This is a genomic window from Phytohalomonas tamaricis, assembly GCF_003012345.1.
Taxonomy (GTDB): Bacteria; Pseudomonadota; Gammaproteobacteria; order Pseudomonadales; family Halomonadaceae; genus Phytohalomonas; species Phytohalomonas tamaricis.
In genome coordinates, this window is record NZ_PVRV01000015.1 from 1 (window position 1) to 57,671 (window position 57,671).

A 57,671-nucleotide genomic window follows, 5' to 3' on the forward strand; every position below is an offset into this window, starting at 1 on the left:
TGATTTGTCAAGCGGCGATCCTTGGTTTGAATCTTTCCCGACACGTTAAACCCCGTATCGAAATCCGCTTGCAGCCCGATGTTGCGTTGCTGCTTAAGGTGCGCTGCATTCTACTCTCTTTACCGATTCTGTCAAGCCATTCCGAAGAATTTTCCAAACAGAATCAATGCGTTGCGCTTCCTCCGCCACCGACCCGAAGGACTCGTCCCCGGCAGCGGATGCGTACTTTACGCGCCAAGATGATGGAGTGCAAGCATTAATCTGAAAAACTTTATCTCTCTCGTCCATTCATCTTTAGGCGAACGGCTAGCAAGCCGAATCAACCTTATCGCAACACGCTCTACTGCCTGTAATGGCCGTTTATTTTAAAACCGTGAGATTAAGCTTCTATATAACGACATCGTCATTGAACTACATAAGCAAGAGGAATCAAGGCCAAAGAGTTTTTGCTTGATGAGCCACAGTAAACAGTGCTTGCCAAGGCGGCAACCACGGCATAAGAGATGCCATGACTACTATCATCATCACTGCTGTTGCCGGAGTCTTGTAGTCGAATAGCTTAAATGCGGTACCGAACGAGCGCTTCAAACGGCTACCGACCAGATCGATGCTGTAGCATTCATCGAGCAGAAGATGAATAAGCACGCCCAGTAGCAGCGCAGCACCTTGATACCATGCCTGAACCGCGGGCTGGTCAAAACCACGATAGCTCAGCGCGGTGATCGCAAATGAGCCCAGCAGCCCTGCAAGTAGCGAGTGCCAGATGCCACGATGAATGGTGAAGCGCTTGAATACGGCACTTGCCACGTAGCGCACCGCCACATAAACCCCTCCACCAGTCGCCACTAGATAAGACGGCGAGAGAAGGGGTTGCAAAATAATGACACTGGCGATCACGGCAAGCACTGCAAAAAGGGTGAAGATAAGTCTTATCGAGCGGGACTGATCGGCATCAATGTCCGGCAGAATACCGCCCAAGGATGTCAATCCGGTAATGGAAGCCATTTCTGGCCAAGACCAGAAACCAGCATGCCAGCCGAGTCCTGCGGTAATGGCTCCGCCAAGTGCGGCAACTATAAGGTGTGTACGAAAATTAGCCATGCGCTCAAGATACTGGATAAAAAACCAGATTATGGCCCATGTTTTCCATATACAACAATCATTTAAATAAAAACGAGCGCCTTTTTGCGCTCGTTTTTCCGTACTGCATATTTTTCAGAGCAATTAATAACCTTCTTCGAGAAACTGATCCTTGAGCTTGACATAATTATTGGCTGAATAGCGGAAGAACTCGAATTCCTCTTCTTTCAGCGGCCTTAGTTGGCTGGCCGGATTACCGGCATAAACATAGCCGCGCTCAAGCTGCTTTCCTGGGGGCACTACTGCTCCGGCAGCAATCAGCACTTCCTCTTCTACCACCACACCATCCAGGACAACGGCTCCCATTCCGACCAGAACTTTGGAGCCAATTGAGCACCCATGCAGGATGGCGCGATGGCCGATAGTCACATCATCGCCGATCGTAAGCGGATAACCATGAATGTTGTAATTGCTGGCATGAGTAATGTGCAGTACCGCACCATCCTGAACGCTTACTCGCGCCCCGATACGTATGCGATGCATATCGCCGCGAATTACTGCTGTCGGCCATACAGAGGTGTCATCGCCGAGTTCAACATCACCCAGCACGACGCTGGCCGGATCAACGTACACTCGCTCCCCGAGGACCGGTGTTATTCCCTTAAAGCTGCGTAGAGCCATGCTGTTTCCTCCAGTAATGTCGTGACGATAGGCAAGCAGACCAGCACTATCAGAGTAGACCTAGCACTTAGAAGCTCATCATCGAGCGCACTATTTATCGCTCCTTGACTGAGTCCAGGGTTAAGCGAACAGACCACTCAACAGGACAATAATGAGCAACGGTATCGATACAAAGCGCACCAGGTTCAACCACAGCATGCAATGGGATTCTCTAGCGCCCAATGCGCCGAACGCCGTATCACGGTCCATGATCCATGTAGCAAAGATAGCTATCAACAGGCCGCCCAGTGGTAGAAAGATATCGGTAGGTATCGTGGTGACGAGATCGAAGAAATTCATATTGCCGACAGGATGAATCGTCGCAAGCGTTGAAAATGACAGTGCAGGCAAGAGCCCTGCTGACCACACGCCAATGCCCACCAGCAAGGCAGCCGTGCTGCGCTTGATTCCGGTACCGGACAGCATCGCCACCATGGGTTCAGCAAGGTTGATCGACGAGGTCCATGTTGCAAACAGCAGCAGTAAAAAGAAAATGCCAAGCCATATCATGCCGCCCGGTAGATCAGAAAACGCAACCGGCAGCGTGACGAACATGAGTCCAGGCCCTTCAGTCGGATCCATGCCGTGAGCAAACACTACCGAAAAAATAGCTATACCCGAAAGAAGCGCCACAGCGATATCAAGCGCCGCCACAGCAATGACAGCACGAGGAAGACTCTGATGCTCAGGCATATAAGCGCCGTAAGCCATCAACGCCCCAGCACCCACCGCAAGCGTAAAGAAGGCATGCCCCATGGCATTGAGTACCACATGCGCATTGATGGCCGCCAAGTTAGGAGTGAATAGCCAGCGCATTGCCATCCCGAAGCCATCGGTTGTTGCTGCATACCCCACAAGAATGATCAGCAGCACATAAAGTAACGGCATCAATAAATTGTTGAGTTTTTCGAGCCCACTGGAAATTCCAGTGGCCACTACTGACATGGTCATCAATAAAAAAAGCGTATGGTTAAAAATCATCCGATAAGGATCGGCCAGGAAATCATTGAATGCCGCGCCGATTTCAGCAGGCGTGCGGTCCGCTAAGTCTCCATTAAATGTGCCGACCAGATATTCAATCGACCATCCCGATACGACCGAGTAAAACGACAGAATAAAGAAAACTGTAATCCCACCGAACAGTCCCAGCCAGCGCCAGTGCGGCGAAGCGCCGGCCTTGCCCGCCAGGTAGGCAAGTGCAGCCAGTGGCGTACGTCGGCCAGCGCGCCCGATCATGATTTCAGCCGCCATGACGGGTAGCCCCAGCAGTAAGACAAAAAGCACATACAGCATCAGAAAAGCCGAGCCACCGTTTTCCCCGGTCATATAGGGAAACCGCCAGATATTACCCAGCCCTACCGCCGCTCCTGTCACAGCCAGAATGAAGGCCCGCTTCGAGCTCCAGCGCTCGGTTGTTTCGCTCATGACTCGTTCCCTGCCTATCAAACCACCCTGATGACACGAAATTTTTGCCAGGATAGTAGGTGTCACATCGTTATAAGATAAAAAGTCCGCTTAATACCAACGTCTGGATGCGGAGATAACCACAGCCGGCGCATTGAAAGCGAGGAGCACAACCCCCATTTCTTATAACAATATCCGTTTTTATTTCGCCTTCCCTTAGCGAGGATCGCATGAGCCATAATCCCCTGCTCGAAACGCATCGCCTGCCACCGTTCGAGGCCATTCGCCCCGAACATGTCGAACCCGCCATCGATCAATTGATTCAGGAAAACCGTGACGCTATTGATGCGTTAGTTCAACGCAGCGACACCAGCTGGAGCGGCTTAGCCAAATCGCTCGAAGCGCTAAATGATCGTCTTTCTCAAGCATGGTCACCGGTTTCACATCTGAATGCGACGATGAACTCGCCAGAGCTTCGTGACGCCTATCAAGCCTGCCTGGGGAAACTTTCGGCCTATGGCACCTGGCTAGGCCAGCATGAAGGTCTGTTCAAGGCCTTCCAAGCGCTCAAAGATAGCGCCGAATACGCTACACTCGACGAAGCACAGCGCAAGTCAGTGGATAATACACTGCGTGATTTTCGATTGGCAGGCGTTGATCTTTCTGCCGAGGACAAAGCCCGCTTCGGTGAAATCCAAGCGCGTTTATCAACGCTCTCCAACAGCTTCTCAAACCATGTGCTTGATGCCACCCAGGCGTGGCACTACGACATCACCGATGAGACTCGCCTAGCCGGCTTGCCAGAAAGTGCGCGAGACACACTGCGCGCTAATGCCGAAGCCAAAGGCGTTGAGGGCTGGCGCATTACGCTCGATTTCCCCAGCTTTTACCCGGTCATGACCTATGCAGAAGACCGTGCGCTCCGTGAAATGGTATATACGGCCTTTGTTACCCGCGCCTCGGACCAGGGACCCAATGCCGGTGAATTCGATAACTCGGATGTCATGGCGGAAATCGTCAAGTTAAGACGTGAGATTGCCGAACTGTTAGGTTTTGCCACGTATGCCGATTACTCACTCGCAACCAAAATGGCGAGTTCCCCCGCGCAAGTACTCGATTTCTTGAATGACCTAGCCGAGCGTGCCATACCGCAGGCCAAAGAAGAATTCACGACGTTAAAAGCCTATGCTCACGATGAACTCGGGCTCGATGACTTGAAGCCGTGGGACACCGGTTATGCCAGCGAAAAACTTCGTGAAGCCCGCTATGCCATTTCGCAGGAGGAATTGCGCCCCTACTTCCCAGCGCCCAAGGCAATCGAAGGATTGTTCAAAGTTACTGGCAAGCTGTATGGCGTGACCTTCCGTGAAAATAACCAGGCGCCCAAATGGCACTCGGATGTCCGCTTTTTCGATATTCTCGAAGATGGCGAACCAATTGCCGGTTTTTATCTTGATCTTTATGCCCGTGAAGGCAAGCGCGGCGGCGCATGGATGGATGAGTGCCGTGTGCGCCGCACCCAGCAAGACGGCAAGCTGCAGCTTCCGGTCGCCTATCTGACCTGTAACTTCACACGGCCGGTCGGTGGCAAGCCTGCCTTACTGACCCATGATGAAGTGCTGACGCTATTTCATGAATTCGGTCATGGTCTGCATCACATGTTGACGCGCCAGACTGTCGCTGACATCTCTGGAATCAACGGGGTTGCCTGGGATGCCGTCGAACTGCCCAGCCAGTTCATGGAGAACTTCTGCTGGGAGCGTGAAGGGCTCGATCTTATCGCCTCACACGTCGATACGGGGGAAACGATTCCCGATGCACTGTTGGCTAAGCTACAGGCGGCACGTAACTTTCAGTCGGCGATGACAATGGCGCGCCAACTTGAGTTCTCTCTCTTCGACTTCCGTCTTCATTATGAGTTGGAAGCCCCTTCCGCCGCCGATATTCAGACGTTACTCGATGATGTGCGGGCCAACGTTGCAGTAGTACCACGCGTTGAGTTCAACCGTTTCCAGCATAGTTTCAGTCATATTTTCGCCGGCGGCTATGCGGCGGGCTACTACAGCTATAAATGGGCTGAAGTGCTATCTGCCGACGCCTACTCTGCCTTTGAAGAAAACGGCGTATTTGACACAGCGACGGGGACGCGCTTTCGTCAGGAGATTCTTGAAAAGGGTGGCTCACGTGATGCTGCAGAGCTGTTCCAGGCCTTCCGAGGCCGAGAGCCCAGCATTGATGCCTTATTACGCCACTCGGGTATTAGCGACCAAGCGGCGTAACGCAGAGCTAACTAAGATAGCAAACGCTGCCTGATACAGCGTTCGCTTATCGGTTGTGTTTTATCCCCTTTGCAGTGGCGCATAGGCGCAAGGAGATACCATGGCATTGCCCATTACGAAGCGCTTTATTGCCGGTGCGGTCTGCCCGCGCTGCGGCGCTATGGACAAGATTCGTGCCTGGGAAAACAATGGCATTCGCTACAAGGAATGCGTGAGTTGCGACTTCTTTGAGCAGTTGGCTATCGAAGAACCCACCGCGTCTACAGAACTTGAAACACGGGTTAATCGCAAACACAACGAACCTATAAGCGATGAAATCAAACCCGTGCGCATTATCGCACCGGCGCCTGGAAAAAAAGGGATACACTGATACAGTAATCCTTCGCTATAAATAAAAACGCCGCATCAACGTTGAATGCGGCGTTTTTTATGCCAAGAAAAAAGACAATGATTACTGCTGGCTGAATACTCCGCAGGCAAGACGACTGCCGCCACCGCCAAGTTTCGGCTTGTCAGAGTAATTATCTCCCCCTTCGTGAATCATCAGTGCATGTCCGGCGAGGTTACTCTCTTTGAGACGAGGTGCTAACACCGGTTTGGTCGCATTTCCTTGGTCATCGACAATCAAGACCGGCAGATCACCTAAATGACTCTCTTCAACATAAGGGCCCTGGTGAGTTGCCGCATTTTCCGGGTCAAAATGTCCACCTGCAGCGCCTGCCGGCGTCATCTTGCCATCCACTTCAGCCGGATCGCAGCTTGCATTCTCATGCACGTGGAAACCATGTACCGAATTGGCCGGTAGGCCCTTCAGGTCCGGTGTTACGAGTAGCCCATACTGGGTGTCCTTAAAGGTAACGGTGCCGATTGAGTCACCGCTGCCTTGCGTATTGACCTTATGAACATCAACGGTCACATCAGCCATCGACAGCGGCGTGTAAGCGACCAACGCTGCAAGCAATAAGCGCTTCATACGTCCCCCTTGAGCATTGTTGCGGCAGTTTCTCTACGCCTCAAAATGCACGCAGATATCCCAAGGCTAGACGACGCTTGCGTACAGAGCCACGCCAATAATGATGAATCTCCTATCTCATTAGCGCAGCGACAGGTTGTTGAGCACGTTTAAGCTCGCCTCGGCCTGATTGAGCGTATAAAAATGCAGTCCAGGCACGCCGCCCTCGACAAGACGTTGGCACAATCGCGTTACGACCTCTTCTCCAAACGCCCGGATACTGTCGTTATCGTCCCCGTAGGCTTCGAGCTGCTTGCTTACCCAGCGGGGAATACTGGCACCGCATGTTTCAGAGAAACGTGCCAGCTTGGTGTAATTGGTGATCGGCATGATCCCGGGTATGACAGGCACCGCGATGCCAAGCCGCTGTACACGCTCGACGAAATAGAAGTAAGCGTCAGCATCGAAGAAATATTGCGTGATGGCTATATCAGCGCCAGCTCGGACCTTGGCCGCAAAAAATTCCAAGTCACGTTCCAAACTAGCCGCCTGGGGATGACATTCCGGATAGGCGGCTACCGCCAGGTTGAAATGGTCACCTGTTTCCTCGCGAATGAACTCGATCAACTCAGAAGCGTAGCGTAGCTCTCCTGCCGCCATTGTTCCGGACGGCATATCACCGCGTAGCGCAACAAGACGATCAATGCCCAGCTCGCGATAGCGCAGTAACAATTCACGCAGCTCGCCCTTATCGCTGGATACGCAGGAAAGATGAGGTGCCGTATTGATACCTGATTGCCGCATATCGCAGACAGTATCGTACGTGTGATTACGGGTTGAACCTCCCGCACCAAACGTCACTGAGAAGAATTTGGGATCATAACCGGCAAGACGGTCACGCACTTGCATCAGCTTGTCGCGCCCCGCATCGGTACGTGGGGGAAAGAACTCAAAGCTGATATCACAAGGTTGCAGCGTGCCCATGGGTCATCATCTCCAGTGCATACAGTCGAAGGCTTGAAATAAATTCATGTAGAAAGGCATTCTGCATCGTTCATGATCTACCTTCCAATGAAAGTTTCTACGTTACATATTCGATTTCACTCATGACTATCATGCTTGCTGCTGCATCCTGACGGTGGAAAGCCGACGCATCCATCCAGGCTAGAATAACGACTACACTGCCTAATGAACGCTCACAATGTAGATATTTACGAAGATTACTTACTGAGGACAGTCATGGCCGATCAAATAGTCAGTGCGTATCGTGAGGCGAAGCTGGATATGGAATCCATTATTTCCCAACGATTAAATGAAGCTTTCGAAGAAATACAGCAGAAGTACGGCATTACGCCTATCGATTTAGACGTTGAAGTGATCGACGAGGTCAACACTAACGATATCTATCGCAACGGCATGATTGGGCGAGTCGAAATAGCCATCGATGGCATTTAACTCATCACCAAAGAATGGCATGGCAAATAATGCTTCGACGCCAGGTGACGTTACGGCAATATACCCGAGCCTTTGAGCGAGTAAGTCGACATTCCTGCCAGGATCAGCATAAGTACCCCTACGGAGATTAATGCTTTTCCCCACACCTTACCTCGCTTGATAAAACCCAAAACCAAGCAGGCGCAAGATACCAACACAACAGCGGGAAGAAATATAAGCACCCACAGATATAAATCTGACAAAAACTGCACCTCGCCCCTTCATCGAGATAATCGCTTACGTCACGGTTATCTCACTTGGCTATTAAGTAAGCGTTTAATTTTTCATCTCTGTATAAATTTCAGCGCTTGCGCCACACGTCCCAGATAATTCCAGCGGCGACGCCCACCGCAACGCTAATGCCTAAACTGGTTGTGGCCAACCATGTGAGCAAAGCAATGATGATGCCAAGCATCGCGCCAGGTAACTGTTTCATAAACGGCTCCACATTCATCCCGGCGGGCAGTAAAGCATATCTGGACAAACTGACATACCTTAAATGGCCATGATTGCTTGATGCCTGGGATATTTCATTAATGTAGCGCCATTCAAGCCAAACCTGAAAAAGAGCTCCTAGCTGCTAGCATGCAACGAAATAGCCGCTATCAGCGTGATCGCAAAGAGAATAATCCCCGACAACAGCGAGGTTAATCCCAGCGACTGGCGCCGTTTCATTACCCCAAGGACAATCAGAACAACCGATACAGCCAAAATGGTCCAAAGGTAACCAGACATTGAAGCTAGCAAATCAGAAAAATAAAACATCCTTGTCCTTCCCAAAGTTTGCTTAGATAAAAATAAGTTACTGCTTTTAGCAGTGAAGCATACAACTTACCCGCTCGCCACAGGCTGCGTCATCCGATGACACTCATGGGCAGCTGAAGTTACCTATACGGTCAACGGTTAGTCACGCAAACCTTCCTTCATCAGAGACTAACAAAAACGGCCCGTGGAACTTTCCTTATAAAGGAGTTTCCCCAGGCCGTTGCAAGACAATGGCGGAAGAGCATGGGAGTCGAACCCATCAGGGACCGCTGGCGGCCCCTGCCAGATTTGAAGTCTGACCGTCCCACCGGGGATCGATGCTCTTCCTCACGTACATTAGTGCCACATATCCGCACGGCGAATAAGATGGTCATCGTGCATGCGTCGCGTAAAACCAATTCTATCAAAGAATTCAAGAATATGGATCGCCAGTTTACGTCCAGTGCCAATACGGTTGCGAAACTCTGCCGCACGCGCCGTGCCATTCATGTCGACCAGCTCCTGCACGATGACCGCCATGTCACGCACTGAAGAAGACATAAAGAAATGATCACGGCGTACATGATAGATCTCACCCAGCCGGGCACAAGCAATTAGTGCTGTCCTGATACGCTGCTCATCCAGCTTTTCACTTGTCGCAATATCCCGAACGCGTGGCGGCTCGAACGGATTAGCCTCTAAGAGAGGACGCACCTGGTCCCAGATGGCAGCATCTTCATCGTTGAGCGTAACTCGATGTCCAGGAAGCGCCACGAAGGGACCATGCTGTTCAACCTGCCCAGTTTCAAACAAGTCATTCAGCAACAGACGGAACAGCGGGCCAGACAGATTTGGCATCACCTGGCGTCGAAGGCGTTCACGCTCTGTACCGAGCATTGCCGGTTCACGCTCATGGTTAGCCGTAACAATAGCCAGCACATTTGTCTCGATATCTTCAAGCGCCAAACGCGAAAATGCGCGCACCTCTCCTTGAGCTGAAATCACTCGCCCGCCCATGGAAGAGACCAGTTCAATCAGTTCTTTCTGGTCGCGATTAACATTATGAGCAAACGCCACTAGATCCAGCCCCTCACTACGCAGCGCCAAGGCAGCTTTAAGAGGATGACGTAGATCATACGGTGCTCCCGCCATGACGCTGTCACGCAGCGCAGCCAGCCAGGCGAGTCGCTTGGGAGCACGTTGGCCACGGCGAGGCGGCGCCCCATCAAGCACAAGACCACCACCCAACGTGACATGAGCGCCGTGATCACGGATTACCACACGATCACCCAGACAGGCATGGACAGGCGTATCAAGCGTAAGCTGGCCCAGCATACGCTCCCCTGGCGCCAAGCGTTGCCCTTCGAGCAGGGAGACGCGCCCAGTGACATGCGTTGCGCCAAGATGGATATGCACTGGCGTCCAGTGTTCCAGTGTCGCCGGTACACTATCGAGCAGCTCGATTGCGATATCGAGGCGCTTAAGCGCTGGGCTTTCCAGCGCTTCGGCAATGACCCATCCTCCCCGACCGATGACTTCACGATCCACCCCCGAGCCCACCAGATTAAGTGCTAATCGGTCGCCCTGAGTCGCAAAATCATTGTCACGATTCTGACGCCGAAGACTACGCACGCGGGCCTTAAGCCCCGAGGGAAACAACCGTACAAAATCTCCGACATTTACTCTACCGCTGACGACTGTACCGGTGACCACCAGCCCGGCACCGATCTTGGTAAACGCACGATCGACGGCAAGACGAAAATGCCCGTTTGTAGGCGCGACCTGCTGCACTTGGGCCTGTGTCCACAATCGGTCACGCAGCGTCTCGATCCCTTCGCCACTACGGCTCGACACGGGAAAAACCGGCGCGCCAGCCAGCGGCGTATCTGCAAGCAGTGTAACGATCTCACGCTTGGCCTCCTCGAGTCGTGCAGCATCAACCAGATCACTTTTGGTCAACGCTACGACCCCTTCGGATAGCCCAAGTAGCTTAAGTATCTGTAAGTGCTCAACGGTTTGCGGCATGACCCCGTCATCAGCGGCCACCACCAGCAAAACGTAATCGATGCCAGCAGCCCCAGCGAGCATGTTATGAATGAATCGCTCATGGCCCGGCACGTCGACAAAACCAAACTCAACATCCTCGGCCATTTCGGGATAAGCAAATCCCGGCTCGATGGTAAGACCGCGTGCCTTTTCTTCCTTGAGGCGGTCGGTATCGATGCCCGTCAGTCGCTGAATGAGCGCAGTCTTGCCATGATCAACATGCCCTGCTGTTCCTACAATCATGCGCTGCCTCCCTCATCATCAGCCAGCATGTCAAAACGCTGCTTAAACCTATCAAGCTGAGCAATGAATGCCGCCTCTTCCTGTTCTCCAGCCAGGCAACGCAGATCAAGACGCAATGCTCCATCATTCACTCGTCCAATCACTGGCCGCGGCAGTTGACGGAACGCGGTCTCCAGCCAACGTAATCTGCGCTCGCGTACCTGACGACGCGTATCGCATGGCCGCCATACTAGTGCATGACTTGGCAGACGATCGACAGGGAGCGCTCCGCTACCGAGCTGGCTCATGCAATCCTCAACAGTAACATCGACATCGGCAACCAGCCCCTGCGTCTTTGCAAGTATCCGCTCAGCGGTAGCAGCAATATCTTCCTCGGCGCGGTTCAACAATGCCAAGGTAGGGATATCGCACTCGGGGCAGTCACTGTCGCGATACACCCTTAGCGTGGCTTCCAATGCGGCCAGTATCAGCTTATCGCACCGCAACGCGCGCTTGAGAGGATGCTTTTTTATCGCGGCGATCATTTCTCGCTTGCCCACGATAATACCGGCCTGCGGCCCGCCCAGGAGTTTGTCCCCGCTGAACGTCACCACGTCTGCACCGCTGGCAATAGCGTCGCGTGGCAGCGATTCGTGAGGCAAGCCAAGCGCAGCAAGATCAATCAAAGCACCACTGCCTAAATCAATGACCAAAGGCACACCGTGGGCGTGAGCGATACGCGCCAACCCTGACTCGCTGACTTCCTTGGTAAAGCCGGTAATGGCATAGTTCGATGTATGCGCCTTGACGATCAGACCAGTGTTCTCACCCATGGCCGCTTCGAAATCGCGTTCATGGGTGCGGTTGGTCGTGCCTACTTCATGCAACCGGCAACCTGCTGCCGCCATGATGTCGGGCATACGAAATGCACCGCCAATCTCAATCAACTCGCCACGCGAAATGACCGCTTCACGTCCGCCGCCAAGTGCTCCAAGCGCTAACACAACCGCCGCAGCGTTATTATTGACGACAGTGGCTGCTTCGGCACCAGTCAGTTCACATAAAAGCTGCTCAACCAAGTCATCACGATCACCTCGCCTACCCGTATCGAGCGAGTACTCAAGCGCTACCGGATGGCGCCCCGCGCGGATGAGCGCCTCGATGGCGGCCTCGGAGAGTGGCGAGCGCCCCAGATTAGTATGAATGACCGTACCGGTCAGATTAAATACAGCGCGGGCGTTAGGCTGCACTAACCCATTAAGGCGATCGAGCGCTAAAACAGGCAACTCTTCACCAATCTGCCGATCCTGTTCAACTCCAGACCGCTGCAACCGATTACGCTCAGCGTCCAGCGTCTCGCGTACGGCACGACGCACTATTGTCCGGCCATGACACGCTTGAGCATCACGCAGTAATGGGTGTGCCAACAGCACGTCGACAGACGGCAGTTGACGACGCACATCCAGGCTAGTGTTATCGCTCATGTCACCTCGATGTTTGAATACTTTTACATGGGAGCACGAAGCTCATGATAATTTGCGGGAATAAGCGCAGCGTATACGCTGCCAATGAACAATGAAACTGCTTAACTCATGGCGTTATCGCCAAAATAAAAAACGAGCAGACGACTCGGTCGCTGCTCGTAAAATATAAGTATCAATTTTACTTTGCCGATTAAATCCTCAGCTGTGCATTATCACTCTCCTGCGATCAGCATCGGGTTGAACCCACTACGTTGAAATTTGCCTTCTTCACCAAGCATTAGATCAAGCGCCAAACTCGCTAGATCATCCGCTAATGGATCAGCGCCTGCATTCCATTCACGAGATACTATTTTCAGGTAGCTCTGGCAGTCGCCACAGGTCTCCGCCTGCATCGGCAATACGGCTTTGCCAGCCTCATCCTCCAACCCAAGATAGTTGAGGTCATCACTACGATCGCAAACACTGCATTTGGCGCGCTCCAAATACCACTCCGTTGCGCATATCCCACAGTGCAAATAGCGTACTCCGCTACGCTTGCCATCGATATGGATCACGCTCGCCACAGGCGCCGAGCCACAGCATGGACACAATGATCTAGCCTCATGCGGTGGACGCTTCGGTGGCCTGGGCAGCGCCTGGGTCATACGCACCCATGTGACTTGCAGTGCCGAGGCTACCAGTGGCATCAAGCCACGCAGCTTCTCAGGGCCAGGGCGTCCTTCCAACACATCGTCAGCTAGCGCATCAAGAGACGCACTGTTCAACTCACGCAAACGGATCAGCAAGGGGCGTTGCGCCTGACCGACATGCAGCTCAAGCGCATCGAGAATAGCCGTTAGCTCTGTCTGCCAATCAATATCACGCCGTAGGGCATGAATGCCCAACGGCGCCATATTGTGTTCAAGCGCCAGCTCAAAAGCGCTTGAATCAGGCAACCACTCAGGAGTACGACTCGCCAACACCTGATGCTGCGCCAATGCCACACGCGCCATGAACCCCAAAAAGTCTCTCAATGACGCCACACGCCCGGACAGCTCGCGCAACCGCTTGGCACGTTTGCTGAAGACACTATTTTCAGGCAGGACTACTGCCGGCGGGTCCATGATACCCACCGGCGCACTACCGTATGAGTGCTCCACATTATCTTTGCTGTCAGAGTGCTTCACATCATCTCCTGTTACGGCGTTTGCTGCCGCTGTTGCCCAGCTGTTTCTTCACGCTTGGCAGCATCCTCCACCCTACGCTGCTTTTCCATTTCCTCTTCATACCAGAGATTATGGTGATGCTTAGCCCAGGCCTTGCTGACACGGCCTTGCACCATAGCCCGAATCGATCCCTTGACCCAGATTGCAGAGTAAATGTGGATGATCAACGTGATAATGGCTGCGAACGCTGCATAGGCATGAACCACCGCAGCGACACGCAGCCACAGCCGCGGCATTGCTGGCGCGAAATAGGGCTGCCAAATCACAATCCCCGAGATGAGCAGCAAAGGCACACTGGTTACCATCAGCCAGTACACCATCTTCTGACCGGCATTGTTTTTGCCTACCGGCGGCAGACGCTCATCACGATTGCTGAGTACATCGCCAATCTGTTTCACCCACTGAATGTCATAGCGCTTGATCAGACTGACCTTGAAAAAGCGCACCGCCATGATCAGAAAGAAAAACGCCATGAACACCCCAATGAAGGGGTGAATGATCCTTGTGGGAATCGGCCCGCCAAACAGTCCTGTGAATGACCAAAAGTAAGGATGAAAAATCGCCAAACCACTCAGCACCAGCATTACGAAGCTGAACGCAATCAACCAGTGATTGACCCGCGACCACCAGTCATAGCGCAGAATGCCTCTTTCACGATTGGAGTGACTCATTCACGACCCTCCTCGTCAGCGTCTTGCAAAGCTTGGGTAGGTGATTTTTCGTCCAATGCCCTGTCAGCATCGGCCTTCTCCGGATCGGGATCGTCCTCCGGCTCTTCCTTGGGTCCTTTGATGGCGTAGTGGAAAAAGCCGGCCAGTGCTGAAAGCCCTATAACAGCTGACATCAGCGGCTTGGTCACACCTTTCCACGCTTCGGTCAGCGGGCTGATTCGCGGGTCTGACGGCAGGTTATTGTAGATCTCCGGCTTATCGGCGTGCTGCAACACATAAATGACATGCGTACCACCCACCCCTGCAGGATCGTAAATACCGGCATTCTTGTAGCCGCGATCCTTCAGATAGTCCGTACGCATCGCCCCTTGCTCAAGCATGTCTTCCTTGGTGCCGAACATGATTGCACCCGTCGGACAGGTCTTGGCACAGGCAGGCTCCAGGCCGTGATATACGCGGTCGGAACACAGCGTGCACTTGTAAGCCTTGGCATCCTTCTTGGAAATGCGCGGTATGTTGAAAGGGCAACCCGCCACGCAGTAGCCACAGCCAATGCAGTGCTCTTCATTGAAGTCAACGATACCGTTGGCATACTGCACGATTGCCCCTGGTGCCGGGCACGCCTTAAGGCAGCCCGGCTCCGCGCAATGCATACAGTTGTCCTTGCGGATCAACCATTCCAGGTTGCCCTGTTCATCTTCATACTCGTTGAAACGCATCAGCTGGAACGTGTTAGGACTAAGGTCCATGGGGTTGGTGTAAACCCCATAGCACTCACCTACATCGTCACGCAGATCATTCCATTCAGAACAGGCCACCTGACACGCCTTGCATCCAATACACTTGGAAACATCGATAAGCTTCGCAACCTTTTCCACGCCACCGCTCCGCTCCTGCGGGGACGGTGCCATGGAAGCGGAGCGGGCAATGATGTTCTGCAGGTTAATCTGATCACCTCTCATCATGCCTCTCCTTATATCTTCTCGACGTTAACCAAGAACGACTTGAACTCTGGCGTCTGGGTATTGGCATCACCCACTGCCGGTGTCAGCGTGTTGGTTAAGAATCCATGTTTCGCGACTCCTTTGAATCCCCAGTGAATCGGAATACCGACCTGATGCACTGTCTGGCCAGTGATCTGCAATGGCTTGATGCGTTTGGTCACAACGGCCACTGCCTCGATATAACCACGCTTGGAGGACACACGTACCTTATTCCCTTCCTTGATACCCAGTTCGTTCGCCAAGCTCTCACCGATCTCGACAAACTTTTGAGGCTGCATAATTGAATTCAATTTTGCATGGGTCGTCCAGAAGTGGAAGTGCTCCGTCAAGCGGTAGGTTGTTGCTGCATAAGGGAACTCTTTGGCTGTACCAAATCGTGCCCGATCATCTGGAAACACACGCGCAGCCGGATTATTGACGGCTTGTGGATTATTGGGATGCAGCGGGTTACCTACGATCGGTGACTCGAACGGCTCATAGTGCTCAGGGAACGGGCCTTCCATCATCATGCTGCCACCGAAGAAGTGACCTACCCCTTCCTGGTTCATGATGAACGGTCCAACACCTGCTGACGGCGGCGAAGCATCCGGGAAGTCAGGAATATCAGCCCCGACCCAACGATGGCCATTCCACCATACAAGGCGCTTTTCAGGGCCCCACGGTGTCCCGTCAGGACGAGCGGCTGCACGGTTGTAGAGAATGCGACGATTCATCGGCCATGCCCAGGCCCAGCCCAGCGTCATACCAATGCCAAATGGATCGGCATTGTCACGACGTGCCATCTGGTTACCGTCTTCGGTCCACGCGCCCGCATAGATCCAGCACCCGCATGAGGTACTGCCGTCAGCCTGCAGCATGCCGAAGTCATCGAGCAGTTCACCCTTGCGACGGCGAATATTACGATTGCTATCGTAGATATCCGTCAGCGCCCGGCCGTTGTATTCCATGGCCAGCTCTTCTGCACCTGGATCTTCCGGATTGCTGTACTGCCACGTCAGGTTGAGAATTGGATCGGGGAATGCACCTCCTTCCTCGCGATACATGCGCTGCAGACGATGCAGCAACCCAGCCATGATCGAGACATCAGGACGCGCTTCACCCGGCGGCGGCGCCGCTTTCCAGTGCCACTGCAACCAGCGCGCACTGTTGACGATTGAACCATCATCCTCAGCAAAGCAGGTCGTGGGCAGACGGAAAACTTCGGTCTGGATCTGCGATGAATCAACATCGTTGAGTTCACCGTAGTTCTTCCAGAACTCGGCAGTTTCAACAGCCAGCGGATCCATCACCACCAAGTATTTCAGCTTGGCTAAAGCTTCTGACGTCTTATTCTTGTCAGGGAACGACGCCAGCGGATTAAAGCCCTGGCAGAAATAACCTGTGAGCTTCCCCTTATGCATGCGCTCAAACGTATAAATGACGTCATAAAGCGGTTCGGTAAGCTTGGGTAGCCAGTCATAACACCAGTTGTTGTCGGCCTGAGCCGCATCCCCGTACCAAGCTTTCATCAAGCTGACATGGAAGCGCTCGTAGAACTTCCAGTACGACACCTCACCGGGCAGCAGCGGCTGCTTGGCACGCTTTTTAATATACCCTTGGTAGTCCTGCTCTTCGGCCGAAGGTAGGCGCATATAGCCAGGCAGAAGATTGGACAACAGCCCGAGGTCGGTCAGTCCCTGGATGTTGGAGTGACCACGCAGTGCGTTGACCCCACCGCCCGGTAACCCCGTATTACCCAGCAAAAGCTGAACCATCGCACCGGTACGGATGATCTGCGCACCGATAGAATGCTGCGTCCAGCCCAGCGCATAAAGAATGGTCATGGTCTTATCTGGAACTGCCGTCTCGGCAATCATGTTCCAGACTTCCTGAACATTCTGGCTCGGTATGCCACAGACGTTTTCCACCATATCGATGGTGTAACGGCTGTAGTGCTGACGCATCAGCTGATAAACACAGCGTGGATGCTGCAGGGTATCATCGCGCTTGACGTAGCCTTGGTCGTCGAACTCATAACTCCAGCTCGACTTGTCATAAGTGTTCTCGTCGGGGTTATACCCGGTGAACAAACCGTCATGGAAACCAAACTCTTCCTTGACGATCAAAGAGACATCCGTATAGGCCCGCACATACTCATGCTGGATCTGATCGGTCTCAAGCAGGAAGTTGATCAACCCACCCAAGAACACGATATCCGTGCCCGTACGAATATTTACTTCATAATCGGCGACCGCTCCCGTACGGGTGTAGCGCGGATCAATAGAGATTAATTTTGCATTATTCTTCTCTTTCGCCTCCATTACCCAGCGAAAGCCAACTGGGTGCGCCTCGGCAGAGTTGCCTCCCATGGAAAGAACCAGGTTGGCATTGCTGATGTCGACCCAGTGATTCGTCATCGCACCGCGACCGTATGTTGGGGCAAGACCTGCCACCGTCGGTCCGTGTCAAACGCGCGCCTGGTTATCGAAAGACAATATGCCTAGATTACGTACGATCTTGTGCGTCAGATAGGCCGTTTCGTTGGTCGTTGCCGAAGCCGCAAGGAAACCGGTCGATAGCCAACGATTGACGAGATTACCGTTTTCATCGTGCGTTTCGAAGTTAGCGTCACGGTCGTCTTTCATATGACGCGCAATACGATCAAGCGCATCATCCCAGCTGATGCGCTTCCACTCGCTACTGCCGGGCTCGCGCACTTCAGGATGCGACAGACGAGACTCGCTCTTGATGAAATCGAGTACGCCAGCACCTTTAGGGCACAACGAACCGCGGCTTACCGGATGATCCGGGTCGCCTTCAACGTGATAGATGTCATCGGTAGAGTTAATACTGCCATCGCCGCGGCTATACAGCAGCATGCCGCAACCAACGGAACAGTACGTGCAGATATTGCGGGTGATTTTGGCGCCCGTCAGCTTGAAATGGCGAATCGACGCCTGCGCAGCGTCAGGCGCAAAGCCCATCATCGCCATGCTTGACGTGGCCATTCCCGCCGCGCCCAACTTGAAGAACTGTCTTCGAGTTACTTGCAACGTCATTGATTATCTCCTCAGCGCTCTCGTCCCCAAGAGCGGAACGGTAATCGTAACAAGCAGGGAGGCTTGCCCAATGCCGTTTCTTATATGCCAAACATTATTGCCACTACGCCGTAATATCGTCCTGTAAGCAATAAGCTTAAAGGCGAACAGAGCTGTCTAATAAAGCTAGTAAATTCTGCTTGAAATAACCCCAGCAAAGCAAAGGATTAACGATTTATTAACTGGAAAAATTTTCATCTCCCGAAGCAGAAGCGCAACGTCAGGGATCGAACTCAATAACAGAGCCGTCAAAAATGAAAAAGTGAGGAATAAGCGTAATGCCTTTCGCTATAGGCGGCTAGCGGCACGTTCATACATCCACCATATCACCGCGCGCGGAGACATGCGTTGCACTGGAGCCAGCCTCAATCGAGGGTGCAGTCATAAGAATCTCACCGCGCCAATCAATCAGGTGCAATTTACCGTCTTGCGTCTCCACCAGTGCCGTACAGTGCTCAACCCAGTCACCGTCATTGCAATACAGTATGCCGTCTGCGACACGAAAGCCTGCCTGATGAATATGCCCGCAAACATAACCGTCATAATTCTCCTGGCGTGCCCGTTCAAGTCCGAAGCCTTCAAAACGTGCGACGTAGCGCTGCGCAATACCTGAACGCTGCTTGATGGCACTCGCTAGTGACCAGTAAGACAATCCTAAAGCGTCACGCAGCTGAACACCTTGACGATTGATCCAGCGCATCACTTTGAAAGCCTGACTGCCAAAGGCATGTAGCCAAGGGGAAACGGCAACGTGCATTTGGTCATCGAATTCATCACCGTGACTCACTAGCAGGCGCCGCCCATCCTTAAGCGTATGGACCATCTCCTGTTCGATGCGAACATTATGCATCTGCAAACCACAAAGCCGCCGAAAGGCCGCATCATGGTTGCCAGGAATGTAGATCACTTCACAACCTGACTCGGCCATCTGCAGGAAGTAAGACACCAATGATTGCTGGGCAGACGTAAGCACGGCACGCCGACGCATCGCAATCAGGTCGAAAACATCTCCCACCAGATAAAGACGTTCGGGCTGGAACCGATGCAGCAACTGCATCAGCAATGTCGCTTGAGCATCGCGTGTGCCGAGATGAATATCGGAAATGAACAGTGTGCGGACATCATCATCAGTCAGCGCCATATAACTCCCCTCTCCTTGGGCGCCCCCATCCAGTGAAACGCATGAATAGACATGATAGCCAAGACAGGCGTATCGAGCGAGGCAAGACGGATAGGCAATTCATGCCAATGATGAGCTTAAAGTGCAGAAAACTTATGATCATAGAAACACATGGCGATTTTCACCACCGGAACACTATCGTGAAATGAGGATTATTCTTGGTCTGTTACATCTCATAAGAGGATAGCTCTTTTACGGTATCTAAAACCGAAGGCGGGCGTGTATTGACCAGCCGTCACATGATATGTCGGGTCTATTTTTGTGGATCGGCAACGTTCAAAGCAGCGCCGTCTCCCGGCGCTGCTTTTGATATTTAACCTAACGGTACAAACCCACTTCCAAATAAGTGGCTTCCTTGCAGCGTCGGGTATGATACGCGTCACAGAAATCGCGAAGCTCAGCGATCATCGCGGAATAATCCTCCTCAATAGCCATACGCCAGAACTTCGGCATACGCCGGGACAATTGCGGGCCATATTGAATAGCCAGACTAGCAAGCACCGTCGCCGCTTCCGGCAGAATATCATTCCAGTAGGCTGGCGCCTCCTTGTTATAGTTATTGGCCACTTCATCAATAAGCTTACCGTAGACAACATGATCCAATAGCTTGACGTCCTCATGCGAGAGGCGAAGCGGCCGAGCGCTCAAGAAGGCCAAGGCATCGCGGCCGCGCAGGCCGACATAAGGTAGCAGCTTCTTTTTAAGGCCTTCGCTCAGCGCAAGAGAATCCAAAAAGTTAGCATCCATCTGTCCTAAATCGACACCGTGCGCAACAGTGACGCCACTCTTGCTACCGTCAGGATGGGGCACCGTCGCGCCGGTGGCATCTCCTGATTGCTCCAGACTGTGGATAAAATCAAAGTCAACAACATCCAATACATTAGTTGTAGTCATAATTTACTAACCTCCTCAGCAATGCGTATGACTACACATTAGAAATTGTTGTTATCTCTGTCGCTCTGTCGCGGGTGTAGGAAGACAACGGACACTTACCCTTGCATGATTGCTACATGCCCATCTCACTCTCAACTACATGCCTATCGCCAAGTACCGAGCCCTGTTAGCCCTATCGCTACAACGGACCTGACCTCTGGGACAGCCAAGCTATGCTGAAAGATATTTTTCTATTCAGGAAACCGCGCCGATGCAGAACGCCGATATCGCCCGCCTTCTCAACAGGCTCGCCGACTTGCTCGAGATCGAAGGTGCCAACGCCTTTCGCGTACGCGCCTACCGCAGCGCCGCCCAGAGCGTTGAGGGCCTAGCACGTTCCATTACTGACATGCTCGCCAAGGAGGAGGATCTCGCCGCCTTACCGGGTATTGGCAAGGACCTTGCCGAAAAGATCGCCACGTTGGCCAATACCGGCACATTGCCGGCGCTTAGCGAGGCCGAACAGCGCACGCCCAGAGGATTGCTCGAACTGCTGCGCATCAGCCAGCTCGGCCCCAAGCGAGTCAAGACACTGCACGATCAGCTCGGCATCGACAGCATCGAGGCACTGCGCAAGGCGGCACGAGAAGGGAAGGTCAGCGCACTTTCAAGCTTCGGCAAGAAGACTGAGGAAAAGATCCTGGCTGAGGCTGAACGCATCGATGAGCGTGAGCAGCGTACTCGTCTCGATGAAGCCGGGCAGGCTGCCGATGTGCTGGTGGCCTACATGCAACAGTTCGACGGCGTCAATCGGATCACCGTTGCCGGCAGCTATCGCCGTGGCCGCGAAACCGTCGGCGATCTCGATATCCTTGTCACTTGTAACAACGATCAGGCTGTCATGGACCACTTCGTCGCCTATGACGGCGTGGCAGATGTCGTTTCCCAAGGCCATACCAGGGCCACGGTGCATCTCCACTCTGGCTTGCAGGTCGATCTGCGCGCCGTGGCTGACGAAAGCTACGGCGCGGCGCTCCACTACTTCACCGGCTCTCAAGCGCATAACGTTTCGGTACGCAAGATGGCTGCTGCCAAGGGCTTGAAGATCAATGAATACGGCGTATTCAAGGGTGACGAGCAGATCACCGCACGCAGCGAGGAGGAGGTATTCGCCCAGGTCGGCCTACCGTGGATCGCCCCCGAACTGCGCGAGAATCGCGGTGAGATCGAGGCAGCGCAGCAGGGCAAATTGCCGCGACTCGTCACGCGCGACGACATTCGTGGCGACCTGCACATGCATACCACCGCCTCCGATGGCAAGGCCAGCCTGCGCGAAATGGCCGAAGCCGCGCAACGACTCGGCTATGAGTACATCGCGATCACTGACCACTCGCAGCGGCTGACAGTCGCCAACGGCCTCGATATCAAGCGGCTGCGCCAACAGATGGAGGAGATCGACGCGCTCAATGCCGAACTCACCGGCATCACCCTGCTCAAGTCCAGTGAGGTCGATATCCTTGAGGACGGCTCACTCGACTTTCCCGACGAGGTACTACGGGAACTCGATATCTGCATCTGCTCGGTGCATTCCAAGTTCGAGTTGTCGCGTGCGCGTCAGACCGAGCGCGTGCTTCGCGCCATGGATAATCCCTACGTCAATCTTATTGCTCACCCGACCGGCCGGATCATCAACGGCCGCGAGGGCTATCAGCTCGATATCGAGGCCGTCCTCCAAGGTGCCAGGACGCGCGGCGTTCATCTTGAGATCAACGCGCAGCCTAAACGCCTCGACCTGCGCGATATTCATGTACGCATGGCCAAGGAGGTCGGTGTACTGCTATCGATCGACACCGACGCCCACTCGGTCGCACAGCTCGATAATATCGGTCTCGGCGTCTCCCAAGCGAGGCGCGGCTGGCTAGAGAAGAATGATGTGCTCAATACCCGGACACTGGCCCAGCTCAGGAAGGCGCTGAAGCGCTAAAAAAAACGCCGCCCCGAGGGGCGGCGTCACAGTATGCTTCAAGCCGATGCTTAGTAGCGATATTCGTCCGGCTTGAACGGACCTTCCTGCGGCACGCCAATATAATCGGCCTGCTTCTTGGTCATCTTGGTTAGCGTGCCACCAAAACCTTCGACCATGTAGCGCGCTACTTCCTCGTCGAGCTGCTTGGGTAACACCTTGACCGTGACGTTGGCGGTCTTCTCGCCTGTCGGCAGATCGGCGAATTTACCCTGATAGAGATGAATCTGCGCCAGCACCTGGTTGGCGAACGAGCCGTCCATGATCCGTGACGGATGCCCCGTAGCATTGCCGAGGTTGACCAAACGTCCTTCGGAGAGCAGCAGCAGATAGTCGTCGCTGGTGGGATCGAAGCTGCCCGGCTTGCCGTCACGATAGACCTTATGAACCTGCGGTTTGACCTCTTCCCATGCCCAGTTCTTGCGCATGTACGCAGTATCGATTTCGTTATCGAAATGGCCGATGTTACATACCACCGCTGCTTTCTTGAGCGCCTTGAGCATGGCGGCATCACAGACGTTGATGTTGCCAGTCGTCGTGACGACCAAGTCGATCTTGCCAAGCAGAGCCTTGTCGACGCTATCACCGCTTTCATCGTTGGTGCCATCGACATAAGGCGAGACGACTTCATACCCGTCCATGCACGCCTGCATCGCACAGATCGGGTCAACTTCGGCCACCTTGACGATCATGCCTTCCTGACGCAGCGAGGCCGCAGAACCTTTGCCGACGTCGCCGTAGCCGATCACCAGCGCCTGCTTTCCGGCGAGCAGATGATCGAGGGCACGCTTGATCGCGTCATTCAAGCTGTGACGACAACCGTACTTGTTGTCGTTCTTCGACTTGGTAACCGCATCATTGACGTTGATCGCCGGCACCTTGAGACTCGAACCACGCAGCATTTCCTGCAGGCGATGCACGCCAGTGGTGGTCTCCTCGGAAATGCCATGGATGGCATCCAGCAGCTCAGGGTACTTGTCATGCAAAAGGCCGGTCAGATCACCGCCATCGTCAAGTACCATGTTCGGTTTCCAGCCGTTAGGGCCTTCGACGGTCTGTTCGATGCACCACCAGAATTCCTCCTCGGTCTCACCCTTCCAGGCGAATACCGGAATCCCGGCGGCAGCGATGGCCGCAGCAGCCTGATCCTGGGTCGAGAAGATATTGCATGATGACCAACGTACGGTGGCGCCCAACTCGACCAACGTCTCGATTAGCACCGCTGTCTGGATGGTCATATGAATACAGCCGGCAATGCGGGCATCTTTGAGCGGCTGCTCGGCACGGTATTTCTCGCGGATCTTCATCAAGGCCGGCATTTCAGTCTCGGCAATACGAATCTCGCGGCGGCCCCAATCGGCCAGCGACATATCGGCAACCTTGAAATCGCCTTCTTTGGCACTGTCATACGCCATAGCGCACATAGTCCTACTCCATTCATCACGAATGGGCGCCGTTGAGTCGAGAAGATTCCGTCCGAGCCTCGCGGTGACGATGCCACTTTTGTCGTGGCATCGCTCCGCTGCAGCGCCCCTCGGACGGAGGCAAGATGAAACCGCACATGCGATTAAAACATATCGGCCAATTATAGCGGTCATGCAGCGCTAAGGGCCAATTCCTATAGCTGACGCAGCTTCCTCAATGCCCGGAATGTGATTCTCGCTCACTCTCCGAGGAGGAGCCCGCCACGCTCTTGACGAGTTTGCCAATCGTCAGGCCCTGCACCACGATCGAAAACAGCACGATGATGTAAGTGACCATTACCACTGCATTGCGATACTCGCTTTCCGGCAGGCCCAGCGCCAGCGCCACTGAAATCCCACCGCGCAGTCCGCCCCACGTCAGCACGCGTGTGGTGCCACGGCGATAATCGACCCAGTGCTTGATCGCCATCAAGGGCAAGCCAATCGTAATGAAGCGTGTCACCAGAATGACGATGATCAGTGGTGCTGCCACCATCAGATAGGACCACTCGAACGGAATCAGCAATAGTTCAAGCCCGATAAGTACAAACAGCACCGCATTGAGGATCTCATCGATCAGTTCCCAGAATCCATCGACATAGCGCCGCGTCGTGTCAGACATCGCATGCTCGCGGCCGCGATTGCCAATGAACAGCCCGGCGATGACCATCGCAATCGGCCCGGAGACGTGCAGGTGCGTTGCCAATGTATAGCCACCCAGCACCAGCGCCAAGCTGACCAGCACCTCGATCTGATACTGATCGATGCTTTTCATCATCCGATAAGCGATGTAGCCCATGACCAGCCCGAGCAGGATGCCACCGCCGGCCTCCTCAAGAAACAGCAATGCCGAATGGGATACGGTCAATGCTTCGCCTGCCGTCACAGCGCCCAGTAGCAGCGTGAACACCACCACCGCCACCCCGTCATTGAATAGTGACTCACCGACGATCTTGATCTCCATATCCTCGGGCGCACCGGCGCTACGCATGATACCAAGCACCGCGATAGGATCGGTCGGTGAAATCAACGCACCGAAGACCAGACAATAGAGGTAGGGGATTTCAAGATGAAAGGTAAGAAACAGCCACCAGGCCGCAGTACCAATCACTAGCGTCGAGATCACTACACCAATGGTGGCAAGGAAGCTGATGGAGTAGCGATAGCGCTTTAGCTTGCTGAAATCGACGTGCAATGCGCCAGCGAACAGCAGAAATGACAGCATGCCGTCCATCAACAAGGCATTGAAATTGATCTGCCCGAGCCAGGTTTCAGCCCAGTCGGTAATCGCATCGAAACCAACGTGCGTCAGCGCGATCAGCAGTACGGACGCCACCAGCGCGATGATCATCACACCGATGGTCGCCGGCAGTTTAATGAAGCGGTAATTGAACCACGCAAAAAGCGCAGTAATAGTGATGAATATTGCCGCAATTTCCAGCATGGAATCCCTTCCCTGTCGTTTCTATCCGTAGTGGTACGCAGCTCAGCCTTGGTGAATGGCCATATCGCCGGGCTTGATCCAGCCCCGTTTGCGCATTCCCTCCGACAGCACCAGACTCACCAGCGCCGGCCCCACGATCTGTAGTAACAATACGCCCAATACTGCAGAAAGCGTAAAACCCATGGTCTGAAAGGTCATGATCGGGCCAACCAGCCCACTGGTTCCCATACCAGCCCCTGCAGGATTGTTTTGCATGGCGAATAGCGTTGTCGCCAGCGGTGCAAACAATGCTCCGGCCACGGTCGGCGGCACCAGAATCCAGGGGTTTTTGACAATATTAGCGATTTGCAACATCGAGGTGCCGATACCTATTGCCAACAAGCCCGAAATACCATTCTCACGATAGCTGCTGGCAGCGAAACCGACCATCTGCGCAGCACATCCCACCGTTGCTGCCCCTGCTGCCACGCCCTTGAGCTCCAGCATGATGGCAATTGCCGCACTCGAAATTGGCGCTGTCAGCGCAAGTCCCATCACGATCGCAACAACGATTCCCATGATCACGGGCTGCTGATCGGTCGCCCACATGATGGTCTCGCCGATACCGACCAGTAGCGCATGGATGAGAGGTCCGAGACCGGCAGCGATGGCATAGCCAACAAATATGGTCACCAGTGGCGTGACAAGAATGTCGACCGGCGTCTCCTTTGATACTAGCTTGCCCACCTCAGTCCCAATCAGCGCCGCGACGAATGCGCCGGCCGGTCCACCCAGCGTTGCGCCGGCGGCGCCACAGACCAAAGCGGAAAAAAGCACCAAAGGAGGGGCGGATAACGCATAGGCCACACCGACACCGATCGCCGGCCCCATCAGAGAAATCGCAAGCCCTCCCATATCAACCAGGAATTCAATTCCCATCTGGGCGCCGATCGTCTTGATAATCAAGCCGATGATCAGCGAGGCGAATAGCCCTAGCGCCATATGGCTCAGGCAGGTAATGGCATAGCGACGGACGGAAGGAGTGACATTCTTGCGAGCAGCGAAGGCCATCATGAGCAAAACGCCTTATTGTAGTGTTGGAAGATAAGTATAACGGTCTGCAAATCAACCGAATAAGGACAAGATGAACATCATCATGGGCGTGGAGATAGTATGACCACAGCCCTGACAGGCAACCCAATATAGAAAAACTGACCTAAAAAAGCCCACGCAATGGTGGGCTCGATTTCATATAGAAGAAAGCACTCAGAGTTCGGCAGCGGCGCGCAATGCCTCAGCCTTGTCGGTCTTCTCCCAAGGGAAGGCCGTAAAGGTCTCGGTGTGTGATTCACCGTTGACATCCTTCCACGTATAGCTGTGTTCGAACGGATCACGACCGAAGTGACCGTAGGAAGCAGTGAGCTGATACATTGGATGGAGCAGGTCAAGCATACGAGTGATCGCAAACGGACGGAGGTCAAAATGCTCGCGTACCAGCTCTATGATCTTGGCATCAGATACCTTGCCGGTGCCGAACGTATTGATCGACACTGAGGTCGGGTCAGCCACACCGATCGCATAAGAGACCTGAATCTCGCACATATCGGCCAGACCAGCAGCAACGATGTTCTTGGCGACGTAACGACCAGCATAAGCGGCGCTGCGATCGACCTTGGACGGGTCCTTACCCGAGAAAGCACCACCACCGTGACGCGCCATGCCACCGTAGGTATCGACGATAATCTTGCGTCCAGTCAATCCACAATCACCCACCGGGCCACCAATCACGAACTTACCGGTCGGGTTGATATGAAACTTGGTCGATTCGGTAATCCACTCGGCTGGCAGTACGTCGCGAATGACCAACTCTTCGATAGCGTGACGCAGCTCTTCCTGAGAAATGCTCTCGTCATGCTGAGTGGAAAGAACAACCGCATCGACGGCGACAGGTTTGCCATCTTCACCGTAGCGAAAAGTGACCTGGCTCTTGGCATCCGGACGCAGCCAGGAGAGCGTACCGTTCTTGCGCAGCTCTGACTGACGTTCGACCAGGCGATGCGCATAGTGAATAGGTGCGGGCATGTAAGACGGCGTTTCATTGGTAGCATAGCCAAACATCAGGCCCTGATCGCCGGCGCCTTGGTCTTCAGGCTTGCTGCGATCCACACCTTGGGCGATATCCACGCTCTGCTTGCCGATCAGATTGAGCACGCCACAGGTAGCACCGTCAAAACCGACATCAGACGAGGTATAGCCGATATCGAGAATAACCTTGCGCACCAGTTCCTCAAGATCAACCCAGGCGCTGGTGGTAATTTCACCGGCGACAATTGCCACACCGGTCTTGACCAACGTTTCACAGGCTACACGAGCCTGCTTGTCGCGGGCGATTAGCGCATCGAGTACCGCATCGGAAATTTGATCAGCGATCTTGTCCGGATGGCCTTCAGATACGGATTCGGAAGTAAACAGAGAGTATTCGCTCATGAATGTTCTCGACCCTCTCGTCGATATCGTGATGAGGTGCCCGGCGAAGCAGATAACGCCGTAGGCCATAACGCAGCAAAGCGGCGCTCGACGAACCGGCTATCTGCCGGTAAATGAATCGGAAAGTTTACACGCTGGTAAGAAAAGTGCCTAGTAATGCAGTCACGACAGCGAGCTATCATCTTGCGAGGCCCAGACAGACCGAGGTATTTTTTATCCAGCTCAAATGAGATCAAGCCTACGTGGCACAGCGGGGAGCAGAGTTTTAACCTTCCTTTAGCCCATGTTTAAAGCTAGTGCCAGGTTGAGGAGTGCCCAGGAAGTGTCCTTGCAAGTGATTGATTCCCAGCTGTTGAAGCACTTCAGCCTGCGCCTCATTTTCAACCTCTTTCGCAACGACTTTAATGCCAAGTTCATCAGCAAGACTAACGATAGCGCGGACAATGGCCTGATCACGTTGATCATGAACGATATCGTGAATGAAGGTTGGCCCTATTTTCAAGCCATCGACAGGAAGCCGCTTGAGACAAGCAAGTGAAGAATAGCCACTGCCGAAGTCATCGATCGTCAGATGAATATCAAGAGCTTTCAAGGCATCCAACATCTCGGCGATTGCCTCGGGATCATTCATGATGACGGTTTCTTTGATTTCAAAAACCATCTGAATACGTCCTGCATCATCAGGCAGAGCAGTGATGACATCACGCACGCTATCGATCCAGTCAGCTTGCGCTAGCTGGCGTCCCGACAGGTTGATCGCCATACAAACCTTCGACGCACCGGAGACCTTAAGCCATGTTGCCGCCTGTCGATAGGCCTCTTTAAGTACCCAGCTATCGATGCATGTGATTAAGCCTGAGGCCTCAGCGACAGGAAGAAAATCACCCGGTAACAGAACACCCCGGGAGGGATGATGCCAGCGCAGCAGCGCTTCGACGCCATCAACTTGACCGCTGTGGCTATTCACTATCGGCTGGAAGTGGAGCTGCAGTTGGTCATGCTGCAGCGCCTCGCGTAAATCGCGTTCCTGGGTTAGACGTGTCGCTGCCTTCAACGTCATGCGTTGATTAAATGGCTGATGGTGTCCGCGACCGCTGTGCTTGGCTTCATACATCGCGGTGTCGGCGGACGTCAGCAAGGTTTCGGCATCTGAATTCTCATCGGCTATTGAGATACCGATGCTGGCGGAGACAAAAACGCTGTTGTCACCGATCAGAATCGGCTGTTCCAGCATGTCGGTAATGCGTCGCGCGACCTGTGAGGCCTGCTGAAAATCGTCAACTCCAGGGCACAGCACAACGAACTCATCACCGGCCAGCCGTGCCACCATATCATCGGGTCGCACACCACCAACGATGCGCTGTGCCACCGTCAGTAGTACTTGATCGCCTGCCTGATGGCCCAGGGTGTCGTTGATACGCTTGAAATGATCGAGATCAATGAAAAGCAGCGCCAGGTTATTATCGCCCCATGTCGCTAAAAGCTCCGTCAGCCGCTTAAAAAGCAGGCCACGGTTGGGCAATTCAGTAAGTGAATCGTAATGGGCACGCCGCTCCAGCTCATGAGCGATGCGCTGGCGTTCAGTGACGTCACGTGCGAAAGCATAAAATTCCGTATCTACATCCTGGAGTGCCCAGAGTGTGATCTCCACAAACAGTTCATGCCCATCACGATGTATCGCCGGCAGGCTCAGGTTGCGCCCAAGCACGGGTGCCTCACCTGTCTGCAGAAGATGCTGCAGCCCCAAGTGATGGGCATGACGATAGTGCTCAGCAATGATCAGATCATCGACAGGCTGACCCAGCACTTCGGCACGCGTCCAGCCAAACAGTTGCTGCGCAGCCGCATTCCATGCCGTTATGTTTCCGTTCTGATCCATGCCAATAAATGCATCTCCCGCCGCATCGAGTATACGGCTATGGCGCTGTTCATTAGCGATCATCTGCTGTCGATTCAACTCGCGGACAAAAACATGGCCAAGCTGGAGCCCAACATGATGCATGAGTAGCAGCAACGCTTCGTCAGGAGCTTGAGGGTTCAGCGCACCGAATTCCAACACGGCAACCACTTCATCCGCGGACAGCACCGGGAACGCATACAGCGCACATAAACCCGCCTCTAGTGCGACGCTGTAACGTGGAAAATTAACGTTTTCATTAATAGGCGCCTGCCATACAGGTTTACGCTCAGCCATAGCTCTGCCGGGTAGCTCTGACTGTGCAGAAAATGCAACCTCTACACTGGCTTGGCGAAACGCCTCAAAGCGGACGTTACTCATGGAGGGCGCCACATGCCAGAGCCCACTGGACCTCAAGGCGCCATCATGGTCACGCACAAATGCATGGCCCATTGGCCAGCCAGTCATCTCGCATATAGCGTTTAAAGCACGCTGCAAGGCCTCTTGGGTCGACACTGCTTCGTTGGCGGCAATGGCGATTGTTTCCAATAAACCGAAATAAGGCATGGCCGGCTCACTCATATAGGGACGCTTGTTGCTCGCATAAATCTCATCTGCTTTCAGGTCATTGACCGCAGTAATGCAACGACTATATGAGTTTCAGCCAAGCAGTAGATATCCCTTATGAACGGACCGGCACAGCCAAGGCGTCTTACGCTACATACAGCATAGAAACCTTTCAATTTGATACAGAAAAAGGGGGGATAACGCCAAATCTCATGCCTTGCCTATCCCTATCATCTTCTGGACACTATCCTGTATGAATTGAAACGCACTCTAAGCGGGAAACAGTGCCGTCCGAGCAGCTATCCTGTCTGATATATTTATTTCGTTCACCCGTCTGAAGGTAGGAGCCATTATCGTCATGCCATCTCGTCGCCAGCTCGCCAACGCGATTCGTTTCCTGTCCATGGACGCCGTGCAAAAGGCCAATTCCGGCCATCCCGGCATGCCGATGGGCATGGCAGATATTGCAGAAGTGCTGTGGAACTCTCACATGAAGCACAACCCGGCCAATCCGAGCTGGGAAGACCGTGACCGTTTCATCTTATCCAACGGCCACGGTTCGATGCTGCAATATTCGTTACTGCATCTGGCAGGCTATGATCTGCCCATTGAAGAATTGAAAAAGTTCCGTCAGTTGCATTCAAAGACGCCGGGGCACCCCGAACTGGGCTATACCCCAGGTGTTGAAACTACCACCGGGCCGCTCGGCCAAGGGCTGTCTAATGCGGTCGGCATGGCAATTGCCGAGCGTACGCTAGCCGCGCAGTTCAACCGTGAAGGCCATGAAATCGTCGATCACCGCACCTGGTGTGTGGCTGGTGACGGTTGCCTGATGGAAGGCATCAGTCATGAAGTCTGTTCGCTGGCCGGTACGCTCGGGCTTGGCAAACTGACCGTGTTTTATGATGACAACGGTATTTCCATCGACGGCGAAGTTGAAGGCTGGTTTACGGATGATACTGCCAAGCGTTTCGAAGCCTATGGCTGGCACGTTGTGCCCGATGTGGATGGCCATGATCCCGAACAGATCGAAGCTGCCATCGAATTGGCCAAGGAACACGACGACCGCCCCAGCATTATCATATGCAAGACCGTGATCGGCTTCGGCTCGCCCAACAAGGCCGGCACTGAAGCAACTCACGGCGCAGCACTGGGTGAAGACGAAGTGGCGGCGACTCGTAAGGCGCTGGATTGGCCGCACGCTGCTTTTGAAATCCCTGATGATATCTATCAGGCCTGGGATGCCCGCGAGAAGGGTGCCAAGCTTGAAAGTGAATGGGATCAGCGCTTTGAAGCCTACCAGAAAGAGTATCCTGAGCTGGCTGAGGAACTGATGCGCCGCCTCAAGGGCGAGCTTCCCCAAAACTTTGGCCCCGAGGAGTTCGACAGGCTGGTCAAGGAAGCCCAGGAGCGCAACGAAAAGGTTGCCTCACGCAAAGCGTCGCTCGCTGTCCTCAACGCTGTAGGCCCGAACCTGCCCGAGTTGTTCGGCGGCAGTGCGGATCTGGCACCGTCAAACCTGACGTTCTGGAAGGGTGCCAAGGCGATCAGCAAACAGGACCCGCACGGCTCCTACCTGCACTACGGCGTACGTGAGTTTGGCATGGGCGGCATCCTCAATGGCATGAGCACTCATGGCGGTTTCATTGTCTACGGTGCCACCTTCCTGACCTTCATGGAATACATGCATAACGCCGTGCGCATGGCTGCGCTGTGCCGCCGCCGCGTTATCTACGTATTTACCCACGACTCCATCGGCCTGGGTGAAGATGGCCCGACGCACCAGCCCGTTGAACAGCTTGCCGCGCTGCGTCATACGCCCTATCTCTCCACGTGGCGTCCTTGTGATGCAACCGAGACAGCCGCTTCCTGGCGTGCGGCCCTGACACGTCGTGATGGACCAACGGCTTTGATTTTTTCGCGCCAAGACCTGCCCGGTCAGGCGCGTAACGACAAACAGCTTGCCAACATCGCGCGTGGCGGTTACGTGCTAAAGGATTGCGAGGGTACGCCGGAGCTGATCCTGATCGCTACTGGCTCTGAAGTTGGTCTGGCAATGGATTCAGCCCAGGCGCTGGAAGAGAAAGGTCGCAAGGTACGCGTCGTTTCCATGCCTTGCACCTATGAGTTCGATCAGCAGGATGCAGACTATCGTGAGTCCGTGCTGCCTTCTTCTGTAAGACATCGCATCGCGATCGAAGCCGCACACAAGGACTACTGGTACAAGTATGTTGGCCTTGATGGCCGCGTAGTGGGCATGGACCGCTACGGTGAGTCAGGCAAGATCAGCGATCTGTTCCCGTACTTCGGCTTCACCGTCGATAATGTGGTCAAGACTGCTGAGGAATGCCTCGCGTCCTGATTTCATTTGTCCCTTATGCACAGGCCCGGCAATTTGCCGGGCCTGTGTTGTTTAGGACTGCTTAAATACGAGGTAGGTACCCAACTCAGGCGATGGTAACGTCCTTGGACAGGTAGACATCCTGAATGGCGTTAAGCAATGCCACGCCCTCCTTGAACGGCTTCTGGAACGCCTTGCGTCCCGAAATCAGTCCCATACCGCCGGCACGCTTGTTAATAACAGCCGTGCGTACCGCCTGCGCCAGATCGCTTTCACCGGCACTGCTACCGCCAGAGTTAATCAGCCCAGCGCGGCCCATGAAGGCGTTGGCAACCTGATAACGGGCCATATCGATCGGGTTATCCGACGTCAGCTTGCTATAGACATCATCATGCGTATGGCCAAAACCAACCGCCTTGTAGCCGCCATTGTTTTCGGGCAGCTTCTGCTTGACGATATCGGCCTTGATCGTTGCCGCCATATGAACGGCCTGACTGGTAAGATCGGATGACACATGATAATCCACACCTTCTTTCTTGAAGGCAGGATTACGCAGGTAGGACCACAGTACGGTCACCATCCCCAGTTGATGCGCGCGCTCGAAGGCTTCGCTGATCTCGGTAATCTGCCGGCGGCTTTCCGGCGAGCCATAATAAATCGTTGCCCCTACCGCCATGCAGCCCATGTCATGGGCCTGCTCAACCTGGGCAAACAATGTCTGGTCGTAGATCGCAGGGTATGTCAATGTTTCATTGTGGTTGAGCTTGACCATCATGGGGATCTTGTGGGCATAACGGCGCGCCACAGAAGAAAGCACCCCTAGCGTTGAAGCGACACAGTTACAGCCCCCTTCAATCGCCAGCTCAACGATGTTCTTGGGATCAAAGTAGATCGGGTTCGGCGCAAACGAGGCGCTGGCTGAGTGCTCAATACCCTGATCGACAGGGAGCATGCCCACATATCCCGTTCCAGCCAGCCGGCCATGATTGAATAGCGATTGCATGTTACGCAGTACGTGAGGACTACGGTCGTTGTCTATCATTACCCGATCGACAAAATCAGGACCAGGCAGATAAAGATCTTCTTTCTTGAACCCTGTACAAGTATGGCTGAGCAGGCTATCGGCTTCGTCACCTAGCAGCTTGGCAATATCAGTCATCGTGGTACTTCTCCTTGTTCATTTACGCGTGGAAGCCGCGACGCTCTCTCGACAGCAGCAACTCACACAATCTTGAGCATAAGCGACAACGCGTGTCACTTCATCACCCAACGCATCCTGTCTGCACACTCCAGCCAAATCTTATCCCTACCCCACGCAGTGGACCATACCATTTGGCGCTTGACGACGTTCTGCGACGCCTCACCGTTGCTCGCGCCATTCTTCTTGGTCACATCCACCGCTAATGCGCTACTATCGAGGTTCATATTACCGAGCTTATTATCAGCCCATTGCCTATGCCCTACCGAGTCGCCATCAACGGTTACGGTCGGATCGGTCGTTGCGTGTTGCGCGCATTTTTCGAGCGCCATGACCTGCCCTTCGAGATCGTCGCGATCAATGATCTCGCCGATCCCAACACGCTCGCCTACCTGACACGCTTCGATACAACCCATGGCCGTTTCCCGGGCCAGGTCGAGCTCAACGATACCCGGCTTACTATCAATGGGCATACGATAGAGCTGTTGCGTGAGCCTCATCCGGAACTATTGCCGTGGCGTGAACTAGGCATCGATCTTTTGCTGGAGTGCTCAGGAAGCTTTACCTCACGAGAAATGGCTGAACGCCATCTCGCAGCAGGCGCCGGGCGGCTGTTATTTTCGCAGCCTGCCAAGGACGACGTCGATTCGACCATCGTCTGCGGTGTCAATGATGCCTCACTTAAGCCTGAACATCGCATCGTCTCGGCCGCCTCCTGTACTACCAATGCGTTGATTCCGCTGCTCGATGTGCTCGACCGCACCTTTGGCATAGCGTGTGGCGTGACCACAACATTACATTCGGCCATGAATGATCAGCCTGTCATCGATGCTGCCCACCCCAGCGACCTGCGTCTGACGCGATCGGCAATAGCATCGATTATTCCGGTAGGCACCGGACTCGGACTCGGCATTACCCGTCTGATGCCACATCTGGAGGGCCGTTTCGAATGCCTGCATGTCCGCGTGCCGACGCTTAATGTCTCGGCCATGGACATGGCGATCACGGTCGAGCGCGATACTTCGGCAGATGAAATAAATGCGTTGATGCGCCAGGTCGCGTCAGGTCCACTGGCGGGACTCGTTGGTTATACTGAAGAACCGATGGCGTCTATCGACTTCAATCACGATCCGCGCTCAAGTATTGTGGATGGCACGCAGACCCGAGTGGCGGGCCGTCGGTTGATCAAACTATTTTGCTGGTTCGACAATGAATGGGGCTATACCAATCGCATGCTGGATGTCGCCCGGCATTGGATGACAATGCAGCCTATGCTTGCCCCGCGCGCCTGAACACTAACCCTGACTCTGCATATTCATCAATGACCCAAAGGAACACGTCGCCATGAACGTTCGCAAGATGTCCGAACTGGATCTCGCCGGCAAGCGAGTCCTTATCCGCGAAGACCTCAACGTTCCGGTCAAGGAAGGCCGCGTCACTTCGGATGCTCGCATTCGAGCCAGCCTTCCAACGATCAAAACTGCGCTGGAAAAAGACGCCAAGGTGATGTTGATGAGCCATCTGGGCCGGCCTACCGAAGGCGAGCCCGACGATGAATTCTCCCTGGCGCCGGTCGCCAATCGCCTCAGTGAGCTACTCGGCCGTAACGTACGTCTGGTCGATGATTACCTCGATGGCAATGTAGAAGTTGGCGACGGGGAAGTCGTGCTGCTTGAAAACGTACGCTTCAACAAGGGTGAGAAGAAGGACGACGAAGCGCTGGCCCAAGTCTACGCTAAGCTATGTGACGTCTTTGTCATGGACGCATTCGGCACCGCCCACCGTGCCCAGGCGTCAACTCACGGCGTAGCACGCTTCGCGCCCGATGCCTGCGCAGGCCCGCTGCTTGCCTCAGAACTTGATGCCTTGGAAAAAGCGCTGGCCAACCCGCGCCGTCCAATGGTCGCCATCGTCGGCGGGTCAAAAGTATCGACCAAGCTCGACGTGCTCAATTCGCTGTCCGACAAGTGCGATCAGCTGATCGTCGGCGGCGGTATTGCCAACACCTTTATTGCCGCAGCCGGCTACAACGTTGGTAAGTCACTGCATGAAGCCGACCTCATCGAGCAGGCCAAGGCGCTGATGAACAAGGTTGAGGTGCCCCTGCCGGTCGATGTCGTCGTTGCCACCGAGTTCTCGGAGTCGGCCAAGGCGGTCATCAAGCCAATCGATGAGGTCCAAGACGATGAGATGATTCTCGACGTCGGGCCGCAGACTGCACAAACCTTTGCCGCCGCGCTCAAGAATGCCGGCACTATCTTGTGGAACGGCCCGGTCGGGGTATTTGAGATCGAACAGTTCGGCGCAGGCACCAAGGCGATGGCCAAGGCCATTGCCGAAAGCGACGCCTTCTCGATTGCCGGAGGCGGTGACACGCTCGCAGCAATCGACAAGTATGGTGTCACCGAGCAGATTTCCTATATCTCTACTGGCGGCGGCGCCTTCCTCGAATACGTTGAGGGTAAGGAACTGCCTGCCGTAACCGCACTTAAAGACGCTGCCCAACAGGCTTAACCAACAACGGCGCGCCGTTCGGTGCGCCGTCTTCCCTCGGTTAGAACACAACTGTTTCCCTAATCACCGCGTTCCAGTACCAACAGCGGATCGATACGCACATCGAACCAGTTCATGCCCCAGTGCAGGTGCGGTCCGGTAGCACGTCCCGTCGCCCCCACCTTGCCGATGACATCGCCCTGCCTGACGCTATCGCCCACCTTCACATTAAGTTGTGATAAGTGCAGAAAGTTGGAGCTGATGCCGAAGCCGTGATCGAGCAACAGCGTGCCGCCAGTGAGATAAAGATCAGCACCAGCAAAGGTTATTACACCATCGGCTGGCGCTTTGACCGGCGTACCCTTGGGAGCAGCGATATCCATACCCGAATGAGCCGAGCCCGGCGTACCGTTATAGACACGTTGATTGCCGAAGCGGCCGCTGATGCGCCCCTTGACCGGCCAAATGAAATCCTGGGTGAAGCCAACACGGTTATCGTTGCGACGGCGCGCAGCACTGACCTTGGCTTGCTCACGCTGAATGCGTTCGGCGATCTTTGGCGGCGGTGCGACCGTCTTGGGTGGCACACCGTTGACCCGCTCGATCGGCCACTCGCGCGGGGTAATCTTCACCTGCGCTACCTGCGTATGCCCGTCAGGCGTCGTCACCTTGATATCGCTTGATCCTGAAGCGTCGCGTGCCACACCGAACACCACCGAACCATAGCCCGTCACCTGCAATTGGCGCCCAGCGTATTCTACCTCACTGCCTGTCGGCACCCTGCCGATCACCATTGCCCCCTGCTGTACGTGATCAGGGAAAACAATACGTGCGTCGCCCGCCCGTACCGAGGAACTCAAGGTAAAAGAAAACAGCATCAGCACAGCGGCAAACAAGAAACCTGTCGGCGTCGTCCGGCGTCGCTTGGGAATCGAAATAAGCATCATGGACCCACTTTACGGAAGTCTCGGTATTCCTTAGCACTCTACATCGTCATCGCCACGCGTACGACTCTGCCAACTCCGCATGCTTAGCGCCTAACACAAAAAAGCGGCCCCGGAGGAGCCGCTTTTTCATCCAGTGCCGTTATTTCAGACGTGAGCGGCGCTCTTGTTAGCCTCGTCAGCATCGGCATAGCTGATAATGCCCTTGATGATCACTGCGATCGCCGCCAATGCTGCAGGTATCGTCAGGGCACTCAGTACCTGTTGGAAATCCCAGCCTATACCCAATAACGTAGCGCCACTCCAGGCGCCGGCGATGGCGCCGAAGCGGCCAATGCCGAGCATCCATGAAACGCCGGTGGCGCGCGCCTGAGTCGGATAGAAGCGCGCAGCGAGTGACGACATGCCCGCCTGGGCGCCATTGATGCACATGCCAGCGATCAGAATCAGCGCCGCCAGCACCATCAAGCTGCCCATACTCTGACCCACCGCATAGGCAAAGATGCCTGCACTCAGATAAAACAAACCGATCACCCAGTGTGGATTGAAACGATCCATCGCCCAGCCAACCACCACTGCACTCAACACACCGCCAAACTGGAACAGCGCTCCGATCGTGGCGGCCGCGCCCATGCTGGCGCCACTGTCGTGCAACAAGGTAGGCAGCCAGCTAGTCAATAGGTAGATGACAACCAGCCCCATGAAATAGGTTAGCCACAGCAAGAGCGTGCCGACGCCGATCCGACCTGCGAAGATGACTGCTATCACGTTGCGGCTTTTGGCGCCGTTGTGCTCGGCGACAGTGAAACGCTGCACTTGGCCGAGCGTGCCCGGCGCGATCGGCTCCAACACTCGACGAATGGCCTTCAGGCTGCGCTGATGCACGACCAGATAACGCGCCGATTCCGGGAGCCAGATCATCAGCGCCACGCAGAGCGCAAGCGGCAGGATACCGCCCAGCATCAAGAGGCTATGCCAGCCCATAGCGGGGATTAATTCAGCAGAAATGAAGCCGCCCGATGCCATGCCGAGATTGAAGCCGCAGAACATGCCGGTAACCAGCAGCGACTTGAAGCGGTTCGGCGTGTACTCCGACAGCAGTGTGGTCGAGTTGGGCATGCCAGCGCCGAGCCCCAGCCCGGTCAGAAAGCGCAACACCAGCAGTTGATTGAGATCGGTGGCGTAGGCCGAAAGCAGGCTGAAAGCGCCAAACAGCAACACCGCACCGACCAGTACTTTCTTGCGGCCGAAGCGGTCGGCCAGTGGTCCGGAGCCAAGGGCACCGAATACCATGCCGATCAGCGCAGCACTCATCACCGGACCCAACGCGCTGCGGTCGATGCCCCAGTCCTGTGCCAGCGCCGGGGCAATGAATCCCATCGCCGCGGTATCGAAGCCATCGAGAAAGACAATCAAAAAGCACATCGCCACAATGCCCCACTGATAGAGGGACAACGGACGCGTGTTGATGAATTCCTGCACATCCATATGACCAGAAGCATTAACAGTGGCGATATCATTCATACAAGAGCTCCATCGCTCAAAGTGGGGTCCAGCGCCATCCTGTAGCAGGCGCACGAAGACCCTACACCTTGGTCACACACCCGCATATTCGACCAACGAATAAAAGTTCATATTACGAACCTCTAAATTGAATCAACAAAAACGGCCTCGTAATGAGGCCGTTAATAATGCCGAGCGTTGGAGATCATATTTACCGTCAAGGTCGCGACTGCGGCACAGGCAGAGTTGCTTACTGACGACCAATCAGGGGCTGATCGCGTAGCAGCCGCTGAGCATCGCTTGCGTCCATCGGCTTGAAATAGTAATAGCCTTGCACCAGATCACAGTTCAATTCGCGTACCAATTCGAACTGAGTCTGCGTTTCCACTCCCTCTGCGACCACCTCCAAGCCCAATCGATGGGCGATAAACACTATCCCTGTTAGAATCGCACGATCCTGAGGGGAACTTGGCGCATCGGTCACGAAGCAGCGATCAATTTTCAGTGCAGTGATCGGAAACAGTTTTAGATACTTCAAAGAAGAATAGCCAGTGCCGAAGTCGTCGATAGAAATTTTCATTCCCTGATGATAAAGCCCACTCAAGGCCTCAATCACATCGTTGTCAGCCTGGACGAGAACATTCTCGGTCAGCTCAATACCGATATCACGCGGCGTCAGCTGATATTCCTTCATGCATGCTTCAAGCTGCTCAAATACCCCAAGCGCCGTGATCTGCTTACCTGAAAAGTTGATATCGATACGATAACCACCCAGCCCCTCGGCCTTCCATTGCGCCTGCTGCCGACAAACCGCGCGTACGATCCATTCTCCGAGGGGATGAATCAGATCGAAACGTTCAGCGAGGGGAATGAATTCACCAGGCGGAACGGACTCACCTTCCTGCGGCAACCACCGGACCAGCGCTTCAAGGTTCTCGATGCGTCCACTACTGGCAGCAACCTGCGGCTGATAGTGCATGACCAGCTCGTCATTGCTGATGGCATGACGCAAGCGCGCCAACAGCGCGTGCTGATGCACCAGTTCATCATGAATGCACTGATTGAAGAACCCATAATGGCCGCGTGCCGAGTGCTTGGCCCTATTCTTGGCGACATCGGCATTGTGAATCAGTTCGTGCGCATTGGCGCCGTTGGCAGGAAACAAGCTAACACCGAACCGGGCGGTAACGTGCAATGCATTATTACCCAACATGAAAGGCTCGGCAAAGGCATTACTGACTCGGTCGATAAGCTGTAATACATCCCGTTCAGACTTCAGATAAGCAAACGCCATGACAAATTCATCGCTACCAAAGCGTGAAAGCAAGGCTGAATCATGCTGGCACTGGCGTAACCGATCGGCGACCTGAGTCAGCAGCATGTTGCCCTGTTCATAACCACGGGCATCATTGATCTCGGCGAAGCGGTCAAGATCGATAAACAGAACGGCCAGATGCTTGTGCCGCCGCTGACACTCGGCAATGAATCCCTCAAGTTCGCCTTCAAATGTCTGACGATTGGGCAAGAGGGTCAGCGGATCGAAATGGGTAATAAAATTCAGTTCACGGCGAGCCTGCTTCTGGTCGGATAAGTCGACGTCAACGCAGAACAGTAGCGGGTTTTCAGTATGCTCGCCCAGCATCACGTGGTGAGAAAAAACATCGACTTTCTCGCCCGCGCTGTTGACCAGCTCAAGCTCGCTGGCAGCAATGACAATACCCTGCTCAAGCCAGGCACGGTGCGCCGCAATCACACTTTCACGCATCGAGGAGGGAATGATCAACTCCTCGATCGGTCTGCCCATGGCCTCATCAGAGCGATAGCCATAGAGCTGCGTACTGGCCTCGTTCCAGTAGATAACACGACGGTCACGGTCGTAGCCCTGCACCGCCACTTTAGGCAGGCTTTCCAACAACATCCGAAAACGCTGTTCACTAAGATCATGACGACGCTGCGCCACACTCAAGGCGTCGGACCCGACGCGGGCATCAAGCTGGCGTCCTAACCGGCGCCAGGCAAGTATTACTACCCCGAAAATCAGCATCAGGCCGAACAAAGCGCTAGCGCTCAGCAGCCGTACCCAGCCAGCATCCGTACTGAATGACCATAGCCCTAGCAGACCAGCTACTATCGCAACTGCCAGAGCCGTCATACCGATCATGGCACGCTTGCCATCCTTACCCATCATGCCTTTCCCCAAATGAACACAGTGATAGCCAACCTCGGCTTCATCCTTTGGGATTATGCCTGCGTGAATATTTTTTCTCTTAGAAAAGTTATTCCAAACGGTGTCCCGCAGCCTCTCACACCCGCTCCCTGTGGCAGCGGAGCATCCCGCCCGGCATTGTCCTAGTGAGCGGGATATAGCGACATGCACCTTATCGCACAGATGCCCCGCTTAACACGGGTTAATCTTTCATCCCCTGCGTGTCGTTGCTGCGCCAGCAATGACATTTTCAGATGTCCTGGCGGGACATCCGTTCAGAAGGAACGTCACATGCAAGCTACCTACTTAAAATCTGTCGATCAGCGCCAGTACTGGGCGCCTCATGTGCATAACGATCTGGCCCATCAGGACTGGAGCGTGACTGACATCCGCGCACAGATCGATCTGGAGGCCTGGCAGCGCTATCTCATCGATATACCCCGTGACCCTTACGTCAATCAACGCTGGAAGCGCATGGCATGGCTGCACATGACAGACGAGGGTGATATCGCTGTAATGGGTGAATGCCCTATGGCCCAGGGCGGCAAATTCAACGACGCCGAAAGCATGGCCGACAAGCTGCGCTACTATCCTGAACTTGAGCAGTCTTTTATGGCACGCAGCGATGTAAAAGCCTTCGTCAAGGCGTGGACGGAGCTGTGGGGGATTGGCCCGAATGAGCCGATTCTGATGCAAATTACTGGCGTCAAGGGTACCGAGAAACTGGACCCCTTGCAGGGGCAGGGCATTCATGCAGACGGTTGTCAGTGCCTGAGCATTCTAGTGCTGAGCAGGGAAAACGTCCGTGGCGCCGATAGCTACCTATATGCTGACAAGGCCGGCGAGCAACTGCTGACCCGCCAGGTACTCGAACCAGGAAACATCCTGCATCTATACGACGATCGTCTTTTCCACGGTGCAGACTCACTGGAACAGGAAGACCCGACAGCCCCCTACGAGCGCTTCATCATCATCATCAACAGCCGCTTTGTGGATAGCTTTCAGAACCGCATGCTGAGACGCCACTTTCCCCATGCGGTGCTCAACGACATCGACTGATACGTCGAGTCATCGACCGGCCCCGCATGGGGTCGGCCGCATCACGGGGCTTTAAAGCAATGACGCAATTTTATTCCAGCGTCTCATAGGGCAAACCGACATAGTTTTCAGCGATGGTGCGCCGACCCGCTTCAGAGCCGGTGTAATAGTCGAGTTCGGCCTGCTGAATACGCCTTCCAAAATCCTCATCTGCCGAGAACTTGTGAAGAATCGAGGTCATCCACCATGAGAAACGTTCCGCTTTCCAGACGCGCCGCAGACAGGTTTCGGAATAACGCTCGATCAAGTCAGTACGTCCTTCCTTGTAGACCTTGACTAGCAGACGGTAAAGCGTATTGACGTCGCTAGCGGCGAGATTGAGTCCTTTGGCGCCGGTAGGTGGCACGATGTGGGCGGCATCGCCGACCAAAAACAGCCGACCATGCTGCATCGGCTCGGCAACAAAGCTGCGTAGCGGCGCGATACTCTTCTCGATCGAGGGGCCAGTGATCAGCTGATTAGCAACGTCTTCCGGCAGGCGCGCCTTGAGTTCATCCCAGAAGCGCTCGTCTGACCAATCCTCCACCTTCTCGGTCTCGGCCACTTGCACATAGTAACGACTGCGAGTCTTCGATCGCATGCTGCACAGCGCGAAGCCGCGCTCATGGTTGGCATAGATTAGCTCATCAGATACCGGCGGCGTTTCCGAGAGTACCCCCAACCAGCCGAAAGGATAGACGCGCTCGAACACCTTGAGGAGATCGGCGGGAATGCACTGGCGCGATACGCCATGAAAACCATCGCAACCGGCGATGTAATCGCAGTCCAGCCGCACGGTTTCGCCATCCTTTTCAAAGGTGACATAAGGATGGTCAGTCTCCAGACCATGCGGCTGAACATTTTCCGCCTCGTATAGGCTGGTCGCGCCCACGGCGGCACGCGCCTCCATCAGATCGCGGGTAACTTCGGTCTGACCGTAGATCATCACCGATTTACCGCCGCTCAGCGCCTGTAGATCAATACGCACGCGTCGGTTGTCAAACGCCAGCTCGACACCGTGATGAGGCTGACCCTCTTCATCCATCCGCGCATCGACGTTGGCCTCGCGCAGCAAATCGACCATACCCTGTTCAAGCACGCCGGCACGAATACGGCTGAGCACGTAGTCACCGGAACGGCGCTCAAGGATGACATTATCAATCCCTTGAAGGTGAAGTAGCTGCCCGAGTAATAATCCCGAGGGGCCGGCACCGATAATCGCAACTTGAGTCTTCATCGTCGTGGTCCTCATTGACACCACGTCTCGGCTTGGCAGACACCGGCGTGGCTTATCGAATTTATGACTTGTATTTTTCGACGATAACGCACGGCTAAGAAGGCAATTTCAATATGGATACTTGGACTTTTTAAAGATCAGAACGTCTCTTTAGTCGTATACCTATCTTCTGCTGCAGCGTTCGCATAAAGAACAGCTATTTTATTTACGAACATTTTTATCCTGAAAAAAGAACGCAGTCATCGCTAATATTCATGAAAAGCAGGCATGCAAAAAGGCATGTAGCGAACGCCACATGCCTTTCACGTTTTTCTGTACTGGCGCTGATTGAAACGGCGCCGCTACCTACAGCGATTCAGAAGTCGAAGAACACCGTCTCGCCCGGGCCTTGCAGGCGGATGTCGAAACGATAGCGCACCACACCGTCTGCTTCTTCGCGCTTGGCGATCAGCGTCTTGCGACGCTCCACTGACGGTACGGCGTTAAGCACCGGACAAGACTCATTAGCCAGCGCTTCATCATCGAAGTAGAGCCGGGTATGGAGCTGGATATTGATGCCCCGGGCAAAGATCGCCAGATTAATGTGCGGCGCCATCATCTTGCCGTTATCGGTTGCCACTGCGCCCGGCTTGACGGTCAGCAGCTTCCACTCGCTGCCCTCATCGAAAGTCGTCGCGGTGCGCCCGAAGCTGTTGAATGGCTGGCTCTGATCGTAGGTGAGTTGATACTCGCCGTTGGCATCAGCCTGCCACGCCTCGATGAAGGTATCGCGCACTAGGTCGCCATTGCCGTCGCTTACGGTGCCTACCACCTCGATATGCTCCCCTTGTGCCTCGGGGCTTGCCATCTGGTTCCAGATTTCCAGTTCGCGGGCCGGGTTGCCGGCAGCAGCCAGCGCCAGGCCGATATGCACGTAGGGACCCGCCGTCTGCGAAGGCGTCTCAGGCAGGGTCATGCCATACCCTAAAGAAGCTGTCATCTTGCTCATGGGCTTACCCCTGATTCTCGAAATAGGTCTGCAGTGCGCCGCGCACGACGATATCGAAGCGATAGGCCAGGCAGTCCATCGGCCGGCTCATTGACATGTCGAGCACGCCAATCAGCGTCTCGATCGCCTCGGGATTATTGAGCGTTTGCACAATCGGACAGCGTGGAATCAGCGGGTCACCTTCGAAGTACATCTGCGTGATCAGGCGCGTCGAGATGGAAGGTCCCATCACCGAGACGTGAATATGGGCTGGGCGCCAATCGTTGGTGCCGTTGCGCCACGGATAGGGACCGGGTTTGACGGTACGGAAACGGTAATAGCCCTCGTCGTCGGTGACGCAGCGACCGACGCCGCCGAAGTTGGGGTCGAGCGGGGCGAGATAGTCGTCGTTCTTGTGACGATAGCGGCCGCCAGCATTGGCCTGCCACATTTCGACCAGCGTGCCGGGCACCGGCTTGCCGAACTGGTCGATCACACGTCCGAACATGATGATACGTTCACCGATCGGCAGCCCGGTATTATTAAAATTGAGCAGCAGATCATTATCATGCGGGCCCATCTGCAGATGAGAGAAGTCCGGTCCACTGAGCTCAGAAGCGGACGGAGCCTGCAAACTGACCAGTGCCTGATTGGGTGCGCGTGCGACAGAGGTCTTGTAGCCCGGCGTCAGCGCAGCGGGATGCCAGCGGCGGTCACGTGCGTAGAAGCCTTTGGTATGAAGGTTTTCCATGATGAGAAATCTCACTGGTGACTCGAGAAAGCAATTCGGGAAGCGAAGATCACTGAGCGGCGCCATGGCTCACTCCGCTGTATGCGCACCAGTATCACGTAGACAGCTCTCTTCGCCAATTGAATTGTCGACCATCTGCCATAACCAAATGGTTATGGCAGATCATACCTTCGCCTATAAGACCTTAGCCTAACCGCCCTCTTCCGGGCCGGTCATAGCCGCGATGTCACGCAAAATGTCGCAGAACATATCCAACGCCAGCGATGAAGGCATCGAAGTATTGAGGCACATCCCGACTGAACCACCATGCGTCTCCAGTGCAATATCGAGCCGGCACAACAAGCCACGCTTGAGATCCTCCACTACGGTTTCACGCGGTGCTGTCCACAGCGCATCGCTATCCAGCACATAGCGGCGGCTGATTGAAAGCGACAAGGTTTCCAGAAGGCTAGCGGGCAGCGTCAGGGCGTGTTGGACGCAGAAACTGTCGACCTGCTGGCGCAGCGTAGTCTGCGGCGGCGGCACTACCCAGGGATAATCACTCAGCGCAGACGCCAAAAGCGGATGCTGCTGTCTCAATGGATGGCCCGCTCGAGCGACCAGCACCAACGGCTCATAATAGAGGTGTTCAAATACCAGATCATTGATCTCACGCGCCTCGGTCATGCGCCCCACCACCAGATCGAGCTCACCGAGCCGTAACCGTGAAAGCAGATAGGCGCTGGGGCCAGTGATAACGCGCACACCGATATCACGACGCCGGGCATGCAAGTGTCCAATTGCCGCCGGGATCAGATCGCTTTCGACAGTGGACAACGCGCCGACACGCACCCAGCGTGATCGCTCCTGAACATCACTGACTGCCGTCATCCCACGATCAAGTGTACGAACCGCCGGCCCGGCATGGCGCAGCAACGTCAGCCCCGCCTGGGTCAACGCCACACCCTGCGGCGTCCGCTCGAATAGCGTCACGCCGAGAGTATCCTCCAGCTCCTTGATGACCTTGGAGACGGCGGGCTGGGTAATCGCCAGACTCTGCGCGGCGCGAGCGAAACTGCGGCGCCGGGCAACTTCTAAAAAGGCTTGCAGATGACGAAGCTTGATGCGGGGGTTGAGCATGGCTGAGGTCAAGTCGATAAAAGTGGTGCCACGTAACGCAGCACAGGAAATATCCGCCGATCGTGTCACATCCCGGGGCGGCTCGCCATTGCCGCGCCGATCAGCCGCACGCTAGCAACACATGCACGTCTTGCCATTAAGCCAAGCCATTAAAAATGCGCCATAGACTTACGCATAATTGCACACGCTACTGCCCGCCCCCTACCGTCATGACACTCTTATCCACGCTAAACCATTACCGTGAGCCCCTTGATGCCTCAGGATACGATTCCTGTTTTTAAGCTTTACGGCGAGACAAGTCACTGGCCGACGCCCGACCTGCTGCACTGCGAGTCGATCGCCGCCCGCAGCCGCCTACATGGCTGGCATATCAAGCCGCATCGCCACGGCGACCTAGTGCACCTGCTGCACATCCGCACCGGTGAAGTGGAGTTACATCTGGAAGGGGCCCATCAGCGCGCCGAAGGCGCGTTGCTGATCGTCGTGCCTGAATTGGCAATTCACGGCTTTCGCTTCACGCAGGATATCGATGGCCATATCATCACACTGGCTCGTCCGCTGGCTACCGAGCTGAGTGCCCGCCTCGACTGCCAGGGAAGCGTCTTGCATAAGCCCGCCTGCTACCGGCTCGATGAAGAAGGTCATGGTGCCATCGACAAGCTTGTGACAGCGCTTGAGCAGGAATATAACCGCCAGGCACCCGGCCGTGACATGCTGCTGCACTCGCTGGTCGGAGCGCTTATCGTCCATGCCAGCCGCCGCGCACTACAGGGCCGTTCCCGTCCAAGGTCCCATCAGGATACGGGCCATCATCACCTGAGCCATTTCCAAGCGCTGATTGATCGACGCTTTCATGAGCAGCCCAGCATTGAAACGCTGGCGCGAGAACTTGATATCACTCCGGCACACCTCAACGCCTTGTGCAGACGTCTCGCGGACCGCAGTGCGTTGCAGCTACTGCATGAGCGCCTGCTTCTCGAAGCCAAGCGTAACCTTACCTATACCAACATGACCATTAGCCAGGTCTCCGACCAGCTCGGCTTCAGCGAGCCGGCCTATTTCACCCGCTTCTTCAAACGCCATACCGGCCTTTCGCCCAAGCGTTTTCGTCAGCGCGACCTCACCTCACTTCAGCATTAGTCCCCTCGCTTCTTTAAAGGCTGACCTCTGTCACGTCATGCTTACGTGATAACCCAGAGATTTGAATGCGGTGATCTGAACGGCTAGGCCTGTAGGCATTTTCAGCTATTACCTCGTTAAACAGGCGCTAGCCAAACGTGGCATCAAACACGCTATACGAAGCATTACGGCTTTCACTCACGGCTGCAGCGTGATGCAATAAGGTATTATTCTTGTCTGGTTCAAGAACAACTAACGCCCGTTTATGGTTTGTTTAGAGAAGGAAATCCCCTATGCCCTTGCGCCGCGCCACCATTGATGATGTCGAACAACTCGCCCCACTGCTTGACGCCTACCGTCAGTTCTACAACCAGCCAGCGGATCTCGAACTGGCCCGCCGCTTTCTACAGACGCGGCTGATTCAGGATGAGTCGGTCGTATTTATTTATGAGGACAACGCTGGCCAGGGCATCGGATTTGCCCAGCTCTTCCCGAGCTTCTCCACGGTCAGCGCTGCGTCAATCTGGATTCTCAACGACCTGTTTGTGGAAGAATCCGCGCGGGGCTACGGTATTGGCCGTGAGCTGATCATCGAAGCGGCGCGCTTTGCCAAGGACACGGGCGCCGCCTCAATGAAGCTGAGCACTCAAATAGACAATGTCATCGCGCAGAAGCTCTACGCATCGCAAGGCTGGCAGCGTAGCGATGAGTTCTATTATTACGGCGTCACGTTCTGAGCCGTCACACGCATTAAATATTATCCACACCCGGCTGAAAACCAGCCGGGTGTGGATAACTCAATCAACAGCAATGTTTATCTCTGGAAAGTTCCGCTAGAGATGTTGGGCGTTAAACGTGTCGCACTGTTCCATGTTGCCGTTCTCAAGGCCGCTCTTGAACCAGCGTACGCGCTGATCTGATGTGCCGTGGGTGAAAGAGTCAGGCACGACGCGCCCTTGGCCCTGCTGTTGAAGGTGGTCATCACCGATCGCATTGGCGGCGTTGATCGCCTCCTCGACATCGCCCTCCTCCAGCCAGTTGAGACGCTGCTGAGCGTGGTTGGCCCAGATCCCGGCAAAGCAGTCAGCCTGCAATTCGACCTTCACCGATAGCCCTGTTGCTCCATCCATTTGCGCGCCGCGTTGGCGTGCGGCATCAACCTGGGCATTAACGCCAATCAAATTCTGCACATGATGGCCCACTTCGTGGGCAATGACGTAAGCGCGCGCGAAATCGCCGCTGGCCTGAAAGCGCTGCTCCAGCTCATTGAAGAAGCCAAGGTCGAGATAGACCTGCTGATCGCCCGGGCAATAGAACGGGCCCACGGCCGATGAGGCGAAACCGCAGGCGGAATTCACGGCGTTATCGAACAGTACCAGCTTAGGATCGACATACTGCTCATCGTATTGCGCCAGAACCTCACCCCAGGTGTCCTCGGTATCACCAAGTATCGCGCGGACAAAATCGACCTGCTGTTCATTACCGTGACCAACGTCCGTTTCGGCACCGGCATCATCACCTGAGCCGGACGGTGCTGGTTGAGTGGCGCCGTCCTGCTGTAGCTGACTGGCGACCTGACCAAGAATCTGCATCGGATCTTGGTACGTCAGCAACCCGAACACAACAATAAGCGCAATCCCCGCCAGGCTGAGCTTACCCTTGTGCTGTCCGAGCCCACCCGTTGATCGGCCCCGCCGATCTTCGACGTTCTCGCTGCGCCGTCCTCGTTTCCATTTCAAAACATGCTCTCCTTGCCGTTACGTTGACGCCCAAGTGTCGCTGCCGCTGCCCTGCTTATCCAGCCTTTTGGCACTACCGACGCTATCGTTGTGGACAAACCCTGGCGTGCTATCCCACCCTAAAACCATACCTATCAAAATTTATGGAAAATTATCATGTCGTCAGATGCTCCCATCATCATCGAACCGCGTCAGGGCCAGGCCGACGCCGCTGTGATCCTGCTCCACGGCCTGGGGGCCAGCGGCCATGATCTGGCACCGCTTATTCCCGCACTAGGGTTACCCGACACGCTCAAAATACGTGTTGTTCTGCCTCATGCACCAATCCTGCCGGTGACCGTCAATGGCGGCACGGCGATGCCCGCCTGGTACGACATCCTTGAGATGAACCTTGGGCGCCGCGTCGACGAAACACAGCTCAGAGCCTCAGCAGGCTATATTCATGAATTGATCGACCAGCAGATCGACAACAGTATCGACAGCCGACGCATCATCATCGCCGGCTTTTCGCAGGGGGGTGCAGTCGCTTATGAAGCGGCGCTTAGCTACTCACAGCCACTGGCCGGGCTCCTGGCGCTGTCGACCTACTTTGCCACTCAGGACAGCATCACGCTCAGCGATGCCAATCAAAAGCTCTCCGTCGAGGTGCATCATGGCAGCCACGACTCGGTCGTCCCCGAGTCGCTGGGCCGCGCCGGCGCCGAGGCAGTTCGCGGCATGGGCTATCCGGTTAACTACCGCACCTATCCCATGGGTCATGAAATCTGTGCGGCGCAAATCGGCGATATTAGCCACTGGTTAAATGAGCGGCTGGCGCCGTAAACCAACACGAACCAAGCAGGCGGGTGTCAGAAAACAGCCAGGCCGCCACTTGGCCTGCTACGAATGCTCAAACCCCGTCACGCCCCTCCTTCAAAACAGTGCGCCATGAAAAAGCGCACCGGATATCCGTTATCCGGTGCGCTTTTTATTTACCGTCAAGAGCGCTGATATCTTGATGCTGTCCTGACGCCTAACCGTTTAGACACGAATATCATCCAGGCTTCTAAGCTCGGTCTCGATGCGCGTATCGGTAGCACGCTCTTCGTTGGAAAATCCGTCATAGTTTGAGAGCTGACCGAAATCGAGTTGAGCAAGCGCCTCGATGTGCGCCACGCTGCGCTGATAAGTCTTGTACTGGCCGAACATGAACCCAAGCTGGCCGAGCAAGTCACCCTGCTCGATCATGTACGCTGTCGCTGATGGGCGACCGTCAGCACGAATAAAGGCGACGACCTTCCAGAAGGCGGCGGGAATTTGCACGCCACGATAGACCTGATCATTGTCGGAAAATACCGGCCCGGTAAAGACTGTCGTGCGCGAGTTATCGTCACGGGTATTCTCAAGTAGATAGTTTTCCAACCCCAGCCAGGTCTGCTGGTTAAAGCCGGCCATCTGCGGGGAGCAGTTGGTAAAGTGAAACGTATCACTATTGGCCTGCTCGGCCTCGTCACCCCAGTTGGGCGCCGTGCGCCTCACCAGATGGCCACGGTCGAGTGGATTGTTGGCATAAAGCGCTTCGCCGACCTGTAGTTCGACCGGAATCCGACCGTCGTATGCCCAGCGGTCGTTGCTGCGCGGGACATCGACCCAGCGGCTGCCGTCGATGTTAAGCGCGGTAAAGATCGCCAGCCGCCGCGAGCGCGACATCACAATCGAGAAGTGAGTGTAATCAAGTCGATTGTCCGGCGACCCTTCCACCGGCGTGACATCCTCGGCCCGCTCGCCGACAGGTATCGGCAGTGGCACGCTGACGTCACCAAGAAATTCAGCATCGTAGCCGCGGCGATCGGTAAGCGCCTCGCGCGTCGTCACGCGGGCCGAAGCATCCTGATGGGCTGCCACGGCGTGATATTCCGCGCGCTCGGCAGCGTTACCCAGCCGCTGCATATCTTTCAGCCGTGGATAAAACGTTTTATCGACACTCATAGCCCGCTCCTTTGAAAATAACCGTGTTCTCAGCCTAGCAGGCTCTGAACAGGCAGCTCGGTAGCCTAAGCAAGATGATGTAAGCCTATGCTAACTATGCCACTTCAACCAAATTGCTCGGCTTTCCCGACGTGTCCTCCAATCGGCATGGCAGGCATCGCCCACTTTCCGCACGCTAGACGTATCCAGTATTTTGAGGAAACGTCCATGGCCTTCTCCCAGCCGCAGATTATCGAACCCACCAACGGCCAGCCGGCCGACGCCGCTATTATTGTTCTGCATGGTATTTGCGCCCGCGCGCAGGACTTCGAGCCGTTGATTCACGCCTTGAGACTGCCCAGAAATCTGGCGGCACGCTTTGTACTGCCGCAGGCCTCTACGCTTCCGATCACAATGCATGATGGGCGTGAAATGGCGGCCTGGTACGACGTGTTCGACACGACGCCCAAGCCCTGGGTCGACAAGATCCAACTCAATGCCTCAGCAGCCTACATTCAAGCGCTGATTGAAGCCGAAGTCGCCAAGGGCATCGACAGCAAGCGCATCGTCGTGGTCGGCTTCGATCAGGGCGGGGTTGTGGCCTATAACGCAGCGCTGAGCTGCCCGCAGCCCTTGGGCGGATTGATGGTGCTGTCAGGTTACTTCGCCAATGACCACGGGCTTGAAGCGCACACCGCCAACCGCGAGCTGCCGATCGAAGTCCACCATGGCCTAGACGATCCCGCCATTCCCGAAGCGCTGGGCCGCGAAGGCGCCAATGCCGTCAAGGCGTTGGGCTACGATGTCACCTACCGCTCCTATGTCATGGGTCACGGTTTCTGCGCCGAACAGTTGATCCAGGCACGCCACTGGATGATCCAGCGTCTCGGTGCCCCCACGCTGGTAGCGTGATACCCCCGCAGGCTCAGCGATAGCCGCGAGCCTGCAGCTCGAATAGCTCAGCGTAGCGACCCTGCGCGGCGAGCAGCGTCTCGTGGCTGCCGCGCTCGGTGATGTGGCCGTGTTCAAGCACGACGATGTGATCGGCGCTGCGCACCGTCGAGAAGCGGTGCGAGATCAGAATCGTCATCTTGCCCTCGGCATGGCGGCGAAAGTGCTCGAACACCTGCGCCTCGGCAGCAGCGTCCATCGCTGCGGTAGGCTCGTCAAGCACCAGAATATCGGCGTCACGGCGCATGTAGGCGCGCGCCAAGGCAATCTTCTGCCACTGTCCGCCTGACAGTTCACGCCCCCCCTTGAACCAGCGTCCGAGTTGAGTCCGGTAGCCCTGCTCGAGCCCGCCGATGAACTCATCGGCCATGCCAAGGCGCGCCGCCTCTCTCCAGCGCGCCTCGTCTTCAAACGTCACCGCATCGCCGACACCGATGTTCTCGCCAGCACTGAGCTGGTAGCGCAGAAAATCCTGAAAGATCACACCCACCCGTCGCCGGAGCGCATCGATATCCCACTCGGCCAGGTCGCTGCCATCCAGCAGGATGCGTCCGCTGGCCGGCGTGTATAGCCGCGTCAATAGCTTGATCAGCGTGGTTTTGCCGGAGCCGTTGGTACCGACCAGCGCCAGACTCTGTCCCGGTTCGACATGCAGATCGATATGGGCAATTGCGGCCTTGGTCGCGCCCGGATAGTAAAAGCTGACATCCTCGAAGCGAATGCCATCGCCGGGGCGGCAACCCGCACACAGCGTGCCCTGCTCGGCGGGCACCGGCTGTTCGAGATAAGCGTAGAGATTGGAGAGATAAAGGTTGTCATCGAACATGCCGCTGATCGCGGTAAGGCTCGCGCTGACCGCCGTCTGGCCCTGCTTGAACACCAGCAAATACATGGTCATCTCGCCCAGCGTCAGGCGACCGTTGATCGTCTCTACCACGACCCAGGTGTAGGCCAGGTAGAACGCCAGCGTGCCGAGTAGACCAAGCAGGAAGCCCCAGCCGTCACGGCGCAGCGTCAGACGACGATCCTCGGCGTAGAGCTTGGTGAAAATGGCACGGTAGCGCTTGAGAAAGAGCGGCCCGAGGCCGAACAGCTTGACCTCCTTGACGCTATCCTCACGGGCCAACGTGGTTTCGAGATAAGCCTGCATGCGCGCCTCGGGTGCGCGGCGGCGAAACAGCCGGAAAGCATCACCGGAGAACTTGGCTTCAGCAAAGAATACCGGCAGCGCTCCGACCACCAGTAGCACCAGTGCCCATGGCGAGAAATGCACCAGCAGCACCGCGAAGCTGGCCAGCGAAATAGCGTGCTGAATCAGCCCGAATGTCTTGATCACCAGCGCCAGCGGACGGGTCGAGGCCTCGCGCCGCGCCAGCGTCAGCTTGTCATAGAACTCGGCATCTTCGAACTGGGCCAGCGACAACCGCTGCGCCTTGTCGAGAATCATCAAGTTAACTTTCTGCCCCAGCAGCACCCGCAGCAGCGCTTGCTGCACCGACAGCCCACGCTGCGCCGCCGCCATCAGCGCGATCACCAGCGCCTCAAACAACACAAAGCGCAACACCGGCCATAGCTCAGCACCATTTTGAGCATGCTCAAGCGTCCGCGCTGCGACCACCGCATCAACGATCAGTTGGCCCAGCCACGCTGCTACCGCAGGCAATGCTCCCGCCACCAGCGTTGCCAGCGCCAGCCCTACGGTCAGCGCACGCGACGTCGCCCATACCAGCGCGATGGCGCGGGCACTGTAGCGAAAGACACCGAGGCGGCGAGTCAGCATGACAACGAGATGGTCAGCGAAATGCGACAAAAGCGAATGTCCTGAAAGCGATAAGAAGCAGGCACAACAGCATAACCAACGCCGCACCATGTTCGCGAGGATAGCCGCCCACGCCACATCCAAACAGCGTTGTTGCCCGCTGCACGGTTCACTATGGTTGAACGGTAGCGAGCGAAATTCATCCAACATACCCTCGCCTGGCACGGAGCGCTCAGCATCTGCCGAGACAGCCATTAGATAAACGAGGAAAAGGAGAAGCTGCGCATGGATGCGAATATTCTTGCCGTCGCGCTGGCGGTACTGGCCTTTGGGTTATTGACAGGGCGGTTGCGAGGCAGCCCGTTGACCATGCCGATGGTCTTTACCGCAGCGGGGCTACTGCTGGGCCCCGGAGCGCTGGGTGTCATTCACTTCGATGTCGAGAATGAAGCCGTCAGTGCACTCGCCGAAGCCGCCCTCGTCGTGGTGCTGTTTACCGATGCCTCACGCATGGAGCTTCGCACCGTGCTCAAGGAGCACACGCTGGCCTTGCGACTGCTAGGTTTCGGGCTGCCGCTCGCCGTGCTGGTAGGCACAGGCATTGGCACGCTGCTCTTTCCCACCCTACCGCTCGCGGCGGTGGCGCTGCTGGCAGCCACGCTGGCACCGACCGATGCGGCTCTCGGCCAGGCATTTGTCAGCAATCAGTCGGTCCCCAAACGTATCCGTCAGACGCTCAACGTCGAAAGCGGTCTCAACGACGGCCTTGCCGTGCCCTTCATCACAGTACTGCTCGATATTGCCCGTCATGACACCGGATCAGTGATGGGTTACGTAGTCCTGTTCGCCTCGCTGGTTGGAATCGGTATCACCATCGGGGCACTGACAGGATGGCTTGGCGGGCGCATTCTCGAATGGAGCGCCTCACGGGGCTGGGCTACAGACACGACCCAGCGTCTCGCCACGATCGCCTTGGCCGCCATAGCTTATGCCGCCAGCGAATTGCTCGGCGGCAACGGCTTTGTCTCGGCTTTCACCGCCGGCCTGACGATTGGCACCTCGGCACGCTCGCTGCTGCCTCGCACCACCGGCTTTGCCGAAGCCGAAGGACAGCTGCTGACGCTGATCACCTTCTTGCTGTTTGGGAGCATCATGGTGATCGAGGTACTCGATGAGATGAGCTGGCGTGTCATTGCCTATGCGCTGATCAGCCTGTTTATTGTGCGCCCCGTGGCTACTGCCATCTCACTATGGGGAACAGGGCTGTCTCCTGCCAGCGTGGGCTTTTTAGGTTGGGCCGGGCCACGCGGGCTGGCCTCCATTGTCTATGCTGTGCTGATTGCCGAAACCGCCGACGTACCGGGCGCCGACCTGGTCTTCATCGTGGCTGCCTGGACCATTCTGCTGAGCATTTATCTTCACGGCCTGACGGCCGCACCGCTGAGCGCCTGGTACGGCAGGAAAACGCGTCCCTCCGAGGAGCCGGATGCCCCTGAGCATCAGGAAACATCGGATCTCCCTCTCCGCCTGCCGGCAAAGACGCCGCCTCGGCGGTAGCCGCCAGCCGCTGCGCGCCCCATCCGGGCAGTACGGTTCGGGACCAAGAGCTATAGCAGGCGCAAGCGCTGCCTTGGGAACAGGCGCGGTGCCACCCCCATGGCAGCGCGGCCAGGTCCTTTTCGGTGGGAAAGTCGTCGTTGCCGACATGCGTCTCCGGGAACACACTGGCGCTATCTTTCGGTTCGGATATGCGCCATGCCCAGCGAAATCGATGTCTTTATCTATCCCAACTGCCAGCTGCTCGACGCCAGTGGTCCATGGCAGGTCTTCGCCAGCGCCAACGAGCTGGCCGGCGAAATGCTCTACCGTCTGCGCCTGCTCGCGATCGCCCCTGGGCCGGTGCGTACCAACGGCGGCATGACGCTACTGGCGAGCCATGCGCTGGAAACCACATCGCCTGGCGATACATTGCTGATCGCTGGCGGCAGCGGCGTGGATGCCCAGCGCCGCGACTCCACCCTGCTCGAGAGGCTACGCCAACGTGCGCCCCTGACCCGCCGGGTCGGCGCGGTCTGCACCGGCGCCTTCCTGCTCGCTGCGGCCGGCCTGCTCGATGGCCGCAGCGCGACGACCCACTGGCGCCACTGCCAGCGCCTCGTCCGCGAGTTTCCCGCCGTCGACGTCGCACCCGACGCACTCTATGTCGAAAGCAACGGTCTATACACGAGCGCCGGCGTTACCGCTGGCATCGACCTGGCGCTGTCATTGCTGGCCGCCGACCACGGCAGCCGCCTGGCCGGTGAGGTCGCACGCGAACTGGTGGTCTTCCTTCATCGTCCCGGTGGACAGGCCCAGTTCAGCGAGACGCTGCGCGCTCAGCTCAGCGGCCATGGTCGGCTGCGCACGCTGATTGACGAACTCAGCGCCGATCCCAGCGTCGACGTCGATCTGGACACGCTAGCGGCGCGGCTGGCGGTCACGCCGCGCCATCTCCATCGCCTGTTCCAGCGCGAGCTGGGCCTGCCACCCGGTGCCTTCCTGACCCGTCTGCGGCTCGAAGCCGCCCGCCGACGGCTGTTGGAAAGCAGCGATTCCGTGACACAAATCGCCGAGCGTTGCCGAATTGGCGGCGCCGAGCAGCTGCGTCGTCTGTTCCAGCGTCATTACGGTCTGCCGCCGCGGGTCTATCGCGCCCGTTTCGGCGCTCATCGACAGGAGGGCACGCCATGAGCGCCCGACTGCCGTTTACCGTCTATGCGCTGTCGCTGTGCCAAGCGCTGCTGGTCAGCGGGAACATCCTGCTGATTACGATCATACCGCTGCTCGGCGAGCGACTCGCCGCTGCCGACAGCTGGAGCACGCTCCCCGTCGCCACCCAGCTGCTTGGACTGACCTGCGCGGCGATCCCTGCCGGCTGGCTCACCGCCCGTCACGGCCGGCGCATCACCTTCATGATCGGCAATCTGGTCGGGCTGAGCGGCGTCGCGCTGTGCATGGCGGCACTCGTCAACGCAAGCTTCGCCGGGCTGTGTGCCGGCACCTTCGCGATCGGTCTGAGCATCGGCATCGGCATGCTTTACCGCTTCGCCGCCGTCGATGTCGCACCGGATGCGTTGCGTGATCGGGCCATTGCGCTGGTCATGGCGGGGGGCGTGCTGGCCGCGCTGATCGGCCCGTGGCTGGCCGTCGTCAGCCGCGATCTCGTGGCCGGCACGCCCTTCCTGGGCAGTTTCATCGGCCTGGCCGGGCTCTACATGCTGGCGCTGGTCATCATCGCTGGCCTGCCCCTGCCTGCCCCGCCGCGTGTCTCTCGGACGGCTCCGGGCCGCCCGTGGAAGGTGCTGCTGCGTCAGCCAACGTTCATCAGCGCGGTGACCGCCGCGGTGGTCGGCTACACCACCATGAATCTGGCAATGACCGCCACGCCTTTGGCGATGCACCACGCCGGCCTCGACTTCGCCCAGACCGCCCACGTGATTCAATGGCACGTGCTGGCGATGTTTGTACCGTCCTTCTTCAGCGGCCACCTCACCGCGCGGCTGGGGCACGGCCGGATGATCGCGCTCGGCGCGGGCTGCCTCATCGCCAGCGTGCTTACCGCGCAGCTTCCCGCCAGCGCCACGACCTTCTTCTCGGGCCTGATCCTGCTCGGGCTGGGCTGGAACTTCACCTTTCTGCCGGCCAGCGCCATGCTGACACTGGCCCACCGTCCCGAAGAGAAGGCGCGAGTACAGGCCGCTAATGAACTTGTGCTGTTCGGCTTGGTCAGCCTCTCGGCACTGCTTGCCGGCCCGCTTGAAGCGCAGTTCGGCTGGGCGCTGCTCAATGCCCTGCTGCTGCCATGGATCGCATTCGCGCTCGGTGTGGTGCTGTGGCAGCGCCGCGCCGCGCTGCTTCCCAGCCCTTAAGCCTCGTCCGCCGCCCGGTCGGTGCGCGCCGCCATGATGAAATCGTTGCGGTGCAGGCCCTTGAGCTTGTGCGACCACCAGCTCACGGTCACGCGCCCCCACTCGGTCAGCAGCACC

47 protein-coding genes, 1 tRNA gene and 1 riboswitch (1 of these 49 running past the window's edge) are annotated in these 57,671 nt (G+C 55.9%); of the genes, 16 read left to right on the forward strand and 32 right to left on the reverse strand.

Annotated elements, in window-relative coordinates:
• Positions 1–260, forward strand: a 260-nt coding sequence (locus C3Z11_RS16955) for a hypothetical protein (RefSeq protein WP_262927154.1), incomplete at its 5' end; no start/stop codon positions are given.
• 169 nt (positions 261–429) lie between these two features.
• Here C3Z11_RS16955 and C3Z11_RS00665 read toward each other — a convergent pair.
• From C3Z11_RS00665 to C3Z11_RS00675, 3 genes are all read right to left on the reverse strand, one after another.
• Positions 430–1,101 (reverse strand): metal-dependent hydrolase, encoded by a 672-nt coding sequence (locus tag C3Z11_RS00665; RefSeq protein ID WP_106475608.1) that lies wholly within the window; start codon positions 1,099–1,101, stop codon positions 430–432.
• Between the two features lie 123 nt (positions 1,102–1,224).
• Entirely contained in the window at positions 1,225–1,761 is a 537-nt protein-coding gene (locus C3Z11_RS00670) for a gamma carbonic anhydrase family protein (RefSeq protein ID WP_106475609.1), read from the reverse strand.
• 120 nt (positions 1,762–1,881) lie between these two features.
• Positions 1,882–3,225, reverse strand: coding sequence for a sodium-dependent transporter (locus tag C3Z11_RS00675; protein ID WP_106475610.1), 1,344 nt, complete (start codon positions 3,223–3,225; stop codon positions 1,882–1,884).
• Between the two features lie 209 nt (positions 3,226–3,434).
• On the opposite strand from C3Z11_RS00675, the gene prlC reads away from it, so the two are divergent.
• Positions 3,435–5,483, forward strand: a complete 2,049-nt coding sequence (prlC, locus tag C3Z11_RS00680; protein ID WP_106475611.1) for an oligopeptidase A — start codon at positions 3,435–3,437, stop codon at positions 5,481–5,483.
• A 106-nt stretch (positions 5,484–5,589) separates the two neighbouring features.
• A complete protein-coding gene (locus C3Z11_RS00685) occupies positions 5,590–5,853 on the forward strand; it encodes a YheV family putative zinc ribbon protein (protein WP_106475765.1) in 264 nt (87 codons plus the stop codon).
• Between the two features lie 81 nt (positions 5,854–5,934).
• On the opposite strand, the gene sodC is transcribed toward C3Z11_RS00685, so the two are convergent.
• Together sodC and metF are read right to left on the reverse strand one after the other, a co-directional pair.
• Positions 5,935–6,456 (reverse strand): superoxide dismutase family protein, encoded by a 522-nt coding sequence (gene sodC, locus C3Z11_RS00690; RefSeq protein WP_106475612.1) that lies wholly within the window; start codon positions 6,454–6,456, stop codon positions 5,935–5,937.
• Between the two features lie 120 nt (positions 6,457–6,576).
• Positions 6,577–7,419 carry a methylenetetrahydrofolate reductase [NAD(P)H] gene (metF, locus tag C3Z11_RS00695; RefSeq protein ID WP_106475613.1) on the reverse strand — a complete coding sequence of 281 codons (843 nt, stop codon included), beginning with the start codon at positions 7,417–7,419 and terminating at the stop codon, positions 6,577–6,579.
• A gap of 255 nt (positions 7,420–7,674) precedes the next feature.
• Here metF and C3Z11_RS00700 point away from each other — a divergent pair, with 255 nt between their 5' ends.
• A complete protein-coding gene (locus C3Z11_RS00700; RefSeq protein ID WP_106475614.1) occupies positions 7,675–7,890 on the forward strand; it encodes a hypothetical protein in 216 nt (71 codons plus the stop codon).
• A gap of 340 nt (positions 7,891–8,230) precedes the next feature.
• Here the strand turns inward: C3Z11_RS00700 and C3Z11_RS16960 are convergent, their stop codons facing one another.
• The 10 genes from C3Z11_RS16960 to C3Z11_RS00755 form a co-directional block, all read right to left on the reverse strand.
• Entirely contained in the window at positions 8,231–8,365 is a 135-nt protein-coding gene (locus C3Z11_RS16960) for a hypothetical protein (protein ID WP_262927155.1), read from the reverse strand.
• A 560-nt stretch (positions 8,366–8,925) separates the two neighbouring features.
• Positions 8,926–9,021 (reverse strand) — tRNA-Sec (locus C3Z11_RS16715).
• A gap of 9 nt (positions 9,022–9,030) precedes the next feature.
• Positions 9,031–10,962 (reverse strand): selenocysteine-specific translation elongation factor, encoded by a 1,932-nt coding sequence (gene selB, locus C3Z11_RS00715; protein WP_106475616.1) that lies wholly within the window; start codon positions 10,960–10,962, stop codon positions 9,031–9,033.
• A complete protein-coding gene (selA, locus tag C3Z11_RS00720) occupies positions 10,959–12,425 on the reverse strand; it encodes an L-seryl-tRNA(Sec) selenium transferase (RefSeq protein ID WP_106475617.1) in 1,467 nt (488 codons plus the stop codon). Before selA ends, selB begins: the two co-directional genes overlap by 4 nt.
• 212 nt (positions 12,426–12,637) lie before the next feature.
• Entirely contained in the window at positions 12,638–13,591 is a 954-nt protein-coding gene (gene fdhE / locus C3Z11_RS00725; RefSeq protein WP_262927156.1) for a formate dehydrogenase accessory protein FdhE, read from the reverse strand.
• Positions 13,592–13,602: 11 nt separating this feature from the next.
• Positions 13,603–14,301 carry a formate dehydrogenase subunit gamma gene (locus C3Z11_RS00730; RefSeq protein WP_106475618.1) on the reverse strand — a complete coding sequence of 233 codons (699 nt, stop codon included), beginning with the start codon at positions 14,299–14,301 and terminating at the stop codon, positions 13,603–13,605.
• Positions 14,298–15,266 carry a formate dehydrogenase subunit beta gene (gene fdxH / locus C3Z11_RS00735; RefSeq protein WP_317450648.1) on the reverse strand — a complete coding sequence of 323 codons (969 nt, stop codon included), beginning with the start codon at positions 15,264–15,266 and terminating at the stop codon, positions 14,298–14,300. The genes C3Z11_RS00730 and fdxH overlap by 4 nt, the downstream gene beginning before the upstream one ends.
• An 8-nt stretch (positions 15,267–15,274) precedes the next feature.
• The gene (gene fdnG / locus C3Z11_RS00740) at positions 15,275–18,337 is read right to left on the reverse strand and encodes a formate dehydrogenase-N subunit alpha (protein WP_262927174.1); all 3,063 of its coding nucleotides are present in this window, start codon (positions 18,335–18,337) and stop codon (positions 15,275–15,277) included.
• A 355-nt stretch (positions 18,338–18,692) separates the two neighbouring features.
• Complete coding sequence (locus tag C3Z11_RS00750; protein ID WP_106475622.1) at positions 18,693–19,523, reverse strand: UDP-2,3-diacylglucosamine diphosphatase; 831 nt, start codon at positions 19,521–19,523, stop codon at positions 18,693–18,695.
• Positions 19,524–19,880: 357 nt separating this feature from the next.
• Positions 19,881–20,456 (reverse strand): pesticin C-terminus-like muramidase, encoded by a 576-nt coding sequence (locus C3Z11_RS00755; RefSeq protein WP_106475623.1) that lies wholly within the window; start codon positions 20,454–20,456, stop codon positions 19,881–19,883.
• Positions 20,457–20,706: 250 nt separating this feature from the next.
• Between C3Z11_RS00755 and polX the strand changes: the two genes are divergently transcribed.
• Positions 20,707–22,419 carry a DNA polymerase/3'-5' exonuclease PolX gene (polX, locus tag C3Z11_RS00760; RefSeq protein ID WP_106475624.1) on the forward strand — a complete coding sequence of 571 codons (1,713 nt, stop codon included), beginning with the start codon at positions 20,707–20,709 and terminating at the stop codon, positions 22,417–22,419.
• A gap of 50 nt (positions 22,420–22,469) precedes the next feature.
• Here polX and ahcY read toward each other — a convergent pair whose 3' ends face one another.
• The 5 genes from ahcY to C3Z11_RS00785 form a co-directional block, all read right to left on the reverse strand.
• Complete coding sequence (gene ahcY, locus C3Z11_RS00765) at positions 22,470–23,882, reverse strand: adenosylhomocysteinase (RefSeq protein ID WP_106475625.1); 1,413 nt, start codon at positions 23,880–23,882, stop codon at positions 22,470–22,472.
• Between the two features lie 17 nt (positions 23,883–23,899).
• Positions 23,900–24,000, reverse strand: a riboswitch (S-adenosyl-L-homocysteine riboswitch).
• 96 nt (positions 24,001–24,096) lie between these two features.
• On the reverse strand, positions 24,097–25,365 hold the full coding sequence (locus C3Z11_RS00770; protein ID WP_106475626.1) for a cation:proton antiporter: 1,269 nt from the start codon (positions 25,363–25,365) through the stop codon (positions 24,097–24,099).
• Positions 25,366–25,407: 42 nt separating this feature from the next.
• Positions 25,408–26,418 carry a PTS transporter subunit IIC gene (locus C3Z11_RS00775; RefSeq protein ID WP_106475627.1) on the reverse strand — a complete coding sequence of 337 codons (1,011 nt, stop codon included), beginning with the start codon at positions 26,416–26,418 and terminating at the stop codon, positions 25,408–25,410.
• Between the two features lie 192 nt (positions 26,419–26,610).
• Positions 26,611–27,831, reverse strand: a complete 1,221-nt coding sequence (gene metK, locus C3Z11_RS00780; protein ID WP_106475628.1) for a methionine adenosyltransferase — start codon at positions 27,829–27,831, stop codon at positions 26,611–26,613.
• 265 nt (positions 27,832–28,096) lie between these two features.
• Entirely contained in the window at positions 28,097–30,310 is a 2,214-nt protein-coding gene (locus C3Z11_RS00785; protein ID WP_106475629.1) for a putative bifunctional diguanylate cyclase/phosphodiesterase, read from the reverse strand.
• A gap of 343 nt (positions 30,311–30,653) precedes the next feature.
• Between C3Z11_RS00785 and tkt the strand changes: the two genes are divergently transcribed.
• Complete coding sequence (gene tkt, locus C3Z11_RS00790; RefSeq protein ID WP_106475630.1) at positions 30,654–32,657, forward strand: transketolase; 2,004 nt, start codon at positions 30,654–30,656, stop codon at positions 32,655–32,657.
• Between the two features lie 85 nt (positions 32,658–32,742).
• Here the strand turns inward: tkt and C3Z11_RS00795 are convergent, their stop codons facing one another.
• The gene (locus tag C3Z11_RS00795; RefSeq protein ID WP_106475631.1) at positions 32,743–33,795 is read right to left on the reverse strand and encodes a class I fructose-bisphosphate aldolase; all 1,053 of its coding nucleotides are present in this window, start codon (positions 33,793–33,795) and stop codon (positions 32,743–32,745) included.
• A 296-nt stretch (positions 33,796–34,091) separates the two neighbouring features.
• On the opposite strand from C3Z11_RS00795, the gene C3Z11_RS00800 reads away from it, so the two are divergent.
• The gene (locus C3Z11_RS00800; protein ID WP_106475632.1) at positions 34,092–35,126 is read left to right on the forward strand and encodes a type I glyceraldehyde-3-phosphate dehydrogenase; all 1,035 of its coding nucleotides are present in this window, start codon (positions 34,092–34,094) and stop codon (positions 35,124–35,126) included.
• A gap of 52 nt (positions 35,127–35,178) precedes the next feature.
• A complete protein-coding gene (locus tag C3Z11_RS00805; protein WP_106475633.1) occupies positions 35,179–36,348 on the forward strand; it encodes a phosphoglycerate kinase in 1,170 nt (389 codons plus the stop codon).
• Positions 36,349–36,407: 59 nt separating this feature from the next.
• Here C3Z11_RS00805 and C3Z11_RS00810 read toward each other — a convergent pair whose 3' ends face one another.
• The 3 genes from C3Z11_RS00810 to C3Z11_RS00820 all read right to left on the reverse strand — a co-directional run bounded on the left by C3Z11_RS00810 (position 36,408) and on the right by C3Z11_RS00820 (position 40,962).
• Positions 36,408–37,274, reverse strand: coding sequence for a M23 family metallopeptidase (locus C3Z11_RS00810; protein ID WP_262927157.1), 867 nt, complete (start codon positions 37,272–37,274; stop codon positions 36,408–36,410).
• A gap of 144 nt (positions 37,275–37,418) precedes the next feature.
• Positions 37,419–38,795 (reverse strand): MFS transporter, encoded by a 1,377-nt coding sequence (locus C3Z11_RS00815; protein WP_106475634.1) that lies wholly within the window; start codon positions 38,793–38,795, stop codon positions 37,419–37,421.
• A 229-nt stretch (positions 38,796–39,024) separates the two neighbouring features.
• Complete coding sequence (locus tag C3Z11_RS00820) at positions 39,025–40,962, reverse strand: putative bifunctional diguanylate cyclase/phosphodiesterase (RefSeq protein ID WP_262927158.1); 1,938 nt, start codon at positions 40,960–40,962, stop codon at positions 39,025–39,027.
• Between the two features lie 309 nt (positions 40,963–41,271).
• On the opposite strand from C3Z11_RS00820, the gene C3Z11_RS00825 reads away from it, so the two are divergent.
• Positions 41,272–42,039 (forward strand): 2OG-Fe dioxygenase family protein, encoded by a 768-nt coding sequence (locus C3Z11_RS00825; protein ID WP_106475635.1) that lies wholly within the window; start codon positions 41,272–41,274, stop codon positions 42,037–42,039.
• Positions 42,040–42,109: 70 nt separating this feature from the next.
• Here the strand turns inward: C3Z11_RS00825 and pobA are convergent, their stop codons facing one another.
• The 4 genes from pobA to pcaQ all read right to left on the reverse strand — a co-directional run bounded on the left by pobA (position 42,110) and on the right by pcaQ (position 46,131).
• A complete protein-coding gene (gene pobA, locus C3Z11_RS00830; protein WP_106475636.1) occupies positions 42,110–43,294 on the reverse strand; it encodes a 4-hydroxybenzoate 3-monooxygenase in 1,185 nt (394 codons plus the stop codon).
• 355 nt (positions 43,295–43,649) lie between these two features.
• Complete coding sequence (gene pcaG / locus C3Z11_RS00835; RefSeq protein ID WP_262927159.1) at positions 43,650–44,282, reverse strand: protocatechuate 3,4-dioxygenase subunit alpha; 633 nt, start codon at positions 44,280–44,282, stop codon at positions 43,650–43,652.
• A 4-nt stretch (positions 44,283–44,286) separates the two neighbouring features.
• Complete coding sequence (gene pcaH, locus C3Z11_RS00840) at positions 44,287–45,012, reverse strand: protocatechuate 3,4-dioxygenase subunit beta (protein ID WP_106475769.1); 726 nt, start codon at positions 45,010–45,012, stop codon at positions 44,287–44,289.
• A 189-nt stretch (positions 45,013–45,201) separates the two neighbouring features.
• Positions 45,202–46,131: a pca operon transcription factor PcaQ gene (gene pcaQ / locus C3Z11_RS00845; RefSeq protein ID WP_106475638.1), complete on the reverse strand. Its 930-nt coding sequence runs from the start codon at positions 46,129–46,131 to the stop codon at positions 45,202–45,204.
• A gap of 252 nt (positions 46,132–46,383) precedes the next feature.
• On the opposite strand from pcaQ, the gene C3Z11_RS00850 reads away from it, so the two are divergent.
• Positions 46,384–47,271, forward strand: a complete 888-nt coding sequence (locus C3Z11_RS00850) for a helix-turn-helix domain-containing protein (RefSeq protein WP_106475639.1) — start codon at positions 46,384–46,386, stop codon at positions 47,269–47,271.
• Between the two features lie 272 nt (positions 47,272–47,543).
• Positions 47,544–47,987, forward strand: a complete 444-nt coding sequence (locus C3Z11_RS00855; protein WP_106475640.1) for a GNAT family N-acetyltransferase — start codon at positions 47,544–47,546, stop codon at positions 47,985–47,987.
• 96 nt (positions 47,988–48,083) lie between these two features.
• On the opposite strand, the gene ypfJ is transcribed toward C3Z11_RS00855, so the two are convergent.
• The gene (gene ypfJ / locus C3Z11_RS00860; protein ID WP_106475641.1) at positions 48,084–48,989 is read right to left on the reverse strand and encodes a KPN_02809 family neutral zinc metallopeptidase; all 906 of its coding nucleotides are present in this window, start codon (positions 48,987–48,989) and stop codon (positions 48,084–48,086) included.
• Between the two features lie 156 nt (positions 48,990–49,145).
• Between ypfJ and C3Z11_RS00865 the strand changes: the two genes are divergently transcribed.
• Positions 49,146–49,811, forward strand: coding sequence for an alpha/beta hydrolase (locus C3Z11_RS00865; RefSeq protein ID WP_106475642.1), 666 nt, complete (start codon positions 49,146–49,148; stop codon positions 49,809–49,811).
• 198 nt (positions 49,812–50,009) lie between these two features.
• On the opposite strand, the gene C3Z11_RS00870 is transcribed toward C3Z11_RS00865, so the two are convergent.
• The gene (locus tag C3Z11_RS00870; RefSeq protein ID WP_106475643.1) at positions 50,010–50,957 is read right to left on the reverse strand and encodes a DNA/RNA non-specific endonuclease; all 948 of its coding nucleotides are present in this window, start codon (positions 50,955–50,957) and stop codon (positions 50,010–50,012) included.
• Positions 50,958–51,164: 207 nt separating this feature from the next.
• On the opposite strand from C3Z11_RS00870, the gene C3Z11_RS00875 reads away from it, so the two are divergent.
• The gene (locus C3Z11_RS00875) at positions 51,165–51,848 is read left to right on the forward strand and encodes an alpha/beta hydrolase (RefSeq protein WP_106475644.1); all 684 of its coding nucleotides are present in this window, start codon (positions 51,165–51,167) and stop codon (positions 51,846–51,848) included.
• Positions 51,849–51,861: 13 nt separating this feature from the next.
• Here C3Z11_RS00875 and C3Z11_RS00880 read toward each other — a convergent pair whose 3' ends face one another.
• The gene (locus C3Z11_RS00880) at positions 51,862–53,667 is read right to left on the reverse strand and encodes an ABC transporter ATP-binding protein (RefSeq protein ID WP_106475770.1); all 1,806 of its coding nucleotides are present in this window, start codon (positions 53,665–53,667) and stop codon (positions 51,862–51,864) included.
• A 264-nt stretch (positions 53,668–53,931) separates the two neighbouring features.
• Between C3Z11_RS00880 and C3Z11_RS00885 the strand changes: the two genes are divergently transcribed.
• The 3 genes from C3Z11_RS00885 to C3Z11_RS00895 all read left to right on the forward strand — a co-directional run bounded on the left by C3Z11_RS00885 (position 53,932) and on the right by C3Z11_RS00895 (position 57,554).
• Positions 53,932–55,203 carry a cation:proton antiporter gene (locus C3Z11_RS00885; RefSeq protein ID WP_106475645.1) on the forward strand — a complete coding sequence of 424 codons (1,272 nt, stop codon included), beginning with the start codon at positions 53,932–53,934 and terminating at the stop codon, positions 55,201–55,203.
• A 198-nt stretch (positions 55,204–55,401) separates the two neighbouring features.
• Complete coding sequence (locus C3Z11_RS00890) at positions 55,402–56,376, forward strand: GlxA family transcriptional regulator (protein WP_106475646.1); 975 nt, start codon at positions 55,402–55,404, stop codon at positions 56,374–56,376.
• Positions 56,373–57,554 (forward strand): MFS transporter, encoded by a 1,182-nt coding sequence (locus C3Z11_RS00895; RefSeq protein WP_262927160.1) that lies wholly within the window; start codon positions 56,373–56,375, stop codon positions 57,552–57,554. The genes C3Z11_RS00890 and C3Z11_RS00895 overlap by 4 nt, the downstream gene beginning before the upstream one ends.
• Here the strand turns inward: C3Z11_RS00895 and C3Z11_RS00900 are convergent.
• A protein-coding gene (locus C3Z11_RS00900; protein ID WP_106475647.1) for a 4a-hydroxytetrahydrobiopterin dehydratase crosses the window boundary here: on the reverse strand, positions 57,551–57,671 show its final stretch. 224 nt of this gene lie beyond the right edge of the window; the window shows 121 of its 345 coding nt (coding positions 225–345); the start codon falls outside the window, past its right edge — the gene reads right to left on this strand; the stop codon is at positions 57,551–57,553. The two genes, C3Z11_RS00895 and C3Z11_RS00900, sit on opposite strands and share 4 nt — an antisense overlap.

Coding starts and splice junctions, on each gene's coding strand:
- C3Z11_RS00755 (WP_106475623.1), bottom strand. CDS start 20,456: ATGACTACAACTAATGTATTGGATGTTGTTGACTTTGATTTTATCCAC.
- C3Z11_RS00665 (WP_106475608.1), bottom strand. CDS start 1,101: ATGGCTAATTTTCGTACACACCTTATAGTTGCCGCACTTGGCGGAGCC.
- C3Z11_RS00850 (WP_106475639.1), top strand. CDS start 46,384: ATGCCTCAGGATACGATTCCTGTTTTTAAGCTTTACGGCGAGACAAGT.
- C3Z11_RS00670 (WP_106475609.1), bottom strand. CDS start 1,761: ATGGCTCTACGCAGCTTTAAGGGAATAACACCGGTCCTCGGGGAGCGA.
- fdxH (WP_317450648.1), bottom strand. CDS start 15,266: ATGATGAGAGGTGATCAGATTAACCTGCAGAACATCATTGCCCGCTCC.
- C3Z11_RS00750 (WP_106475622.1), bottom strand. CDS start 19,523: ATGGCGCTGACTGATGATGATGTCCGCACACTGTTCATTTCCGATATT.
- polX (WP_106475624.1), top strand. CDS start 20,707: ATGCAGAACGCCGATATCGCCCGCCTTCTCAACAGGCTCGCCGACTTG.
- C3Z11_RS00730 (WP_106475618.1), bottom strand. CDS start 14,301: ATGAGTCACTCCAATCGTGAAAGAGGCATTCTGCGCTATGACTGGTGG.
- prlC (WP_106475611.1), top strand. CDS start 3,435: ATGAGCCATAATCCCCTGCTCGAAACGCATCGCCTGCCACCGTTCGAG.
- sodC (WP_106475612.1), bottom strand. CDS start 6,456: ATGAAGCGCTTATTGCTTGCAGCGTTGGTCGCTTACACGCCGCTGTCG.
- C3Z11_RS00785 (WP_106475629.1), bottom strand. CDS start 30,310: ATGAGTGAGCCGGCCATGCCTTATTTCGGTTTATTGGAAACAATCGCC.
- selB (WP_106475616.1), bottom strand. CDS start 10,962: ATGATTGTAGGAACAGCAGGGCATGTTGATCATGGCAAGACTGCGCTC.
- C3Z11_RS00895 (WP_262927160.1), top strand. CDS start 56,373: ATGAGCGCCCGACTGCCGTTTACCGTCTATGCGCTGTCGCTGTGCCAA.
- tkt (WP_106475630.1), top strand. CDS start 30,654: ATGCCATCTCGTCGCCAGCTCGCCAACGCGATTCGTTTCCTGTCCATG.
- C3Z11_RS00810 (WP_262927157.1), bottom strand. CDS start 37,274: ATGATGCTTATTTCGATTCCCAAGCGACGCCGGACGACGCCGACAGGT.
- C3Z11_RS00805 (WP_106475633.1), top strand. CDS start 35,179: ATGAACGTTCGCAAGATGTCCGAACTGGATCTCGCCGGCAAGCGAGTC.
- C3Z11_RS00890 (WP_106475646.1), top strand. CDS start 55,402: ATGCCCAGCGAAATCGATGTCTTTATCTATCCCAACTGCCAGCTGCTC.
- C3Z11_RS00815 (WP_106475634.1), bottom strand. CDS start 38,795: ATGAATGATATCGCCACTGTTAATGCTTCTGGTCATATGGATGTGCAG.
- C3Z11_RS00700 (WP_106475614.1), top strand. CDS start 7,675: ATGGCCGATCAAATAGTCAGTGCGTATCGTGAGGCGAAGCTGGATATG.
- C3Z11_RS00865 (WP_106475642.1), top strand. CDS start 49,146: ATGTCGTCAGATGCTCCCATCATCATCGAACCGCGTCAGGGCCAGGCC.
- ahcY (WP_106475625.1), bottom strand. CDS start 23,882: ATGTGCGCTATGGCGTATGACAGTGCCAAAGAAGGCGATTTCAAGGTT.
- pcaH (WP_106475769.1), bottom strand. CDS start 45,012: ATGGAAAACCTTCATACCAAAGGCTTCTACGCACGTGACCGCCGCTGG.
- C3Z11_RS00855 (WP_106475640.1), top strand. CDS start 47,544: ATGCCCTTGCGCCGCGCCACCATTGATGATGTCGAACAACTCGCCCCA.
- C3Z11_RS00885 (WP_106475645.1), top strand. CDS start 53,932: ATGGATGCGAATATTCTTGCCGTCGCGCTGGCGGTACTGGCCTTTGGG.
- C3Z11_RS00880 (WP_106475770.1), bottom strand. CDS start 53,667: ATGCTGACTCGCCGCCTCGGTGTCTTTCGCTACAGTGCCCGCGCCATC.
- C3Z11_RS00875 (WP_106475644.1), top strand. CDS start 51,165: ATGGCCTTCTCCCAGCCGCAGATTATCGAACCCACCAACGGCCAGCCG.
- C3Z11_RS16960 (WP_262927155.1), bottom strand. CDS start 8,365: ATGAAACAGTTACCTGGCGCGATGCTTGGCATCATCATTGCTTTGCTC.
- selA (WP_106475617.1), bottom strand. CDS start 12,425: ATGAGCGATAACACTAGCCTGGATGTGCGTCGTCAACTGCCGTCTGTC.
- C3Z11_RS00675 (WP_106475610.1), bottom strand. CDS start 3,225: ATGAGCGAAACAACCGAGCGCTGGAGCTCGAAGCGGGCCTTCATTCTG.
- pcaQ (WP_106475638.1), bottom strand. CDS start 46,131: ATGCTCAACCCCCGCATCAAGCTTCGTCATCTGCAAGCCTTTTTAGAA.
- C3Z11_RS00770 (WP_106475626.1), bottom strand. CDS start 25,365: ATGCTGGAAATTGCGGCAATATTCATCACTATTACTGCGCTTTTTGCG.
- C3Z11_RS00775 (WP_106475627.1), bottom strand. CDS start 26,418: ATGATGGCCTTCGCTGCTCGCAAGAATGTCACTCCTTCCGTCCGTCGC.
- C3Z11_RS00800 (WP_106475632.1), top strand. CDS start 34,092: ATGCCCTACCGAGTCGCCATCAACGGTTACGGTCGGATCGGTCGTTGC.
- metK (WP_106475628.1), bottom strand. CDS start 27,831: ATGAGCGAATACTCTCTGTTTACTTCCGAATCCGTATCTGAAGGCCAT.
- pcaG (WP_262927159.1), bottom strand. CDS start 44,282: ATGAGCAAGATGACAGCTTCTTTAGGGTATGGCATGACCCTGCCTGAG.
- C3Z11_RS00870 (WP_106475643.1), bottom strand. CDS start 50,957: ATGAGTGTCGATAAAACGTTTTATCCACGGCTGAAAGATATGCAGCGG.
- pobA (WP_106475636.1), bottom strand. CDS start 43,294: ATGAAGACTCAAGTTGCGATTATCGGTGCCGGCCCCTCGGGATTATTA.
- C3Z11_RS00795 (WP_106475631.1), bottom strand. CDS start 33,795: ATGACTGATATTGCCAAGCTGCTAGGTGACGAAGCCGATAGCCTGCTC.
- C3Z11_RS00825 (WP_106475635.1), top strand. CDS start 41,272: ATGCAAGCTACCTACTTAAAATCTGTCGATCAGCGCCAGTACTGGGCG.
- metF (WP_106475613.1), bottom strand. CDS start 7,419: ATGGGCACGCTGCAACCTTGTGATATCAGCTTTGAGTTCTTTCCCCCA.
- C3Z11_RS00820 (WP_262927158.1), bottom strand. CDS start 40,962: ATGATGGGTAAGGATGGCAAGCGTGCCATGATCGGTATGACGGCTCTG.